The sequence below is a fragment of the Paenibacillus sp. JNUCC-31 genome (assembly GCF_014844075.1).
In the GTDB taxonomy this organism is placed as follows: domain Bacteria; phylum Bacillota; class Bacilli; order Paenibacillales; family Paenibacillaceae; genus Paenibacillus.
Map to the genome: position 1 here is coordinate 6,976,116 of NZ_CP062165.1, position 57,671 is coordinate 7,033,786.

Genomic DNA, 57,671 nt, shown 5'->3' on the forward strand with positions numbered 1-57,671 from the left:
TTCAGGCCTTCCCGCAATTTCAGATTATGACCAAGGGCGGACCCTTCAACGAGACACGAGTGCTGTCACTGCAAATTTATGAACAGGCATTCTCCAGTTCCAACATGGGGTACGCATCCGCTATGGCAACCGTGTTTCTAATGATCATCCTGCTTGTGACGCTGCTGCAACTGCGATGGGGACGCACACAATGGGAACATTGAGGAGAACAGGAGGAGAAGGCGATGCCGCGTAAATTAAGTCTGTGGGAAGGCGTCACTATCGCAGTTCTTGCAATCATAGCTTGTATTATGCTTTTGCCTTATGCCTGGATGGTATTGTCATCTCTCAAAAGCAACATGGACATCGTCTCAGGTTCCGGCGGGTTATTTCCAAGCAAGCCGAGCCTGGACGGATATCGAACGGTTTTTAGCGAGGCGCCGTTTGTGACGTGGCTGCTGAATAGCCTGGTGACATCCGTCATCATAACGGTAATCACCTTATTTACCAGTGCTCTGGCCGGATATGTATTTGCCAAGCATCAGTTTAAAGGCAAGAAACTGCTGTTCATTCTGATCCTGGCAACCATGATGATTCCCTTCCAGGTTATTATGATTCCAACGTATTTGATTACCGCTGAGCTTGGACTGGTTAACCATTTGCTGGCGATCATTTTGCCCAATCTGGTCAGCTCCTACGGTGTATTTCTGGCTAAACAGTTCATTGAAGAGATTCCACAGGAGCTGCTGGAAGCAGCAAGAATGGACGGTTCTGGCGAATTCAGGCTGATGCTTCGTATCGTTATGCCGCTTATTATGCCCATGCTGTCAGCCTTGGGGATATTCACGTTCATGAACTCTTGGAATAACTACCTGTGGCCGTTGATTGTATTAAATGATGAGAGCAAAATGACTGTTCCGCTGGCATTGGTCTATTTTAACGGAACGCATCAGGTCAATTACAACGTCGTCATGTCAGCTGCGGTACTGATTACGATACCGGTTATTATAGTGTTCCTGATCTTCCAGAAGCAATTTATTAAAGGCCTGGCGATGACAGGCATGAAATAACAGGCGAGGAGAAAAGTGATGACTAAAATCTCAATTATCGGAGCAGGCAGTGCATTTACGCGCGAGATCGCTATGGATATCCTGCTGATTGAAGGCCTGGAGGGTGGCACCATTGCCCTGGTAGATATCGACGAACGTCGGCTTGAGTTGGCGCGAAGACTGGTACTTCAGATCGTGGAACGGACAGGAAAGACGTGGGAGGTGCTTGCGTCTACGGACCGCAGAGAGGTAATTGGCGGTTCACAGTTCGTGATCAACCAAATTGAAGTGGGCGGGCTGGAGACGGTTCGTTATGAATATGAAATCCCGCTGAAATACGGGGTAAAACAATGCATTGGCGATACACTGGGACCAGGAGGACTGTTCAAGACGCTCCGTACGCTTCCCAGCTGGATGGAAATTGTGCGGGACATTGAAGTGCTCTGCCCGGACTGCATCATACTAAACTATACCAATCCGATGTCTGCGGTTACCCTCCTGACTTCCCGCATTACGGACATTCCAGTCGTGGGACTATGCCACTCCATCCAGAACACGTCCGCTCAACTGGCCGAATATGCCGGAGTTCCTTATGAAGAAATGGCATGGAAAGCCGGAGGGATTAACCACATGTCCTGGTTCGTGGAGTTGTCCCATGCAGGAAGGGATCTATACCCTGTTTTGTTGGAGAAAATACAAAGTCCTGAGCTGCTGCGGCAGGACCCGGTTCGATTTGATGCTATGAAGTATTTAGGCGCTTTCGTCTCGGAATCCAGCGGCCATTTCTCGGAATATATTCCGTATTACCGCAAACGCCAATCGCTTATCGATCAGCACTGCAGCACAGGTTATAACGGAGCCACAGGGTTCTATGCTGACAATTGGCCGATCTGGCGGAGGGAGAATGATGAGCAGATTGTTTCACAGCTTGAGGGAACGGCACCGCTTGAGCTTCAATCGAGTAATGAATATGCAGCCATGATCATCGAAGCGGTATTGAAAAATGAGCCGAAGGTCATTTATGGTAACGTCCCAAACCGGGGGTTGATTGAAAATTTGCAGCCTGACGGTGTGGTGGAAGTAGCCTGCCTCGTTGACGGGAAAGGCGTTCAGCCTTGCCGCTTCGGAAGACTGCCTGAGCATTTGGCCGCATTGTGCCGCTCGAACATGGCTTTTTTTGACCTGGCTGTGGAAGCTGTGCGGAGGAGCGACAAGGAAATGGCACGCCATGCACTGATGCTGGACCCGCTAACTGCTGCCGTGTGCTCCCTGGAGGAAATCGGAAGCATGTTCGATGAACTGTATGAGGCGGAACAGGGATTTGTTCCGGTGTTGAAATGATGCAGAGACAGGAAACAAGTCCCGTTGTTGTCATCGCTGGCGAGCTAAATGTTGACGTCATTGTGTCCGGAAAGGATGTGATGCCGGAATGGAATCGGGAGAAAATGGTCGATGGCTTCGAGATTGTACTTGGTTCCTCATCAGCAATCACGGCCTGTGCGCTGGCAAGCTTGGGAGCGGATGTGAGATTCGTCAGCGTCGTGGGGGATGACGATTTCGGAAAGTTCTGTATCGCTGAGCTGCAGCGTATGGGCGTAAATACAGAGCATGTAACCCGATTGTCTGGCATCAAGACAGGTGTAACCCTGTCACTCTCCACACCCGACGACCGCGGGTTGTTAACTTACGCTGGCAGTATCCCATTGTTGACACCGGATTATATTCCGGAGTCCCTGTTGCAGCAGGCCACACATCTTCATTTTGGTTCCTATTATTTGCAGGATGGAATGAGACCCCATTGGACAGAACTTTTTTCAAGGTTGCGGGCAAATGGGATCAGCACATCTTTTGATACCGGTTGGGATGTATCCAATCAATGGGATCGCAAGGGCATATGTGCACTTCTGGCGGTGACTGATTTGTTTATTCCCAGCGAGGATGAACTGCTGCACATTTTTCCTGCCGACGGGGTAGCCGATGTGCTTGACTCCATGCTTCCTGCCGTTGCGGGAATTGTAGCAGTCAAACAGGGGTCAAAAGGTGCTACATTGCGAGAGCTGGACGGAAGTACAATTTCGCGCGGATCTTATACTTTGACTCCTGTCGACACCACGGGAGCAGGCGACTGTTTCAACGCTGGAATCATATATGGATATTTGCTCGGAAAGCGGGCCGACGAACTGCTGCGATTTGCCAATGCATGTGGTGCATTGTCCACGCTTGGCATCGGTGGAACAGGTAGCCTGCCAACGATGGAGGCTGTACTTCATTTGCAAGAAGGACTTGAATAGTTGAGTCTGGCTTTACTCTGCGCAACCAATTGAACAAAGGGAGTTGAAAGTATGTTGAAATTCGGTAAAACATTGCTGGTGGGATTAAGTATGGCGGTAGGGATAGGACTGGTTTCAGGGATTGAATGGTCCTCATCCGCTGCCGCAGCAGGCACGGATTACTATGTGGCGACAAGTGGAAATGACTCCAATGCGGGAACGAGCAGCGCGCCATGGAAGACGCTTCAACACGCAGCGGATGCTGTTCCTGCAGGCAGTACAGTCCATGTTCGCGGCGGTGTATACAACCAGAAGCTGAAGATCACCCGCTCCGGCTCTGCGTTACAGGGACCGATTGTATTCACTAACGATGGCACAGAGGTTCCAATCATTGACGGCACCGGACTATCCGTTAGCGGCATTGAAGGGCTGGTTGATCTGACCGATGTGAATTACGTTACCATCCAGGGTTTTGAAATCCGCAACTATACCACGGCGACCAAGGACGTCATGCCCGTAGGCATCTATGTTCACGGAGCAGGCAGCTTCATCAATTTGTCTGGCAACAAAGTTCATGATATCAAAAATACAGCTACCCCAACCGGCAGTGATCTGCTTGGCCGCGACGCACATGGGATCGCCGTATATGGCACAAAAGCGCCGGACTCCATTCACGATATTACAATTAACGGTAATGAACTGTACAATCTCGTGCTCGGCTCCAGCGAATCGCTGGTTTTGAACGGTAATGTGGATACCTTCTCGGTAACCAACAATGTCATCCACGATAACGACAACATTGGCATCGATCTCATCGGTTATGAGGGTAAAGCGCCGAATACGGCTTACGATCAGGTACGGAACGGACTGGTGAAGGGCAACCGGGTCTACAATATTTCTTCCAATAATAATCCTTCCTATGGAAAGTCACTTCCGAATAACAGCAATGCGGCGGATGGGATTTATGTTGATGGCGGCAAGGACAGTATTATTGAGCAGAACTATAGCTATAACAACGATATCGGTATCGAGATTGCGTCCGAACATGCCGGTAAATCCACCAGCAATATTACAGTTCGCAGCAACGCAGTCTACAACAACCGTCTCACTGGCATCGCCATGGGCGGCTACGACACCAAACGCGGCTCCACGGTAAACTGTAAGATCGTCAACAATACCGTATACAAAAATGACACACTTGGCGATGGCAGCGGCCAGCTTTACGTTCAATTCGATACGCAGAATAACGTAATTAAGAACAATATTTTCGTGGCCAGTTCCACAGATGTGTTGATCTACAATGAATACACCAAGAATTCTGGAAACGTTGTGGATTACAATCTTTATTTCGCCCCTGCCGGAAGTAATGGAGCCAACTGGACTTGGAAAAATAAAGATTATACAGGATTCTCCGCTTATAAAACGGGAACTGGAAACGACGCTCATTCCTTGTTCATCGACCCCAAATTTGTGAATGCTTCTGGATTCGATTTCCATCTCCAATCTTCCTCTCCAGCGATTGATGCCGGGAACACGGATACTGCAATTATCGGAACACTGGATATTGAGGGGAAGCCAAGAGTACAGGGAGCTTCTGTAAATATCGGAGCTTACGAGTAAGACCTATAATCGAATGGGAACATAGTATCCGTGATGGACAAAACATGTTTGATTACTACCGACTCGCCTAACTAACGGATCCATTTTGTCCGCTGACTCATTAAGTTAAACGGGCAGGTCACCTATATGGCCTGCTCGTTTTTTGTGCATTGGTGAAACAAAATGGGTTGGAACCAAACCAAATCAAACTCACTCTTAACAACGAAGGTGGAGATCATGATGGAAAAGCTCAGAAACAATTCAACGAAAAAATCAATGCAAGCGATATATCAGGCAGCTTACGGGGTTTACCGCAATGATATCTTCTCCGTTCGGCAAGCGGTCCCCAAGATGCGGAGATCGGATTATCGTACATATTACGAAACATTTTTACTTATAGAAGAAGGGATGAGCGAGCAAGCCAGAGATCACCTGAAATCCATTAGAAGACAATGGATGCAATCTGCGCTGCTTGCCGAAATTGAACGTAAATTAGGTTATCGTGAAATGGCCATTCAGCATGCTGAGGAAGCAGTGAATGCCCTCCAACGGCGTCGAGCGTTATATGCTGGTTAAAGAGTATGAAAGATATTATGCAGAAGAAAAACGCGTACAATAAATGGATTATCGTAATGCTGTAGAGTTATAAACGAAAATACTAGAACAATATGGAATTATAGGTTAAATTGTATACATCCAAACAAAAGGAGTGAATTTAATGTCTAACAAGGTGATTGTGCTTTAGGTCCACGAAAGGATATTTGCGGTTTAGGGATTTCTTTTGTGGACATTGCAGTGCGGGAAACCGTCCCATCAATGTTTACTGGAGGAGATCATTATTAATTTTAACGAAGCGGTTCATATTAGCAATACTCACTTACTTGCAAGCGCATGCAAGTTATTTGACTTGGAGGATTACCAAGTTCAGCTTATCCCGCCACATGAGGGCGGGCGGAATATCGTGTACACCTGTGAGCGAGAGGATCATGAATCCAGAATCCTCCGAATTTCATTTTTACCTGACCGAAACCGTGAAGATTATCTGGCAGAGCTCGAATATGTCCGCTATTTGTATGAGCATGGAGCCAGCGTCTCCAAAGTTGTCCCCTCGAAAATGGGTCATCTGCTCGAAGAGATCGCCTATAATGATCACACGTTCTATGTCTGTATGTTCGTGAAGGCTAATGGAAAGTTGTTGGTAGAAAACCATTATCAGTACCGGGAAGGGGTTCCTGTTACCGAGTACTACTATAATTGTGGCAAAGTTCTGGGCCAAATGCATCAGCTATCGAAAAGCTATGCACCCGTTCATCGCAGGCCGCATTTTTCGAGCACCTACAATTCGGAGTATATCAAGAGAGTGATCCCTGATTCTTTCCCTTTACTCAGAGACAAGATGATTGAACTTCTTCAATCGGTAAAAGAATTGGATACGAGCCAGGAGACCTATGGCATGATCCATTTCGATTATAACGACGGGAATTATTCGATTGATTATGATACAGGCCAAATTACGGTGTATGATTTCGACAATTCCTGTTTCGGTTGGTATATGTACGACCTCGCAGCCCTGTGGTCAAACGGAGTCGGCTGGATTCAATTCGAATCAGATGCAGACAAACGCAAGCAATTCATGAATGACTATTTCCGAGTTGTACTTGAAGGATATGCTTCCGAAACCGCCATCGCGGATGACATGCTGGAAAAGCTGCCTTTATTTATTCAAGTTACCCTTTTGGAGAATATTCTGGACCATTTTGAAGTCATGCAACGTAGCGGAGAAGAAACGGAAGGCGATGACGAGGAAGTGCTATATCTGATCAAATGTATGGAAGAAACCATCCCGTACAAAGGATTTTTCCATGAGATGTATTCCACGGAAGCCCCTTTTGCATATGGGGAACGGTAGGGGAATTCACTTGCAAGCCATAAATAACCAGGCAATTTAATCAAAATGGAGAGGCCGTCGGTATGTACCGATTGCCTCTTTGCTTTCGGCAAGCTATTCAAATTTGGAAGGCGGCACATGGTACACTTTTTTGAACGCTTTCGAGAACGTAAAGGGGTCGGGGTAACCCAGGAATCCGGCAATTTGCTGGATCGTATATTTTTTCTCATATAAATAGTCCCTGGCCCGGTTCATTTTAATCTGATTCATATACTGACCAGGTGTTATGCCCAGCGTTTTCTTGAACAGCGAGATAAAATATTTCTCGGAGACGCCGGCTATGGACGCAAGCTCATGAACCCGAATGGGGCGATGCAGATTCGCATCGACGTATTGAAAAACACCTTGCAGAACCCCCAGATTTCCTTCCGTTTTATTCCGTTGGCCATCCTTAAGAAACTCGCCATTGTACAGCCCCTGCCCATGAAGCTCCAGAATCTTCGAAATGACAAGCAGCAGGGTAGCTTTTAAATAAAGCGGGCTTCCGGAAGCAACGCTGCCATGTTTGAGCCGTTGGTAAGAAGAGATGAACAGTGCCGTTTCCTCACAGATCCGTTTTCCCGGCACAATGCCAGAAAGTTGGAACTGCTCCAGAATTCGCCGTTGTTCGCTGATGCTGAAATCAAAATGCATATAGATGAATTGGCACAACTCTCCGGTCGCCGAGGCTGTATAGGGCATATCTGGATAAAAAAATACGACATCACCCGGAGCTGCGATATGTTCCATTCCATGGATCGTGATCTTGACAGAGCCCGCTGTAATGAACCACAGATCATAATCGGAATGTGATTTGTGTTCGATCCATTTTCCGTCATGAGCCTGTTCCAGGTAAGAACTCATGCGAAGTGTAACATGTTCCGAAAGTTCGTCGATGATGCTCCTATTTACAGGGCGTGTATACATAAGTTTTACTTCATCCTTCTCCACTTTATGACATCCTTCAATTTTCACTAATATATCAAAGGATTTAACTCTTGTTAAGTATCATACTATATGACATGTTTTGAAAACTATCATCCATTCCGATTCCAGATCACTCCCCTATAATGGACTTATATCTTACAAGGAGGCGTCATGGATGAATCCAGCAAATATGCAGCACCCCAAAGTCGTTGTCATTGGAGCAGGCAGCCTGTTCTTTGGTCGTCAGTCCATCTGGCAGATGGTTCACTCGCCATACCTGAATCAGGGAACACTTGCGCTGGTGGATACGGACGAGGAGAGACTTACGAAAATGGTAAGACTGGCCGAGATGGTCGCTCGGGAAAACAACGTTTCTCTTAAAGTGGAAGGTTCGGTGGACCGCAGAAAGGTACTGCCGGGGGCTGATTTCGTTGTACTCAGCTTTGCAGAGCAATCGGTGAAATACCGGGGAATCGACTGTCAGGTCTCTTTGAAGTACGGCATTCGCATGTGTTCCGGGGATACGATTGGTCCAGGCGGGATCTTTCGGGCAATGCGGGAACTGCCGATTATTATGGAATGTGCGAAAGACATCGAAGAGTTATGCCCGGAGGCGTGGGTGATTAATTACATTAATCCGTCTACAGTTCATGGCATTGCACTGCATCGTTATGCACCGCAGCTCAAATCATTTGCACTCTGCGATAGTCATCATATGCCCCATAAGAAAGCCTATTACGCCGTTCGAGCTGGTATTATTGGAGATCATAGCGAGTTCACCGAAGAGATTGACCGGAAGTTCGATTTTCGCATCGCTGGTGTCAACCATTTCACATGGCTGCTCAAAGCCGAGTATGAAGGGCAAAATGTGATGCCCAACATCGCGGAAGCCATGCGCCTAATGGCAGGGGATGAGAACAATGGCGGCGATCGCGGTGCCAAAGCGATTTTCAACGACGCGATCACCTATGAGCTGTATGACATCTTTGGGATCATTCCCACCTGTACGGCGCACACAAAGGAATACGTACGGTATTGGCAAGGTCTGGGCCAAACGTCGGACGCCATCCCGCCTTTGTCGATCTGGGAAACGGAAGAGCGATATCAGCGTCACGACGAAATGTGGCAGCAGGTAGATGACTTTCTCTCTGGCGAGATTCCGATTACCGATTATATGAGCACCTTTGGTCCGGATCACGCAACGGACATTATTGAGAATATGGTAGGGAATTTGGGCAAAAAGTTCTTCATCAACACGCTGAATCAAGGCGCGGTAACCAATATGAATGAAGATTCATTCCTGGAACTGCTCTGCGATGTGAGCATGGACGGCGTGAAGCCGCTTCATGTTGGCGAGATGCCAAGGGGAATTCGGGGCATGCAGGAGGTGGTGCTGGATACACATGAACTTACAGCCGAGGCTGTCGTGGAGCAAAGCTATGAGAAACTGAGAAGGGCAATGCTCACCGATCCACTTGTGAACTCCATCCGTGATGCAGACAAGATCATTGCCGAACTGCTCGAACTTGAGCGGGAGATGATCCCTGAGGGCTGGTATAAACACGGATTGACAGTTTCCTGAACCTAATTAAAGTCGTCGTGTGAACCGGAATATACTCCGTTCATTTTGGGAGCAGACCACTTATACACAGCACAGAGACCACAGCTTCCCTTACCGGGAAACTCGTGGTCTTTTGGTCTTTCTTTCAACGGATATCATGATGTACCTTATACAGGGCGGCATTCGACTCATAGTACGAGGTAATAAATGCACGAAACTGCTGAATGGACGGAGATAACATCCGATGTTTCATCCAGGACAAACTGATCGGATATATCGCTGTCTGGTCAGCAATGGATACATAATGCATCCCCAGATTACGGCAGACGGAAACGGGAAGCAGTGCAACGCCCTGATCCAGCTTGATAATCTCGACCAGTGTAGGAGAATCGACTTCAAAAGCGTGATGGGGAACAAAGCCGGCCTTCTCGCATAACATCGTAGTAAAGCGGCTATATTCTTCATTATTGGCAAGGGAAATGAAGGGTGCGCTTGCGACAGCACTTAGATAAATGTTCTCGTCTCCGCCGTAAGTATATTTGGATGGCACAACCAAAACGATGTCTTCCTCAACCAGCACATGGCCTTCAATCTCTTCATCCTGAATCGGGTGGTGACCGGTGATGACGAGATCTACCTCTCCCATTTTCAACTGGGTGATGATGTCACTCCGGCTTGCAATCCCTTGATGAATCTGAGACTCGGAAAAACCTTGAATATATTCACTAATCAGGCCAGAGAGAAATCTGGAATTCGAGATCGAGATTCGGATCAGCTTGGAAAGCTCATGTTCCTTCTCCTGCATCGCAAGCTTTGCATTCTCAAGTTCAACAAAAATCCGGTTCACATGTTTCAGCAGGATTTCTCCCGACGCATTCAATTCGATATTTCTTCCTTTCCTGTGAAAAAGGGTGGTTCCCAATTCATCCTCCAATCTCTTGATTGTCAGACTAAGTGAAGGCTGGGCAATAAAATTGATGCTTATCAGGAGCATGTGAATGCCCTTAATCAGACGGGTGCCAAAGTGACCGGAACAACGGAGTTTCAAGCGAAAGTAAAAGCGATTACCCCTGAGCAAAAGTCAGGGTCATATGATCTCGTGCTGCTATTGACCAAACAGTTGTATAATGAGTCGGTGCTACAGGAATTGCTTCCGTTCTTGCATGAGGACAGCATGGTATGCTCCCTGCAAAACGGAATTCCGGAGGACAACGTCTCGTCCATTGTGGGGGCAAAACGGGTCATAGCCGGCTCCGTCGAATTCGGCGCTACGTTTATTGAGCCTGGTGTTTCAAGCCTGACCACAGCGTACACTACATTCAAACAGTATGCTTTCCAGATTGGTGAATTGAACGGAGAACATACCGATCGGATTCAGCGTGTAAAAGAAGTTCTGGATCTGGTCGGGGGTACACACATCTCCGATAATCTCGTTGGAACAAAGTGGTCCAAACTGCTGATCAACAACGCATACAGCGGTTTATCTGCAGCACTGAATGGTGAATATGGAGACATCCTGGATCATGAAGCGGGCATTCGAAGTGCGGTTCATATCGCGGATGAAACGATTAAAGTCGGACATGCAAACGGCGTTTCCTTTGTGAAAATGAACGAATTCGATATCGCCTCACTGGAGCTTCTCAACGAATCAGACATTGCTGAACGCATTCAGACCTTGCGTTATGTGATGGAGCCTTCGAGATTGCTCAAAGCGAGCATGCTGCAGGATTTGGAGAAAAAACGCAAAACGGAAATTAATTTTATCAACGGAGTGGTTTCAAGCAAGGCGAAAGGAACGGGGATTGCAACACCGTACCATGATTTGGTGGTTCAGTTGGTGCAAGCGGCAGAAGAAGCACAGACCGTACCGCAGTTTGAAACCAACATCCTGGCTTTTGAAGAACTGCTGAACGTTCCGAGTGCTTAAGCTTGATTCATCGTATATTTGCATAAGCAGCAACCGAACGGAACTCCAATAAAGAGGATGTAAAACATAAAGAAGCCTGGCTCGAATTGTTAATCTATCTAAGATTACTGGTTCGGGCCTTTTTATCCTATACATAAGAACGTACCTTTACTTCCAAAAAATAACCCCGGTGAAAGTCGCTGTGTCGCAGCGTCTCTGATCATGATTATCCAATATACAACAGGTTTACGTCACTGCTTGTTAAAGCCTTCGGAACGCTCCACCGCGTCAGAGAAAAGAAAATCAGCAGGGCAATGATCGACCCAATGATCGCGGGTATGATTGTGTTTCGTTAGGGGGGCATGATGCGAATCATCTGAAGAACGATAACTAAATCATTTCCATTTTAATCCAAGGATAGTAAAATCGGTTGTACCACCAGTTGTATGAATGCTGATGCAGATGGGGATTGCAGATGGCCAATATAGAAAGGAGACGCTCAGATGTTTATGGTTCGTAGCCCTTTCATCTTAGCCTTGTTGATGATATTTCTGATGTCAGGCTTGGCTGCTTGTTCCAACTCAGGGCAAGCGGAAGATAAGGCTGCTTCGAGAAAAGCTGACTCAACGGAGCAGGTGCAGAGTTTCAGGCTTAATCCGGAAGAACCGGCATGGAAGCTGGATACCACACCCGTGAATGTAACGTGGTTCGTTGGAGCCGAATGGTACGGGCACATTTGGGGTGAGAGTCTGACTTCCAAATATGTCACCCAAAAAACAGGAGTCAATATTGAATTTGTAGTGCCAACCGGTGAACCAAGCGAGATGTTATCACGGATGTTAACGTCCGGTAGTTTGCCGGATTTGATAACCATCGGCTCCTGGGAAAGTGCGGTTAACAAGCTTCGGGAGAGCAACCTCATCTATGCCCTGGATGAGCTGGCCAACCAGTATGATCCGTACTTTTACAAGGTAGCAGGTGATGGTGCTCTACAATGGTATCGGCAGGAAGACGGCCATACCTACGTCATTCCCAATGATGCGTACAGTCCCGAACAGATGCGTGCAACCGGCCTGACGGGAGCGAACCAAACCTTTCTCGTACGTAAAGATCTGTATGAGTCGATGGGCAAACCGGACCTCAGCACGCCGAAAGGTTTTCTAAATGCACTGCAATTGCTGAAGAATCAATATTCTGTCTATAAAGGCCAACTGATCAGTCCATTTTGGGCACAGGGGAATGCATCCTACGGGATGACCGAATATTTGCAAAATCTGCTCGCGATTCCCCATGAACAGAATGGTAAAGTATACGACCGTATTACAGATCCCGATTATATTCAGTGGCTGAAAACATTTCGTACCGCTTATGAGCAAGGCCTGATTAATGTGGATTTTCTGGTTGACTCGAGTGCACAGGTACAGGAAAAAACCAACCATGCCCAATATTTTATGATGATTCGGGAATGGACAGACATATCGGACCTCAATTCGAAATTGGCAGTCCGTACGAACCAGAGCTCATCCTATATTGCTATGGATGGACCCCGCAACAGCAGGGGAGAACCCGCCAAACTGTTTCCCGGCAGCATGGATGGCTGGATGGTTACGATGATTAGCAAATCCACCAAAAACCCTGAACGAGCTATCCGCTTTTTGACCTATCTGGCCAGCGAAGAAGGCCAGAGGGATGTATTTTTGGGCAAAGAAGGCGAAACCTGGGCGATGGAGAATGGTAAACCGCAGTTGACGGCAGACATGGTCGAGTTGCTTGATATGGATAGGGAGCGGCTGGAAAAGGAATATGGCATCATGGATACCTACTGGATGCTGCGAAATCCTGCTTTCGTTAACCCGTGGAGACCGGAGAAGGCCCCATCCATTAAGCAAATGGAGGAGTTCGCCAACCAACAGGCCGACCTGGACAGCGGCATCTATAAGGGATTAGATCCTGTAGGAGATTCCGATATAGCATTAGCCTGGTCACGTATTTCTCAGAATTGGGATGAAGTACTGCCTGAACTGATCACAGCCAAGGATGAAGCTGCTTTTGATAAAATATTCGAAAATTTCTTTGCACGTCGTGTGAATTACGGGTTTAATCAGGTGATGGAATACCGTCAGGCCGAGCTGGATGCGAGAAAAGCCAAGATGGCTAAATAATCATTCCTTAACATCCTTGCTCTCTATCAGCTAACTTGTAATATATGGTATAACAAAGGTGGTGAGGGCATCAGAATGAAATACCTACTGGCTAGATTGAGGAAACTTTACCGGAATGCCCGTATATCCCAGAAGCTGTTTTTGGCGTTTAGCCTGATGATTGCCATACCTGTTATTTTGGTATCCTTTTTGTATATCCGCATGCAAGAAAACCAGCTATACAAGGATGCTATGGCAGTGGGAAACAGCCACGTTTCATGGCTAAACGAACAATTGCGCAGCAGAATGAATACCATTGAGAACGCTTCCACTACCGCGCTAACTCAAAAATCATTTGTGGATTTTATCCATTCCAATATGCTTGTGGATGGACTTCGACTAGTAAAATTTAAGCAAAACCAGTTTGAGCAGATGCATAATATCATTCAGAGCAATGCGATGATTAGTGAGCTTAGCTTTTACGTCGATAACCCGAACTTGTATGAAATATGGCCTGAAATCTATCATTATCAGAAATTTTGGCCGCAGGATTATTGGGTAAAGCTTCGGGATGAAGGTGGCGCGGCTTACCGTTTATTTTCTTTTAAGGATGGTGAACATACGTTATCCTACTACCGTTTGGTTCGCCTTCAGGGGCAGGAACAAAAACGTCCTAGTATCATGGAAATTCGCGTCCCGCACAGCATGTTTTTCAATGACCTGCTCCAGGAGAGCAAGGGGGACTTCTTTTCAGTTTTGATGAACGAAAGCGATCCTCCCCAGTATGTTTACAATCCCCAGCATGAATTTTCTCAAAAGTCCGGGCAGGGATTGGACGAGATTCTTGGCAGTATCCATCGCCAGTTGAACGTACTGCCACAGGAAAGTCCCGTCAAGGTTAAGGTTGGAGAACAGAGCTACTATGCACTATACCGGTACATTGCTCCGTTGAATACTTATGTGGTCGATATTGCCTCCCATCAGGCGTTGATGAAGGGGCCTCGCAGTTGGTATGCATTTGTGGTAACGATTACATTGTGTGTACTGCTGCTGCTCTTGCTACTCGTATCACATACAACTCGGCGCATTTTCCGAAGGCTGGACAGCGTACTGGCTTCAATGCGTCAGGTACGGAAAGGGCAACTGGATGCAATGATTGATACCGGCCTTGAGGAGAACGAAAGAGGGGATGAAATCGATGAGGTAGCTGTGAACTACAATAAAATGTTACATGAAGTCAAACATCTGATGACACAAGTTGTGGATAAACAGTTGATTGCCAAAAACGCACAGTTGCACTCCCTGCATTCGCAGATGAACTCCCATTTTTTATACAACGCTCTGGAATCGATCCGTATGGTGGCAGAGGTACAGAGGCAGCCTGCTATAGCTAATTCATTGGTGTCGTTGGGCTCCCAGCTACGCTACAGCATGCAGTGGCGAAGTGATACCGTTGCCCTTCGTGAAGAGCTTGCCAATATCCAAAGTTATGTTGAATTTATCAACTTTATGGAAGGCAGCAATATCGTTATGACAGCGGATCTTCCTCAGGAGATACTTCGCTATGCCATTCCCAAGATGTGTATGCAGCCCATCGTTGAAAATGCAGTTCATCACGCGGCACCTTCAGGTGGCAGTGTGTCTATACAGATTACCTTTTCAGTGGATGACAGTCTGCTCCTCATTAACATACGAGATGATGGAGCAGGGATAGAGCCGGAGATGTTAATCCGATTGCAAGCGGTACTGCGGAGCGACTCGGATACGCCGATTGTTTCCAGCAAGAACGGTCTTGGTTTGGAAAACGTAAATAAGCGACTGCAGCTTCATTATGGCAAGAATTGCGGTCTTTGGATTGAGAGTGTTCAGGGTGCTTATACCTGTGTAACGATACGCTTGCCTTGGGAAAATGCAAATCTTGGAGGGTGGTAGGATATGATCAATATTCTGATTGTGGACGATCAAAAGCACATCCGTGATGGTCTGCAGGCGATGCTACTTCAATTTCCTCTGGAACTGAACCACATTTACTGTGCCGCGAGCGGAGTAGAGGCACTAAGCCTTTTGCGCCAGCATAGCATCCACATCGTTATTACCGATATTAAGATGCCGGATATGGATGGACTTGCACTCATGGCACAAACCAAAGAGGAGCGAATCGAGCTGGAATATCTCATTATCAGTGGTTATAGTGATTTTACATATGCCCAAAAAGCCATCGGACTTGGGGCAAAGGGCTACTTGCTAAAACCGTTGAAGCGAGAGGATCTGCAAACTTCGCTAGAGCATATATGGCAAGAAATCCAAACACGGCAGGCACTTACCTTTAACATGCAGCATGTATCCCGTCTCGCCCAAGAGACAGATCGTAAAGAATTACGAATGTTTATGCAAGGTGCGTTAAGCGATGACGCATGGATTCTTCAGATTCAGCAACAAAATCCTACCCTCTGGTGCAACTATCGCCTGTGCCTGCTACGGGAGAAATGTTGGATTAATCAGCCCGGAGCCAGCAGCGCCCATAGCATGGAAGCCATTGCTTATCGTGTGTTTGGCAGACAAGGTTGTATTTGTCTGCAACACCGCCCGTACCTGATTCTTGCGGTAGATGCGTCGATAGATCCAGGTGTTTTGCCTGCAGCGCTCAAGGGAGGAAAGATTGATGCGATAACGGCCATGACTAACCCGATTCAAGGGTTAAAGGGGCTGCCAGGCAGCTATACACAAGTGCTTGAGCTCTATCGCCATAGTTACCTGTTTCCAGATCAGTACAGTATCCTGCCAACACATATTGAGCATATGGATCAGCAGTGGCAACTTCCCTATGAAGACTTATATGAACTGTTCCAGTCCGTTGGAACCGACAACAGTAGTATAATTACTCAGGGTATTTCCGCTATATTTCACAAAAATGTGCTGCAACGCTATCCTATTCGCTATACCCAACAGCTCTGCGCCGCCACCGTGCAGATGATGGAGGAATACGAACGAGTTATTCGCCCTTATATGGGGGAAGAAGCACTGGACCTTGAGTCTGTGCGTAATCTCTTCGATTATCCGGGGATGCGCGATTATATGCAGGCGCTGCAACAGCAGCTTCTTCGGCTGAATCAGTTCTATTTTGAATATAAGTGCAGCTATCGCCATTCGCAGGACTTAAATGAAGCCATTCGTTTTATACACGAGAGTTACCATAAACCGCTGGACCTCGCGATGGTATCCAATCATGTGTCGCTTAATTATGCCTATTTCTCAAATCTGTTTAAGAAGAATATGGGTAAAGGTTTTGCCGAATACCTGCGAGATGTGCGTCTGAATAAAGCGCGGCGACTCCTGGCCGAAACCGATCATAAAATTGTTGAGGTGGCTGCTATGGTTGGCTATGAAAGCTACAAAAGCTTCACACGGGCGTTCCGCCTTGTGATGCAGATCCAACCCACAGAGTACCGACAGATGATGCGGCAGAAAGCAGAGCACGAAGCTCAGTACGATAACGCTACACCATGAAACAGCATAATCAAACGGGCAATTTCCTATGTTAAATATGCGAATTGAATCAAAAGCCAAAAAAATGGGATACAACAAAAACAAATGTACCTTTTCAGCAAATTAACCTATTCGATAGAATAAAGATATTCCCCCATGTAAGCGATTTCCTTAATACGCATAGATTGGGAGAAACTATGATTCTATTAAAGGAGGGCAATGATGAAACTATCTCACTTTACGGAGAAACGGTTGATGAAAAAGGTATTTGGCATGTTCCTAGTGGTTGTGATGCTGGTTAGTGTTGGCGTATTGCCGGCTTCAAAGGTTCAGGCAGCGGGAACTACCGTTACCTCAATGGAGTACTTCTCACCAGCAGACGGGCCTGTTATTTCAAAATCAGGGGTTGGCAAGGCCAGTTACGGATTTGTCATGCCTAAGTTCAATGGAGGCTCTGCTACTTGGAATGATGTTCACAGTGACGTGGGTGTGAACGTAAAAGTAGGCAACAACTGGGTTGATATTGACCAAGAAGGTGGTTATATCTATAACCAAAATTGGGGGCACTGGAGCGATGGCGGCTTCAATGGCTATTGGTTCACCCTTTCCGCAACAACCGAAATTCAACTGTACTCCAAAGCGAATGGTGTTAAGCTTGAATATCAACTTGTATTCCAAAACATAAACAAAACAACCATCACAGCGATGAATCCGACACAAGGGCCACAAATCACAGCAAGTTTCACAGGCGGTGCAGGCTTTACATATCCAACGTTTAACAATAATCCTGCGGTCACCTATGAAGCTGTTGCGGATGATTTGAAGGTGTATGTCAAACCAGTGAACAGCAGCACTTGGATTGATATTGATAATAACGCAGCCAGCGGCTGGATCTACGATCACAATTTTGGCCAATTCACTGATGGCGGCGGTGGCTACTGGTTTAACGTAACGGAATCGATCAATGTCAAATTGGAATCAAAGACTTCTTCGGCTAATCTCATTTATACGATTACCTTTAATGAACCGACAAGAAATTCATATGTCATTACGCCATACGAAGGAACAACTTTTACAGCAGATGCAAATGGTTCCATTGGAGTACCGCTTCCCAAAATTGACGGAGGTGCGCCAATCGCCAAGGAACTGGGTAATTTTGTATACCAGATTAACATCAATGGACAATGGGTGGATTTGAGTAACTCCAGTCAGAGCAAGTTTGCATACTCCGCTAATGGTTACAACAATATGTCTGCTGCCAATCAGTGGGGATACTGGGCCGATTATATCTATGGTCTTTGGTTCCAGCCCATCCAGGAAAATATGCAAATCCGTATCGGTTATCCACTGAACGGACAGGCGGGCGGAAATATTGGCAACAACTTCGTCAACTATACCTTCATCGGTAATCCAAATGCTCCGCGTCCGGATGTATCGGATCAAGAAGATATCGCGATCGGGACTCCAACCGACCCGGCTATCTCGGGTATGAATCTCATCTGGCAGGATGAATTCACCGGAACTACGCTCGATACAAGTAAATGGAACTATGAAACTGGCTATTATCTCAATAACGATCCTGCTACCTGGGGTTGGGGCAACGCAGAACTGCAGCATTACACGAACAGCACCCAGAATGTATTTGTCCAGGATGGAAAGCTGAATATCAAAGCCATGAACGACAACAAATCCTTCCCGCAGGATCCGAATCGGTATGCTAAGTACTCCTCTGGCAAGATTAATACCAAGGATAAACTCTCCTTGAAGTATGGCAGAGTCGATTTTCGTGCCAAGCTGCCTACAGGCGACGGGGTTTGGCCGGCACTTTGGATGCTTCCAAAAGATTCGGTATATGGCACATGGGCTGCATCAGGTGAAATTGATGTTATGGAAGCGAGAGGACGTCTGCCTGGCTCAGTAAGCGGTACCATACACTTTGGCGGACAATGGCCCGTGAACCAGTATTCGGGTGGCGATTACCACTTCCCAGAAGGGCAAACTTTTGCGAATGATTATCATGTATACTCTGTAGTCTGGGAAGAGGACAACATTAAATGGTATGTCGACGGAAAGTTTTTCTATAAAGTCACCAACCAGCAGTGGTATTCCACGGCCGCACCGAATAATCCGAACGCACCTTTCGATGAGCCGTTCTACCTCATTATGAACTTGGCGATCGGCGGAAACTTTGACGGCGGCCGGATTCCGAACGCATCTGATATTCCGGCCACCATGCAGGTGGATTACGTCCGAGTGTATAAAGAACAGTAATAAGACCACCGTGTTCATGATCACGGTCGTGTGGAGGCTATTCAGCCTAGCCGACAGACAATTGAACGCTGAAAGAGGACAGGTAAAGACCAACAACATTTTTGTTGTTGGTCTTTACCTTTTAGAAGAGAACTGAGCATTTTTTGCACCAATTCTCTTTTCAAAACAATCAAGCAGCCTTCGTTCCAATGCTGGACAAAGGCTGCTGCTTATAGTTTTTTATATCATGCCTGGTTAAGTCGCGATTCCCTGAAAATGCCCTTAATGACTGGCATCTGCTTGTGCCGAAGGACGTGCTACAGCAGGAGCTTCCTGAACTTCGGCTTGTGCCGAAGGACGTGGTCCTCCAGGAGCTTCCCGAACTTCTGCTTGTGCCGGTGGGCGTGGTGCTGCAGAAGCTTCTCCCCGAACTCCGGCTTGTGCCGATGGGCGTGGTGCTACAGAAGCGTCTTCCCGAACTTCGGCTTGTGCCGATGGGCGTGGTGCTACAGAAGCTTCTTCCCGAGCTTCGGCTTGTGCCGATGGGCGTGGTGCTACAGAAGGTTCTTCCCGAGCTTCGGCTTGTGCCGATGGGCGTGGTGCTACAGAAGTTTCTTCCCGAGCTTCGGCTTGTGCCGATGAGCGTGGTACTACAGAAGCGTCTTCCCGAACTTCGGCTTGTGCCGATGGACGTGGTACCCCCGAAGTTGTTTCCTCACTCGCAACCACCCTGGGCGTATTGCTGGAGGCCCAAGCCGTTGTTACGGTACTTATTGCAGTAACCAGAAAGAGCGCTGATATCGCTATAACAAAGGTTTTCTTTTTCACTTTTTTTACGTTAAGCATCATGGTTAATCTCCTTTTTAGTTGTTTGCCGTCCCCGGATAGTGAGGAGCACAATGGGGTGGGTGAAATCCTTGATCCGGCGACTACGTTCAGGATCATTTCCCCATAGCGTTTACGATCCGCAATGGACATTCCCTTTACGACTTCTTCATCGCAGGACAGTTCACTCCATATGTGAATATCCCTGGAAAGTGTATGAATCAGCGGATTGAACCAATGCAGCCCACGAGCTACCAATATGAGCGCCTTGACCCATAAATCTTTCCTTTTCAGGTGAATCAGTTCATGATGAAGCACCAGGGTGAGATCCACATTTGCTGCATTCTCCAAAGGCAGATAAATCGTCGGTTTCCACAACCCAATCAGAAAAGGACTGCGAATCATGGAGCTATATGCAAGTCGAACCTCGCTTTTGAGACCCAGAGTTCTCTTGACGACCGGGAGCAGCTCGGCAACTTCGCTGTTCTTCGGCACGATGGTTCGTGTAAGTTCTAGTTTCTTGAGAAACCTGTGGTAACCATATATTTGCCATGCTGCAAAAACTATGGCTCCAGCTGCCCATACGCATATAAATGAGAGCGCTAGGTTTGCTGAAATGGACTGTACCGGGATGGAAGGAACCAGATAGAACGGCTCAGCCAACCCCTGTTCAACTGTTAAGGGTAACTTGGTTACTGTTGCATTGGATATGAACCTTGTAAACACCCAGTGAGAAGCAAAAAATATGGGCAATAGATACAAACCCAAAGCCATTTTCCCAATGCCAAAGCGCCATTTTGCTGGAAAAGCCTGAAAGGAAAAAAGGCGCAGTAACAAGATGAAAGCGACGACAACACTTCCGGCAACGGTCAAGGTAGACAATAATACAAGAATAGTATTCATAGTATTCACCTACTTTTCCGAAAACCATTGTCTCAGCTCTGCAATGTCTTGATCGGAGAGTTTGTCGCCGTCATACAAAGCTGAAATCAAATTTTTGACTGAGCCTTGATATAAATCATCCAGGACTTGTTGTGTTTCCAGTAACTTGTAATCTTCGGGCGAAATACGAGGCACATACTTGTTGGTACGTCCATGCCTTGTAGCCATAAGAGCTCCCTTGTCTACCAGCCGGGAGAGAAAGGTGGAGATTGTTTGCGCTTTCCAATCTTTACCCCTTTGTGAAAACAGGTGCAGCAGTTCGGTGGAGGTGACTGGTGGCTCACACTCCCAGATCGCTTCCATCAGCTCCATTTCAGTATCCGATAATTTTTGAATTTGGTTCACGGTGAACACTCCTTACTTCGCTATGCGTCCATAACAAAGGGTATTACTACACTACGTAGTATGACTAACTTACTACAGCATGTAGTAGATAGTCAAGTATCGAGAGGATGTTAAGGAACAACAGAGGCTGATTTGTTCTAACGGTAAGCTAAAATCTAATTTAGGACTTTGTAATAAACGATTAAGCATTGCTTTTTTCCAGAATGAAAGAAGAACTTCGTTTGATTTTAGTGCAGAAACGAATGTCTGGGGTATATACTTAGGCATAAATCCTGAAATCACAATAGGGAGGGACACCATGAATTTGTTTCATATACAATCAACATTGCGAGGAATTAACTGGACCGCATCGTTCCTGGAGAATAACTTTATTGGCATTGCCTGGCCTGGGATAGGGGATCTGGAGCACGAGCCACCGGAAGAATGGAAGCACCAACTGATCCAACGTTACGGGATCGGAGAGATGGAACTGACACAAGTACTGGAGACTCTCCATATGTTTGTGTATATCATGCAGGATGGAGATTATGTTCTGGTAGATGATGCTGAATGGACATACGTCGGGGATCTTGGCGATTATTTTTACGATGATTCGAACGGCACGGGAGAAGAGTCCCTATGTCACCGAAGAGGTGTTACCTGGCTGGGACGTATCCCTCTGATGGAGTTAAATGACAAAGTACAGGCATTACGTAATCAACATTCAATCATTGCGAAATTCGAACATCCCATATCTCAGGCACAATTGGACCCCTGGCTCTCGGTCAACTCAGAAACGACTAAAGAAGACAGTCATTCTTCGGTCAGAGTAGATGAAGACACAGTTAAAGAAGCCCTCGATGTGTTGAAAGAAGCGTTGCACAGCGAAGAAGCTGACCTACGTGTCCGTGCAGCCGCAGCTATTTTACAATATGCAAAATCCTAGATAGAAACGGACAGTCAATAGCTGTCCGTTTTTTCAATTCAGTGAATTTCTCTTGTGCAACATTTTGAAAAGTGTAACTCTTTACATAGGTTTTACTCACGGATAACGCCTCCCTGATCTTCCCTTGTTATGCTAGCTCTGTTTGGGTTTACATAAGCCAAGCAATCATACATACAAAGGAGAGAATTATGATCAGTCACCTCTACAAGAAGATGTTAGCCATCCTGTTATCCATTGCTTTGGTATTTGGATGGTTTGCGGGATTTGGGGGAGCCAATTCAGCGCAAGCCGCATCGTTGTCTGAGCCAGATATTCTGTTAGAGCGTAACGCCAATTGGAAATATTTCGATCAGGGTCAAGACTTACTGTCGGAATGGCGTGCTTTATACGATGATTCGTCTTGGAATTCCGGAACTGCTCCGTTTGGTTACAAGGACAACGGCAATGGCATAAGCACCTCCTATTTTGGACCTGTCCATACGGAAGTCAGCTACGGTCTGGACAAAGAATCAAAACCCCGCACAACCTATTTCCGGACAAACCTAACCGTTAACAAGGACCAAATTGATGGTTATGGACAAATTCTCGGCACATTCGGCATTGATGACGGTGCAGTGATTTATGTAAATGGTGTGGAAGTCCGTCGCTTTGGCATGCCAGACGGCGAGATTCAATACTCCACCAAAGCAACCTCCAGTCAGGACTTGCCGGTAATGTATGAGGATATCGACCTGACTGAGCCAATGAAAGCCTATTTGCATGATGGATCAAACGAAATCGCCGTCGAAGTACATCAACAGAGTGAGAGCAGCTCTGACCTGTATTTTGATATGGAGCTTAAAGCATTGGCTGATGCGCCTTTACTGGATATCAGCAAAGTAACGGTTACCTTCTATGGAGACGCAACAACAAGCAAAGGCTTCACTTGGTATACCCCTCTTGCATCGGTACAGAGCGATGTTCAAGTGGTACCGAACCAGGGAGGCGCTGCTGACTTCAGTCAGGCCCAAAGCTTCATCGGGCGCGCGTCCGTGGCTTCGAACTCCCCGGGAGAAATGGTACATAAGGCGGAAGCGACGAATCTTATGCCAGATACGTCCTATTATTTCCGCGTTGGCGATCAGAATCTGGGCATATGGAGTGAGGTTGGAACGTTTAAAACGGCTCCCATTGATGGAGCGTTTACGTTTATTGACCTGACGGATACTCAAGCAAAGGAAGAAGATGAGGCCAGCCTGTCCGGCTCTACACTTTCCAAAGCGCTGACTACTGTTCCGAATGCGGAGTTTGTCATTCATAACGGAGACGTTGTGGAGAACGGAACGTCAGAACAGGAATGGAACTGGCTGCTTGGTCACTCACAAACCAGCTTGATGAATACGACCATTGCACCATCCCCAGGCAATCACGAGAACAAAAATTATGCCTTCTACGAGCACTTTAACCTGAAGCAGCCCGATAACGCTGCAACAGTAACAGGTGCATACTACTCTTATAATTACAGCAAAGCCCATTTTATTGTATTGAATTCCAATGAGAATTCCGCCGAATATGCCAATTTCTCCAATGAGCAAGTGGCATGGATGAAGCAGGATGTGGAGGAGGCAAAAGCAGCAGGAGCGGAGTGGATTATCGTCAACATCCATAAAGGTCCGTATACAACGTCCAATCACGCCACCGACAGAGACATTATTGGCGAGAACGGTGTAAGAAAAAAAATCGCCCCGTTGATGAACGAACTGGGCATCGATCTGGTACTTCAGGGACATGACCATATCTATGCACGGACGAAGCCAATCAAGAGCGACGGTACTGCGGAAGATGTGTCCAAAATAACGGAGACTCTGAACGGACAAAGTATTGAGTACGCAGTTAAGCCTGATGGAACGATCTATATGATTCCCGCTACCGCCGGGGCCAAAGTATACTTCAAAAACGTAAAGCCAGAACTTGGCGAAGCGTATTTCAGCTTGTTCGAGCGTGCTGAAGAAAACCACGCACGGCAATATGGAGACACTACAAGTGCGGCCAGAGGTCAGGTCCAAAACTTCGTTTCATTGACGATCAACGGGGGTAAACTGACAGCCGTTACGTATGAGATAGACCAAAATAGTAATAACGCACAACCATATATCGTTGATCAATTCGGAATCATCAAGGAATCGGATACAGTTCCCACTCCGGAACAGGTAAACAAAGTAACAGTAACGTTCCATGGAGATCCGACCAAGAGCAAGGGCTTTACATGGTATACATCCGATCAAGTAACGAATAGCGACCTTCAAGTTGTGGAGAAAACAGCTGCAACACCTGATTTCACACAAGCCAAATCGGTTCAAGGACGCTCTGCTCAGCCTGCAAATGCTCCAGCGGAGCTGATGCACAAAGCTGAAGTGACAGATCTGAAAGCCAATACGAACTATTATTTCCGTGTAGGGGATGCTTCCAAGGAAGTCTGGAGCGAGACAGGTACGTTCCGTACAGCGCCGGAAAAAGGCAAGTTCACCTTCATTGATTTAGCGGACACACAGGCGAAGGAAGAGGATGAGGCTATTCTATCATCCGAGACATTGGCCAAAGCATTGGCTACGATACCGGATGCACAATTCGTCGTGCATAACGGAGATATTGTGGATAAAGGCGTCAAAGAGGAACAATGGAATTGGCTCCTTGGTCATTCGCAGGAAAGCCTGTTGAACACAACCATCGTCCCATCCGCAGGGAATCATGAGGACGAAAACTATGCGTTTATCGATCATTTCAATATCCAGTCACCAGTGAATTCTGCAACGGAGACGGGAGCTTACTATTCGTATGATTACAGCAATGCGCATTTTGTTGTGTTGAATTCCAATGAGGATTCGGGCGATTATGACAACTTCTCTACAGAGCAGGTCGAGTGGCTGAAGAAAGATGTTCAAACTGCCAAGAAGAACGGAGCCCAATGGATTATCGTCAACATTCACAAGGGGCCGTATACAACGTCAAATCACGCAACGGATTCCGACATCATGGGAGCAAACGGCGTACGTTCCAAGATTGCACCGATCATGGCGGAGCTTGGCATTGATTTTGTTCTTCAGGGCCATGATCACATCTATGCCCGGACCAAACCGATTGACCAGAAGGGAAAAGCACGTCAGCCAGAGATTATCACCGAGATGCAAAATGGACAGAAAATCGAGTACGCTGTGAATCCGGATGGCTCGATCTATCTGATTCCGGCAACAGCTGGTCCAAAAGTCTATTACAAAAATAAAAGTGAGAGTCTCGGGGACGCCTACTACAGTCTCTTCGAACTGGCAGAGGAGAATCATGCAGCCAAATATGGCCCTGATCCGAGTGATAACCGCCGTCCAAAACGAAGTCAGGTACAAAATTTTGTGGGCATTACGATCGATGGTAATAAACTGACAGCTATAACGTATGAAATTGACCAAAATCTGAACGAAGCAGCACCATTCATTATTGATCAATTTGGTATCGTGAAGAAGACGGTGACACCAAATCCTGATCCAGGAACGTCCAATCCAGGAACATCGAATCCGGGCTCGGGTTCTGGTTCCGGCTCCGGTAATGGATCCAGCAGCGGTAATGGCACTTCAGGAACCGGTGGAAATCCTTCAACTGGGAACGGTTCGAACAACGGTGCTGGCAACGGAAGCAATCCCGGAAATGAGACGGGTACCGGATCAAACAATAGCGGGAATGGTGGAAATGCACCGATACTGAAAGATACGGCCGGGCACTGGGCAAAAACAGCAATTGATAAAGCCCTGACGGCTGGATTCGTGAATGGCTATGGCGATCAGACCTTCCGTCCGAATCAGAAAGTTACACGTGCCGAGTTCATTACGATGCTGGGCCGTGCCTTGAATCTGAATACTGAAAGCGAGAGTATTCACTATACAGATGATAACAAGATTCCTTCATGGGCGAAGCCTTATATTACAGCAGCTGCATCCGCTGGCATTGTCAATGGTTACGAAAATGGCTCGTTCGGCCCTAGCAAGACGCTGAGCCGGGCGGAGATGGTAACTATGATTGCACGCGCTGGCGGAATCCCTGCGGATTCTAACGCCAAGCTCGACTTCAAAGATGCGAAGGACGTTCCGGCATGGGCTGTCCCATATGTAGCTTCCACTGTGGAAGCTGGCCTAGTAGGCGGGGTCGGTGGCAATCGTTTTGCTCCAAATCAGACAGCGACTAGAGCAGAGGCAGTCACACTTATTGTCGGCCTTCTAGAAAAAACAAAATAACTCTGGAATAAATACAACAAAGAAACCGATGTGGGGCTTTCCTGCATTGGTTTCTTTGTTGTATGGTTGTCAGAATAAATGAATATCCGAGGTTTAATCTGATAGCCATCACAGTCTCAGAAATCATCTTGTCAAGTTCTCCGTAACATGATATTATTGATAACGATTATCAATATCATTTAAAAGGTGGGTTTATTTTGTACAAGCAACAAAATTGGATAGGATTGCTGCTGGTAATGTGTGTGGTACTCGTTCTGAGTGCATGTGGTCAGTCAGCGACAACGAGCAACACAACTGGTAATAGCACAGCTGTGGGCAATGAAACAACAAGCGACTCCGCTTCAGGGATAACCGATGAAGGAGAGACCAAGACCTATCAGTCGGATGCAGGTGAGGTACAAGTGCCTAAGAATCCGCAGCGTATCGTCGATTTGACAGCATTTTCGACCGGATATTTTGTTGCACTGGATGCTCCGGTCGTGGGTGCTTTGTCAGGTGCAATGAACAACAAGTACATCAAAGACCAGCTCACAAGTGAGGGCACAATCGATTTGGGTGAGCAGCCAACAGCCGAGAAGATCATCAGCTTAAAGCCTGATCTGATCATTGCTTATACGGGTACAGAGGGAATCGATAATTTATCCCAGATTGCACCTGTGGTACAAATCAAATATGGTGAGCGGAATTACAAGGACCTCATGCTGGAATTGGGCAAGCTGACCAATAGAGAAGAAGCAGCGAAAGCCTGGATAACGAAATGGGAGACACAGATTAACGAGTTGAAGCCTAAGTTGGAAGCCGTTGTCGGAAACCGTACAGTCTCCATCCTGAACCCATATTCAAAAGGTCTGTATGTATTCGGTCATAATTTCGGTCGTGGTGGCGAAATTATCTATGGCGAATTTGGCCTCAAGGCTCCAACCAAGGCTCAGGCAGAGGCGATTGACAGTGGTACAGGCTGGGCCACCATCTCCATGGAAGTGCTGCCAGAATATGCGGGTGACATCATCTTCACCAGTCCATGGTCGGGAGATAAAAGTGATCCCAAAGTTGTCTATGACAATACGCTATGGACCAATCTCCCAGCGGTCAAGGCTGGCCATGTGTTCCAGCTCGATCCGACTTCGGACACTTACAACGATCCAATATCGCTGGAAGGTCAGCTGAAGTTTATATCGGAGAGCCTGCTTTCCGTTAAGTAAGACGCGACACTCTTAATTTCACATAAGTTAAGAAGATTCGAGAGTATTCCTGACAGTCACCGTGTGGCAGAGGAATGCTCTTTCTTGTTGTGTAACATTATATTGTCTTCCCCCAGGCTTGAAGTTATAGAAGGAATTTGATCATCATTCATCGTCATAGAATTTCATGTAGGATTTGGTTGTGTTTTGTTTGTTGTTCAGGTAGTCGATTTTATAAATACAGGAGTAAATGACATTTAACACATATTCAAAGGCGATTTGCGAGGAGAATGTACCAATCTTGGCATACTTCACTTCATCGTTAGGAACCTGTATACAGATTGTGCTGATACTAGCCAATTGGCTTTGGCTGGTTGCCGTGATGGTTATAAATGGGATGTTTTCACTTTTAAAATATTGTGCAGCTCTTATGTAATCCTTCGACTTTCCGTGATAGGTTAAGAAAATCGCGCAATCACGGGGTGTGAGATTGACCGTATGATGTGCCCATTCGGATAGTTCTGTGGCAATCACGACATATTTGTTGATTTTGAACAGTTTGTTTTGAAAACTCTTCGCTCGGATTTCTGAATCACCTTGTGCATAGATGAAAATTCGTTCTGCTTGATTCAGCAGATGTGATGTTTGCGTCAACAATTTATCATCCATAAACGCAACGTTTTTTTGAATCGTTTCCTTCATTAATTCCGCAATCTCTTTTGCAACCTGAAGGGACGATTCATTCAAACTGAATGGGTAATTGGGGTCGACATTGGAAATATTCTGAGTGCTTTGTTGGAATTCGCGAGCAAGACTGATAATGAACTCCTTGAAGCCGGATAGTCCAAGCTTACGAGTCAAGCGATTTATCGCGGAATGCGAAGTATATGTAACTTTTGCAAGCTCTTGAATATTCAAGTGAAGGATGTGCTCCTTATGAGTCAAAATATATGAAGCAATGCTTTTTTCATTTGGTGTAAAATTATGCATGTCTGATAATTGTGTCAATATTTTCAACAGGTTCACCCCAGATTAAATTGAAATAACGTTGATTGAGAACGTCTAATAAACATTTTGTTTAAAAATAAGCCTTCTTACATACGAATGATTGGTCATATGTACCGTTATTGCTGCAAATCCCCTACGCAGGACTTTCTTCTTCTATAATAAATGAAAAAGAGCCTGAAGGGGAATGAATATGCTGACTATTGGATACATCGGGAATGGCAAAAGTACAAACCGTTATCACCTTCCTTTTTCATTGAACCGAGACCATTTGAAAGTAAAAACGATATATGCTCGTAATCCAGATAAAGCGGAGTGGGATAAAGCTCCCGGCATCTACTACACAAAAGATATTGCTAACGTGATGAATGACGAGGAGATTCAGTTAATTGTAATCTGTACTCATACCGAATCTCACTATGACTATGCAAAAATGGCACTCGACCACGGAAAACACGTGCTTGTTGAGAAACCTTTCATGTTAACCAAAGAAGAAGCGGAATCCATCTTCCAATATGCCAAAGAAAAAAATCTGCTGATCCAATGTTATCAGAACCGACGATATGATTCAGATTTCCTTACGACCAAGAAGGTAATCGAATCAGGAAAGCTTGGAGAGCTGCTGGAGGTGGAGATGCATTACGATTATTATCGTCCGGAGATTCCGAATGCTACGTCCCATTTTTCCAAATACAAGAGCTATTTATACGGGCATGGAGTTCATACCTTTGATCAAGTGTTATCTTATTTCGGAAAACCGGACAAGATTCATTACGATGTTCGTCAATTGCTCGGATCTGGCAGAATGAATGATTACTTTGATCTCGACTTTTATTACAATTCACTCAAAGTATCGATTAAATCGAGCTTCTTCCGCCTAAAACCTCGTCCGAGTTTCGTTGTATACGGTAAAAAAGGAGTCTTCGTCAAGCAAACCGAAGACCGCCAAGAGGAACACCTGAAATTATTTTACTTGCCCAAAGGTCACGCTGACTTTGGTATAGATCTACCGCAGCATTATGGTATCCTGACATACCTGGATGAGGAAGGAAACTATCATGAAGAGAAAGTACCTTCCGAGAAAGGCGATTATGCCAGAGTATACGATGATATGTATCAAGCCATCATACATGGCAAAGAAAAAGTAATTAAAGACGAAGAAACGATTACAGCCATGGGAATACTCGAAAAAGGCATGGAGGAGTGTAACTAACATGAGACTCGGAATCGTCGGAGCCGGAATGATTGTAGGGGATCTATTGAGCTTTATACAAGACATTCCTACCGTAATTTTACAGGCTATCAGCTCCAGACCCAGCCATCGCGATAAATTACTATCTTTACAGAACCAGTATGGGTTTGACCAGATTTACACAGAGTATAGTGCAATGCTTGCGAATGAGGATGTAGATACGATTTACATTGGACTGCCCAATCACCTGCATTATTCATATGCCAAAGAGGCTTTATGTGCGGGCAAACATGTAATTTGTGAGAAGCCATTTACTTCTAACCTCCAAGAATTTTTAGAACTTAAAGAGATTGCTCAGCAAAAAGAACGAGTATTGATCGAAGCCATTTCAAATCAGTATTTGAAAAACGTCTTATCCATGAAGCAATATTTGCCTAAACTTGGTGATATCAAAATCGTGGAATGCAACTATTCTCAATATTCATCCCGTTATGCAGCTTTCCAAGCAGGAGAAGTACTGCCCGCCTTTAACCCCGAAATGTCTGGCGGAGCGTTGATGGACATTAATTTATATAATATTCATCTGGTAGTAGGCTTCTTCGGGAGTCCTGAGAAGGTGGAGTATTGGGCCAACATGGAACGCGGCATTGATACTTCAGGTATGTTGCTGTTGGATTACGGGAATTTCAAGTGTGTATGCATAGGTTCCAAAGATAGTACAGCCCCTAATGCAGTGAACATTCAGGGCAATAAAGGACATATACACATGGCGAGCTCAACTAATAAATGCGAATCCTTTGAGATCACACTTCACAAGGAAATGCCTGTTCGAGTGGATCATAAAGATCATCCACATCGCATGTATGACGAGTTTGTGGAGTTTGATCGTATCATCAGTGCACTGGATCTGAAGAAAACAGGCGAAATGCTGGAGCATAGCGAAAAGGTGATGAAGGTTATTGAACAGGCGAAACAGTCTGCTAATCTTGTATTTGGCCGTACTTACCCGTCGATGATATGAAAATAGTCGCTTAAAAAGTCGCCCATGGCGACTTTTTGATTTTGGAATACCAGGTCCTTGCCCCAAGCGTGAACAAGAACCTGATGTTATTCCCCGTTTGTTTCTATAGGCAGGACTCCATAAATCTCTTTGGACATTGCACCAAAATACGCCGTAACAACACTGCGAAACTCTAAAGCAGCCTTCGAAATATATCTGTTTTTGTGTGACAATAAAGCAATTTCGCGAACGAGTCTGTGTTCCTCTACCTGGAGATATGTGATTCGTTCGTGCGGATTTTTTGCTGTACTTGGTATAAACGCGAGACCGATCTCTGCTTCCACTAGAGCGGTTAATCTTGCAGGTTCATCTCCTTCATATACATACTTCGGTACAAAACCGACGGATTGACATGCGGAGTCAACCAAATCACGAACACCATACCCATTCTTCACACCAACAAACCACTCGTCTTTAAGCTCAGCTAAGCTTATACCACTTCGATCTGCATACCGATGACCCACGGGAACGGCTACTACGATGGGATCTGCGAAAAGTATCTGACATTCGATATCATCTCCTTGAATCGGAGGGGAAGACAGACAAAAATCAACCTCACCCCGATGCAGGAGCCTGGACATGTGATCTAGGGTTACCATTTGTACATGAAACTGAATATTCGGCTTGTTTTTCCGGAATTCCCGCAGTATTCCTGGCAAGGTGCTTGCCGTAGTTACAGCCAATTGGAGTGTGCCATGATCCGAATTGGAGAGGTCCGCAATTTCCCGCTTTCCCTGTTCCAATTCGAACAGGGCTTTTTCGGTTCGGTGAAGAAATGTTCTTCCGAATTCGTTCAGTCGCAGTTTTCTTCCAATTCGATCAAATAAAGGAGCTCCAAGGTCATCCTCTAACCGTTGTATGGTTTTGCTCAGTGAGGATTGAGTGACGTGCAGCTTTCCCGCGGCTTCCGTAACATGCTCGCATCGAGCCACAATCAAGAAATATTTTAGTTGAAGAAGCTCCATTTTCACCATTCCCTCATTCCTTTTAGTACATCAAATCATAACATACAATGCGTTGGAATAAATAAGAGACTTCGAGTAAAATGACAGCAGAGAAGAAGGAGGTTGCACAATGAATGTTCGAAATAAATGGTTAATGTTATCGGTTGGATTAGGAATTATGCTGAATCCGTTAAACTCCTCCATGATCTCTGTAGCCATCGCAAGACTGCAACAAGTGTATCAACTTGATTTTAAAGCCGTTTCGTGGATTATTTTTTCATTTTACATTGCGAGTGCTGTTGCTCAACCTGTCATGGGCAAATGCAGTGATCTATTTGGCCGCAGAAAAATATTCCTTATTGGTCTTGTTATGGTCTTCGTCTCATCCATGTTGGCACCGCTGTCCCCAAGTTTTTCTTGGCTTATCGTATTCCGGATCATTCAATCTATTGGCACAAGCATGATGGTAGCTGTGGGAATGGCGATTATACGAATTTATGTAACTGAAAAACAAGCTTCTGCCTTGTCTGTCTTGGCGATTTTCCTATCTGGAGCAGCAGCAATCGGCCCCTTTATTGGTGGTGTATTGATTCATTGGTGGGATTGGCATAGCATATTCATCGTTAATATTCCGTTTGTAACTGCAAGCTTTTTGTTCGCATGGAAAACAATCCCGAAGGATGATCAATCCAAACCCGTCACTAGCCGTTTAACTATTCGGAAGTGGCTAGAGTTGATTGATGCACCAGGCATCCTGTTATTTACAATAGCTTTGGTGACGCTGTTAATTGGTTTACTTTCAGTCAAATCAACGAGAGATATAGCAATGTGGCACCTTATTGCAGGGGGAATCGGTTTGATGGCACTAGTAACGTTTATACGACATGAACTAAAAACAAAATCACCCTTTATCCCTCTGCGAGCATTCGCTTCATATCCCGAAATGACTTGGGTGAATATACAGTTCACACTGGTTAATATTCTGTTTTATGCTCTTTTTTTTGGAATGCCCACTTATTTACAGCAAGTGCGTCATCTTAACGAAGTCCATACAGGAATGATTATGTTAGCCCTCGGTTTATGTTCCCTTATCATTTCTCCTGTTGCAGGACGTTGGATTGACAAATCGGGACCACGGCCAGCTTTAATCGTTTCTGCTGTGTTAATGACATTCGGTTCCATAGTGGTCATACTATTGCAAGAAGCTTCCCCAGTCTTCATTGTAATTCTTGCCTTGGCAGTATTTGGGGTAAGTAATGGCTTAAACGCTGTTGGCATGCAGACAGCTCTGTTCAAGAGCACGCCAAAAGAAATGATCGGTGTCGCATCAGGTATTTTTAATACATCCAGATATCTGGGTACCATTTTATCTTCTTTATTGATTGGTATCATCATGGGAGAAACATTTAGTGTTACAGGATTCCAAACGCTTGGAGTCATCCTTACGGTATTAGCTGTTTCTTTGATCTTCATGAGCTTACGTCGTCAGGAATTAACGGATAAATCAGGATATTTGGGCTAATTGAACAAATCATTGAGCTTGGTAGCAAATCATTTGTCCTCGTTTCCTGTTATCCTTATATCAAAATCTACAAAGGCGGGTCCGCTCATGTCCATGAGAACCGAAAAAATAGCCAAAGCACCGCAAAAACTGGAAAGTGCACCAGATAAACAAGGAAGCCTAAAGCAGAACGGGCTATCCATTATTAAATTTTGCTTGCACACACATGGCAAAACAGGATCATATTTTCTGAAAGATCACCTGTTGTTATTCGTTAAGTCGGGCATATATACAGTTCGTTTCGGGGACCAAGAGTACACCGTGCGCAGTAATGAAATGGTGTTTCTTCACAAATCGATTCGGATTGACTACGAAAAATCGGGTGAACCCGGTTCAGAGTTCAAGTTGGATTATATGATGTTTTTCCTTAATGAGAATATACTTGAGGAATTTGTCCGATTTTCTGGTTATAAGCCGATGTATCCGGTGAATGAACTTGTTCCGGTGTCCATCATTACAGTCAGTCCATTCACTCAAGCTTATATCGAATCTTTAAAACCTTATTTTGAAAGTCCGGATGAGGTAAGTGACGGACTGGTACGGCTGAAGTTCATGGAGCTCTTGTATCACTTGGCGGACTCCAATAATCATTTCTTACTTGAGTTGCTACAACCAGGTCATAATAAAAACAGCAACATTAGCAAGATTATGGAAGACAATTTTACAAATCCCGTGTCTATTAGCGACCTGGCTTATTTGTCTGGCAGAAGCCTGTCTACGTTCAAACGTGATTTTCAGGCCATGTACCACACCTCACCACTAAAGTGGATTCGCAATCGAAGACTGAATGAAGCCAAGAAACTGTTGTTAGAGACGCCACTGACAGTAACCGAGGTCTGCTTCACAACAGGATTCGAAAACATTGCCCATTTCTCCAAAGTGTTCAAGCTTCAGTTCGGGCTTCCACCGTCAGAGTTTCGACTTCAAAGTCATACGAGAGAGGATGAACCAGGCCAGGGAGAACCATTGAGCTAAATAAACAAATAAGATGAGCTTAGCAGCAAAGTAGTGGTTCAACTTTCTTGATATTCTTAACTCAGGCGGAAAGTTGGCGCAGAATATATCATGAGAGCGCCTGAACATCCATTACGATGAAAAGAGAGGATCAATCAAATGGAATATGTGAAACTTGGAAATACAGGATTAGATGTATCTCGGCTGTGCCTTGGCTGTATGGGCTTTGGTGAGGCAGGTCGTGGATTTCACCAATGGGTACTTGATGAAGAGAACAGCCGTCCGGTGATTCAAAAGGCTCTGGAGCTTGGTATCAATTTCTTTGATACGGCTAATGTATATGCAGGCGGGACTAGCGAGGAAATTCTCGGCCGGGCTCTTAAAGACTATGCCAATCGCGATGAAATTGTCCTTGCGACAAAAGTGTTTTCCCGTATGCATGAAGGTCCCAATGGCTCCGGCCTTTCTCGTAAAGCCATTATGAGCGAAATAGATAAGAGCCTCAAGCGATTAGGTACCGACTATGTGGATCTATATCAAATTCATCGCTGGGATCAACACACCCCCATTGAAGAGACCATGGAAGCACTACATGATATAGTGAAGGCTGGGAAAGCAAGATATATCGGTGCTTCTGCCATGTCTGCATGGCAATTCCAAAAGGCTTTATATGTGGCTGAGAAAAATGGATGGACCCGATTTGTATCCATGCAGAATCACTATAACCTGATCTATCGTGAGGAAGAAAGGGAGATGCTTCCCCTATGCCTGGAAGAAAAAATTGGTGTAATTCCATTTAGCCCGCTTGCGTCTGGTCGTTTGACACGTGATTGGGATGAAACAACTTATCGTTCAGAAACCGATCAAGTTCAAAAGGCAAAATACGATGCAACAGCCAGTACCGATCGATTGGTAGTAGAGCGGGTTGCAGAAATCGCAGAAAAGCACGGCGTACCTCGGGTTCAAATTGCACTTGCCTGGTTGCTGCAGAAAGATCCGGTTACAGCCCCTATTATCGGTGCAACGAAAATATCTCATCTCCAAAATGCCGTAGATGCACTTTCCATTACGTTAACTTCTGACGAAATTGCGTCTTTGGAAGAGCCGTATGTACCACACCCATTATATGGATCAAACATTGGTTTTAAATAATCGTACACCCCGGTTCAAAACCCCCGAATAATTATTCGGGGGTTGGCTTCATTCTGATGATCATTTCCGAAATCATTAGTAGCAATACAATAGTTCCATAAATACCAATAGTGTAGCTTATAGTATAAGCCAACCCGAAACTCTGATGAAGAAGGGTAGTCATGAGATGAATGAACATGTTCGTAAAACAGAAGGCATAACTTCGGATCATCCAGTTCCGGTGTTGGATCATGCGTTTCTTTTTAATCTGTATTAGAGCCGTAATTGTAATAAACAGCCATAGGATATTTAGCGCATTGAAGCCCATACTACTTATCTTTCCGCCAGTGGCGTAAGGGGCCATATATCCGGAAGTCAGTACAACAAGCAGGACGGATACGATGTATACATAACCGTTTATGCGGTGGAACTTGCGGCTCTTTTCAAAGATCCGGTTAGAGAAGTTGAGCAATCCGGACGCCATGGCCAAACATGCAAATGCAACATGAACGTACATAATATTCAGCCAGATCGGAAGATTAAGCTCACGCTTCAAACCCGTCTTTTGGCTTAAAAATTCCGAAGCTTCTGGGTCAATCCAATAATTCTTTATCAAAGCATACAGGATAAATAAAATGCTGACACAAGCCAACCATCCATATAATGTTGTCCGTTTCTTCATACCATTCTACAACCTCCGAGACTACTTTTTGTTACTCCTAGATAAGCGAGCTAGTTTATTCGTTTTCCTGTTAATTTGGATGCAGGAAGGAGGCCGGCCTTAGCGATTCCACTCATCTGATCTCCGTCTGCGCCAACTTCAAATTTCAGATTCAAACGCATAGGTTTGGTGATCGCCAGAGACCAAGTCAGTTTGTTATTGTAAAACACAGGGTTCAGAAACGCAATTGTTTCATCGCCTTGTGTTGCTGTACCTTCGATCACATCGTTACATGTCGTTATGCAAAGCTTGACTTCCAGCTTACCGACAGGTGTAGCGATTGTCGTATCCCAATTTCCGACGAAGAGGGAAGCCTCTGTATATTGGTTATGTATTGGGGCAGAGGTCACCACCGATTGGTTTTTTACAATGTTCGATTCATTGTCCGTCAACACATGAGGAGTGCTTGGGGCAACACCATATTCCCTCCAAACCGTTCCTCTTCGTTCGTACTCGAACAACTGCTCTACTGCGTGCGCGATGCGTGGTCCCAGTTCACGTTCCACCAGATACAGCGCGACATCGAGCCCCGAGGTCACACCGCCGCCGGTAACCAGATTCCCATCATCCACTACACGTGCCGGGACTGGAATTGCCCCGGTTGCACCAAGTAGTTCCATACCCAAATGATGCGTTACCGCAGCTCTGCCTTCCAGGAGTCCTCCCATGGCTAACAAAAGGGAACCGCCGCAGACCGTAGCCACTACAACGTTTTTGTGTTCGAGAGCTGCCCTGATCATTGTTGTTAATTCCGTATTCATGGCCCTGCCCAGAATAGCTGGAATCGAGTTTGGACCATCGCCTTCAACCTCACCGGCTGCGCCAGGCACAAGTATGATACCCGGACGTGCCGGGTCCAGTGTCCCGTTCGCCTCGATTTTCAATCCATTTATACCGCTAGTCACAGATCTTGGTCCTTCAGCCGTAACCAGTTCTACCGTTAACGCGTTGTCGATATGCATGGAAGCGGAGCAAAACACTTCATAAGGCGCAATGGCATCCAGTAGATCGAAGCCATCAAATAACACGATTTGTACAGTTATCATTCATCCAACCCCCTGATCTTTATTTGGTCAAAAGATCCTTCAGCCTGTGATATTCGTCTTCGTCAATTTCGCCTTTAGCCATTCGGCTTTTCAAAATCAAAGGGATGTCATGGTCTTCCCGGCTGCGATCATTGTTACGATGACGAATCATGTATATACGAAGCGTCACGAAGCAAAACAGCGTGAGACAAAACAAAGATCCAAAGTAAAAAAATGAGAATCCGCTATCCTCCAAACCCATACGATTACCTCCTTTTTCTGCTGTGATGGACGAATAAGAATGTAGGTCGTCCGTACTCACAGGTAAAATCATAACAAACGAATATCTCAAACAAAGTCGTAAAAAGGTCACAAAACCATAAACAACTCATCACAAAATATAACCTCGCCTTGGTTCGAAAAGAAAAAATGATAAACTAGAGGGCAGAGGTGGGATAAGTATGAGTATGTTGAATACGATACTCGTCGTTGACGATGACCAAAGTATCGTTGAGTTATTAAGGGATTTTCTGGAGAATGACAACTTTCACGTCATGACTGCTTGTGATACGGAACAAGCGTGGGGCATACTTCAGCAGCATTCCATAGATTGCGTTGTTCTGGACATCATGATGCCGGGACAAAATGGATTTGAGCTATGTCGTCGAATTCGAGCTGAAAGTAATGTTCCCATCCTTTTCTTGAGTGCGCGCAGTGATGATGTGGATAAGATTCGAGGTCTGACACTCGGCGGAGATGATTATATCGTCAAAACAGCTTCGCCTGGGGAAATCGTTGCCAGAGTAAAAGCCGTTTTACGACGCTCCGCTTCCCGGCAGACCATGGATGAGAAGGTGCTGGATTATGGCCGCCTCCAGTTAAATCTGTCTGCAAGAGAAGTTGTTGTGGAAGGTAAAAATGTTGAGCTTACACCTAAGGAATATGAGTTACTCCGATATTTTGCTGAACACCCGAGACATGTGTTCTCCTATGAACAATTACTCGCGAAATTTTGGGATGGGGTGGGAGACAGGCACACCATTCGAGTGCACCTTAGCCGCCTTAGGGAGAAAATTGAGTTCGATCCCAACCATCCACAATTCCTGATCAACGTATGGGGAGTAGGGTACCGCTTCGAAGGAGGATAACATGAGAAAACTGCGCATTCGTACATTTACTATGCTTTGTTTATTCTTCTTACTTACGTTGCCGTGGATCTTTTTTGTGACGGCGCACTTTATGGACAATCAGACGTTTAGCATTTCGAATAGCCGCCAGCAAAATGAAACGTTGCAAACACATCTGGCCGAGATGATCCGCATGATTGAAGTTAACACGGATCAATGGACGGATCCAAGCTGGCAAAACAAATTACAAACCCAATTGCGACAAGCAAAGATGGATGTGGTCATCGAGTCTTCATCGAATTCGGAAATTTATCGTTCCAGCCCGAAGCGTCACAGTCGGATATCGTCGACTGAACAGTTCTCTGTCATTGAAGACGGACAATTAATTGGAAGGGTTGTTCTATATCTGCCTAAGTCCAATGGGGGACAACTGATTTCCGCATTTGTTGGACTGCTGCTTGCTTTCTTTGTTGTTGGTGTAGAGATGAGAAGATTCCTTCTCAAACCCCTTGAAAAAATGAGCAGAGCAGCTAGACAAATCGCGACAGGAAACTGGGATGTGCAGTTGCCTAAGTCCAGAATCGCGGAAATCGCTGAAGTTCGCGACGGATTCGAGGCGATGGTAGAAGGGTTGGAACAATCCCATCGGAAACAAGTGGAGCTGGAGGAAGAACGCAGATTTGTTATCGCAGCAGTCGCGCATGATTTACGTACGCCTTTGTTCGCTTTGCGAGGGTATTTGGATGGATTGGAGCAAGGTATTGCACAATCACCAGAACAAGTAACCCGATATATAACCGTCTGCAAAGAGAAATCTGCTCAATTGGACCGATTGGTAGAAGACCTTTTTACGTTTACAAAAATGGAGTATTTGGAAAGTGAACTTAACAACAAAACGCTAAATCTAACACAGATTTTCCGGAAGTCGATGGACAGTTTGAGTCCGCAGGCTGGGCAAAAACATATCTCGATCTTAAACGACTCTGCAGATGAGTGTTTCATTAGCGGCGATTCGCATTTATTGGAGCGTGCCATGAACAATATGTTGGAAAATGCCGTAAGATACACACCTTCAGGTGGGGAAGTTACGGTCCAATGCTACAAAGAAGGCGATAAGATCAAGTTTACGATACGCGACACTGGACCTGGGTTCTCATCTGAAGAACTGGAGCGTGTGTTTGAACCCTTATATCGGGGGGAAGCATCTCGAAGTCGTACAACTGGGGGCAGTGGACTGGGTTTAGCGATCTCACAACGAATCGTGAAGCAACACGGAGGCGTACTTGCCGTAAAAAATCATTCTGAAGGCGGGGCCTTGCTGGCTGGTTGGTTACCAGCAACTGATCCAAATTAATCCATAGAATTATGCAAAAAACGGAGGAGAATTAAAGATGGCACCTAAACCATGTTGAAAGATCAACCAATGAGAAAGAACGATTGGAGCATTATATTAAATTCAGGGCTATTTCGCAAAGAGTATACAGGCTGCACACTTCGTGATATCTTGGGTTGGATCATCCAAGTTTGGGCCATTTTCAGAAGGGAAAGACGTTAGTTAATAAATTCTAGCCGCACAGTTATATGAAAAACAGACCACCAGGTGCAGCAGGTTAAGGTACTCAACTTGGCCTGGTGGAACAATTGAGGGTAGTGTAGGGGAAATAAGACCAACTTATCAAAAGCTACCGATTATTTAATCGGTATCCAGATTTGGGGTGGTTGATTGGGCCCCGGATATACTTCCAGCTCAGGTATACCAGCATGCTCATAAGGATTAGAAGGGAACCATTCGGAAATAATCTGTTTCCACAGACTCTGCATACTCTCCGGCATCGGACCTTGCACTTCGAATACACTCCACTTGGAAGCAGGAATCTTGAATGATAATAATCCTTCTGGCACCTCACCATCATAAGCCGTTGCAATCCAGTATTCCATTTGCTTCTTCTGAATCTCGTTCTGATCCACACATACTCCAAGTAATCCATGAATTGCACCATTGTTCAGTTCAAATAAACGATTTTCTGTACCACTCGTATACGCTTCTTGCCACATCTTCGCAATTCCTCGTAAATTTTCCCCATCTACATAAGAGAAAGCTTGTTTGATTCCAACTAACGTGAACTCGGCTTGTTCAACAATTTTGTAATTCATCGGTTCTGCTCCTTTTAGACTCAATTGAATGACCAAACGATTATACGATGTGATAGAGGTACTATTCTTGCGTGCTTCAGTAGGTGCAATCCCGTGTTGTCTACGAAACGCTTTCGAAAAAGATTCAGGAGTTTCAAAACCATACTTGTGAGCCAGATCGATAATTTTGTGATCACTCTGCATAAGTTCATTTGCTGCCAATGTTAATCGTCTCCGTCTTATATATTCGGCTACAGTAACATCAGTTAACAAGGAAAAAGTACGTTGAAAATGGAAGGGGGAAATATGTGCTTTAGCAGAAATCTGCTCGATCGTCATATTTTCAAGTAAATGGTCTTCCATATAATGAATAGCTATCTGTAATGACTCGATCCAGTTCATATAGTTAATCACTCCTTGAGTTCTATAGTAAACGAATACATATCCAAAAGCCTGTCATTACGTGCTGTGATTTGTCCGGTTAGGATATTAAAGGAAGGCCAGTTATTCGCTAGTATAGCGCCATGAGCATAAAAAAAGATGACCCCGATGATTCAAGGGCCATCTTCTGATAGCTCAATTCCGCAGTAATTGATTTAAATCGTCCATAATCCAGCTTTGACAAAAAAAATAAATTGAACGCAAAAAAACGCTGTGATATAATCGATAGCGTCATTGAGAAATGAAATCCGGATATGTATTCATCATTACTCCTATTCTTAGTTTACATCTGGAACTTGGATTTGTCAATGCTCTTTTTTAGCTCGAAAAAATGGAAAAAGGAGTGGGTTCAGGAATGATGGAAACAAAGGATTGGCAACAGGAACAGGAACGGTTGGAAATGGTCAGAAACAAATTGCAGGTGAGAATCTCTGAACTGGAGCCGGAGGTTGCTGGACTGCATGATCAGGCTGCGGATATCCGTAAGCGGTTCTGGGAAGAAGTTACGATGAACACAAGTACCAACGAAGATTTCGAAGAGTCGTTCTACACCATTAATCAACAGTCCGCAGTATTGGCCGAAAGGGAGCGCGGCCACAAGCGGTTGACGCAGCAATGGAAAAACTTGAAACGTCTGCTCCCGTCACCTTATTTCGGACGTATTGATTTCAAGGAGAAGGGACTGAATCTCGACGAGCAAATCTATATTGGTGTATCTTCCTTCGTCGATCAGGACGGATTGAGCTTTCTGATCTATGACTGGCGTACACCAATAGCAAGCCTGTACTACGATTCCTCCCCCGGACCGGCTTCGTATGTCACCCCAGCCGGACAAATCGAAGGGACGATGGAGCTTAAACGGCAGTTTCAGATTCAAAATGGAAATATTGTCAACATGTTTGATGCAAGTGAAACGATCGGAGACAATTTGCTACAGCAGGTGCTAGGCAGTGGTGCAAACTCGCAAATGAAGAGTATCGTGGCAACGATTCAGAAGGAACAAAACGCTATCATCCGCAATGATAAAAGCCGAATGCTTATCGTGCAGGGGGCTGCCGGCAGTGGTAAAACTTCCGCAGCTTTGCAGCGGGTAGCATACTTGCTGTACAAACACCGTCAGACCATCAAGGCGGATCAGATCGTTCTTTTTTCACCCAATCCGATGTTTGCCAGCTATATCTCTACTGTCCTTCCAGAGCTCGGTGAAGAGAACATGCAGCAGACAACGTTTCAAGAATATCTCGACTATTGGCTGGATTCCTCGTTACGGCCGGAGGACGCCTTTGATCAGATTGAATATGTCCTGACTGCACAAGGTACACCAGGGTATGAGGCTCGTCTTCAGGGGATCGAGTATAAAACGTCCGAGGTTTTCTTGCAGGCCCTGCATAACTATAGAATATGGTTGGGACGAGAAGGCATGCGATTCAATGGTATTCGGATACAGGAGCGCGAATTCATTACAGCAGAGCGGATGAACACCAAATTTTACGAGTATGACAATGCTCTGCCGCTAATCAATCGTGTAGTTCTCTTGCAGGAGTGGCTATTGAATGAACTCTCATCGCTGGAACGATTGGAATGGGAAGCGCCTTGGGTACAGGAGGAGTTGAACTATCTCGATACGGAGCAGTATGTGGAGGCTTTCGGGATGCTGCATACGGAGAAAGAAGTATTCGACGTTGCGGAACGATATGCAGCAGTTCTCAAAAATAATAAGAAGCGTCGTGGAGATGAAGGCGACTTTGATTTCACTCAGAGAGAGGAAGAGCTGCTCCGTCGAAGGATCGTCAAAGAATACTTTAAACCACTAAAGAAAAGTGTGAAGAAATTCTCTTTTGTAGATATCCAAGGCATATATAGCCAATTGTTCGTGGACGAGGCAGCTTATCAGGAGAAAACGGCTGGAGCTTCCGTTCCCAACCTATGGCCACAGATATGCAGCCAAACCAAGGAAATGCTGGATCGAAACGAGTTATTTCATGAAGATGCGACTCCGTATTTATATGTAAAAGAATTGATTGAGGGTGTCCGGACGAACACGGAAATTCGGTATGTTTTTGTTGATGAGGGCCAAGATTATTCCTCGTTTCAATATGAATACCTGAAAAAACTGTTTCCTCGTGCCCAAATGACGGTGCTCGGTGATTTCGGGCAAGCAATCTTCATGCAGTCAACCAGCTTGGCCGGGGAGAATTCGCCGCTGGTCCGCCTTTTTGGCGAAGCTGAGACAAGTCTGTTCTGCCTTTTACGTAGCTATCGTTCGACTAGAGAGATTGTTGAATTTACAAAATCGATGCTTCCTGACGGGGAAGACATTGTACCTTTTGATAGGGAAGGCCCCAAACCCCTTCTGACTCAGTTGGACAGCAGGGAGAACCGTGATTCGCAAATTTGGGCAGACATTACTGCACTCAAGGCCGAGGGTCTCGAATCCATCGCCATCATTACGAAGACCGCAGCCGAGAGCCGCAAGGCTCTTGAATCATTACGAATTCAAGGGAACGAAACTCTGCAGCTCATTACTAAGGAGACGGCGAATTTTGAAAAAGGAGTGATGGTCATTCCGGTCTATCTCGCCAAGGGTGTCGAGTTCGATGCAGTCTTGGTGTATGATGCTTCACCTGAAGCTTACGGTCGAGACAATGAGCGCAAACTTCTTTATACCGCGTGTACACGGGCGATGCACCGGCTTCATCTCTATACGACTGGTGATTGGTCGCCATTCGTGCAGGCATTACCTGCAAATTTGTATGAATTATCGTCTTACACAGCCCTTGATTAACTTCGTTTCGCATGTATACAGATAGCCTTGGCCATTAATCAGCCAAGGTTTTTTTTGTGAATTATATTAGGATGCATAATGGATTTATCTTAAATGAGAGAGGTCGTGAGGAGAAGAGGAGGACCGTCATTTATAGCGATTTGTACTCTTCTATAATGACATCAATCACATGTTTGCCCCAATTTGAAGCTTCCGAGCTGTGTTCATTCCATGCATAAGTGATGAGTGCTTTCCACAGAGCCCAGCCACGTGCACGATTAACCATATCTTGGTCAACATTCATGCAGTTCAGAAATATTTCGCGGCTTGCGTCGTCAAAAAAGTTCCATGCCATCACCAGGTCGCTTGAAGGATCACCAACGCCCATAGTTCCGAAATCAATGACACCGGACAATCGTCCATCTTGCACGAGCAGATTGCCCACGGCAACGTCACCATGAAGCCATAGCGGTGTGGATTGATATCTCGTCGCAAGGGCAGTTTCCCATATTTCAGTGAGGAGTTTTTGATCGTATTGCTTTGAACCGGATAAGCTCTCAATGACGGACCTAGTATCTTGATCGTAAACCGCTAAGTTTCCTCCACGATGAAAGTTTTGAATTCCTGCCGGAATACCGTGTCTTGCATCAATCGCTTCTAATTCTTTCAGAAAACTTGCGAGGTTTTCGGCAAATGCGTTTAGATTCGGTACGTTGGCATGTGTGACGGTCTCGCCTTCTATCCAACGGTTAATCGACCAAGGAAGGGGATACAGGTCTGTTGCTGTGCCTTTTGCTACAGGAACCGGGATCGGGAGGGAGAGAAGAGGTTTAAAAACAGGGAGCCACGTCAGTTCTTTCTCCACCGCCGAGGCGTAACGTTCATGGCTCGGTAGACGAATCGTCATTTCGCATCCTAGTCTATAAGTGCGGTTATCGTGGCCACTATTTTCTACAGGTGTTATCGCTAAATCTTTCCACTCGGGAAATTGGCTATACACTAAATGACGGACCAGTTCAGGGGTTATCTCAATCATTCCTTCGCCTCTTTCTATTGAAAGTTGGTGGGGATCTAAACCATACATAAATCTTAACCATTCATCTTCATTTCATCAAGGCTTGGCATACGCCTGAGATCATTCCATAAATAGCAGTGGAAACTGCGAAAAATAAGAAAGAAATGAGAATAATACGTTGATAGCAATGATGAGCAGTTTTGTATATCGATTAACTTTAGCTTTTTTTAAATAGCATATTTTATATACAAAAGGAGATAGTACTGTAATGCAAGTATTGTTTCTTTTTCTACATCATTTGACCAAATGAGCGGGCAGATTCATTTGAATACTAAAATGGGGGGCGTACTAAATGATCCTTAAAACCATACTCGCAATCATTCTCTTGTATAGTATCTACGTTTTTTTCACAGCTTACCTTTTATTTTTGGTTCCCTCTCCATCTAAAATTGAGAATACAGATATTGAAAAAACGTTAACAGAAGGAAATACAACAGATCGCGTTATGCTCTTGGAGGACGGATTTCGCTCCGGTCAGGTGAGAATCCAGACCATTCGAGAGGCTACAACAAGCATCGACCTGGCTTATTACTCCATCCAAAAAGGGAAAACTTCTCAACTCGTTTTTGCTGCTTTATTCGATGCAGCTGATCGAGGCGTTCATATTCGAATCATTTTAGACGGGATTTTTCACAATTTGCGCGGAGAATTGCGTGATATTCCAGATGCCATTGCGGCCCATCCTAATATTGAACTAAGGTATTATGAGCCACTTCATTTGCTTAAACCATGGACATGGCATAACCGTCTGCATGACAAGATTCTTCTTGTCGACAACACATATGGCATTATCGGCGGCCGGAATATTGGTGATAAATACATGGCATTGAAGCCCCCAAAAGATTATGTATTCGATCGGGACGTTCTTGTTTACAATCCATACCATGACACGAACAGCACGGTTGTTGAAATGAAAAAATATATAGATCGGTTATGGAATCATCCATTCACCAAACCAGAAAAACATGCCAAACGCCAGCATCATGCAAAAGGATTAAAAGAGCAGGCTCAATTGGCTCAGTTATATAAAGAAGCTCAGGCTCAGAACGATCCTTTTGTTGAAGTATTGCCGAAAAAATGGGCTCAGGCGTCCCTACAATCCGACCATGTAGTGTTCCTTCATAATCCAATCACAAGGTTTTATAAAGAACCTATCATGTGGAATGTTTTTGTTCGATTCGCAAATCAAGCACAATCGAGAGTTTATCTGCAGATGCCATATGCCATTCCTACCCAAAAAATGCGTAAAGCAGTAAACGTGTCGATCATTCCAACTGTAAATGTAGAATATCTCATGCTAACGAACTCAATCAATCAAACACCGAACCCCTTGGCTTTCGCCGGGTACTTAAGTTCTAAGAAACAGCTGCTTGATACTGGTCTTTCCATTTACGAATATGAAGGTCCTAACTCCATTCATGGCAAATCATTTGTCATTGATGATTACCTCAGCATGGTTGGTTCGTTTAATCTGGATGCCAGATCCACCTTTCTGAATACAGAGTCTGCCGTGGTCATTTCCGGTCCTGCATTCGCGAGCCAATTAACTGAGGCGATGGATAACAAACGTGCAAATAGTACTCACTTTACGACAGATGATCACTCTAAAAAATCCACAAATCAGAAGGGCTCTTCCTTCAAACGAATGGCCATTACAGCTTTATCGAAATTGTCATTTCTTTGGAAAGCTTTTTTGTAGAGATAAAAAAAGGGCTATCCCAATCATTAGCATGACAGGATATACTCTTGTTAGCATTTTTTGGTCTAATGAAACTGACACAGGCTATTCTCTGTGACCTGCCTGGATCTGAGATGTAACGAATCACAGAGACCTTATTTCATCGTTCTTGGCCGATTTAACTACTCAAAGTTGAAGTCTTCATCCGTCAGTGGTACTACATTCAAAGCGCGAATATACCCGTTGCCTTTCTTGGAGAAAAAGTCATGCTGTTTGGTGTGAGTACTAATCCCGTTTAACACAATCGGGTTCACTTCCTCATCTTCAAATAACGGCTCAAAGCCGAGGTTCATCATCGCTTTGTTTGCGTTATAGCGAAGGAAGGCTTCCACTTCCTCGGTTAAATGAATAGGGGAATATAATTCCTCCGTGTATTGCAACTCATTTTGATGAAGAACCTGGATCAGATCAACCAAACTCTGGTACATTTGGTTTCGCTCCATTTCATCAAAGCTTGTGTATATTTCCTGTGCCAACACACCCACATATACACCGTGAATACTTTCATCCCGCAGAATCAGATCAATGATCTCACCACTGCAAGTCAGCTTGCCTTGTCCAGCCAAATAGAGGGGATAGAAGAATCCGCTGTAAAACAAATAACTCTCCAAGAGTACGGAAGCAGCCATGGCCATATACAGATCTTTTGCCGTTTCAATGCTCGTGTAGTACTGACGTATAATCGTCGCTTTGGTTTGCAGATATGGATTTTCTTCCACCCATTTAAATACACTGTCAATCTCCTCGGTTGATGCCAACGTGGTAAAAATACTGCTATACGATTTGGCATGAATTTGTTCCATCATCGCCATGAAGCTAAGTACGGCTTTGCGCTGTAATCCATCCACATGCTCCATAATCTGGGGCATACCCACACCGCCCTGAATGGTATCCAGAAGGGTTAACCCACCAAGCACTTTCATATATGCTTCTTTTTCTATATCACTAAGCGTTACCCAGGTCATTTTATCATCGGATAAAGGTATCTCGTCATCGGTCCAAAATTGCATAATGTTCTGATTCCAGAACATCAGTGTGAAGTCATCATCTGCACGATTCCAGTTCACAGCTTGAATTGCCGGCATGTATATCCAACTCCAATCCTGATGCCCAATTAGGGCCATTTATTTATATGGAACAAGCGATGCATTCTTCCATCGTGAGCTTGTTGGTTCTTGTATAATACAGGGATTTCAATCCTTTATGAGCAGCATACAGGTAGCATCGAGCCAAGTCTCGCGTAGATACATCACTATTTACATGAAGAACCGTTGAGATTCCTTGGTCTACATGCGGCTGAATCTCCGCAATCAAATCAATCACCTTGAATTGATCCATCTGATACGCTGATTTGTAATAGAAGACGTTATCTTTTTGCAAATAGGGCATTGGATAATAGGTGGTTGAATTCGCATAAGTTCGTGTTTCAATTTGTTCTACGATCGGCATCACACTGGATGTCGCGTTTTGAATATAGGAGATGCTTGCCGTTGGAGCAATAGCCATCCGATAGGCGTGATAAAGGCCATTCTCCATTACTTTGGACTTCAGCAGACTCCAATCATCGGGAGATGGAAGTTCAATTCCTTGGAACAATTCCTGTACTCTTGAGGTGTTGGGACGATAATCATTGGTCAGATAACGATCAAAATATACACCAGTCGCATAATCAGATTTCTCAAACCCATGGAACCGTTGACCCGTTTTCTCTGCAAACTCCATGCTTTTCTCCAACGAATGATAATTCATGGTCATAAAGAAGGTCCGTACAAAATCCTTGGCTTCCAAGCTTTCATAAGCAATCCTGTTTTTGGCTAAATAACCGTGCAGATTCATAGCACCCAAGCCAACGGAATGCATTTCGGCATTGGCTTTGGCCACACCTGGAGCATTGGCCACATGCGTCATGTCGCTGACGGAGGTCAGTGCGATCATTCCCTCATGAACGGATTCCTTGATTTTGCCGCTCTCCATAACATTAACAATATTGAGGGAGGCCAGGTTGCAGCTGATATCTCTGCGGATAATATCCGGTTGACCATAGTCTGTAATTTCAGAAGTCTCCTGGAGTTGGAAGATCTCTGTGCACAGGTTCGACATTTTGACTTGTCCTACGTTTTTCAAGGCATGTGCTTGATTGGCATTCGTTTTATTAATGATGTACGGATAACCGGATTCAAGTTGAATCATGGCTATTTTGGTCAGCATATCCCGCGCTCCCAACGATTTTTTCTTCTTCACACGATCGTCAGCCAGCAAGGTATCATACATCACGTCAAGGTCCATATCATCCAGATGGGTTCCATACGCCTTATAAACACTATAAGGTGCGAAGAGGTACAAGGGCTCATTATCCTGAGCCAGCTTATAAAACCGATTAGGAACAATAAGTCCAATAGAGAGTGTTTTTAAGCGGATTTTCTCGTCCGCATTAATCTTTTTGCTATCGAGCAGTTCCATGACGTCCCAACCAAAGATATTATAGTAAGCTGCTCCAGAACCTTTGCGTTGTCCCATCTGATCGGCGTAGGAGAAGCCATCTTCCAATAGTTTGAGAACAGGCGTAATTCCTTTCGCAGCACCTTCAACTCCTTTGATGACTTCACCACGAGCACGCAGCTTTGACAGATTGACAGCAACTCCACCGCCAATTTTGGATAACTGCATACAAGTGTTCAGTACATAGTTTATGGAGTTCAGTGAATCATCCATTTCAAGCAGGAAGCAAGAGACCAGCTCACCACGCCGACTTTTTCCTGCATTCAGAAATGTAGGGGTTGCGGGTTGAAGACGCTGTTCCATCATCGAACGAGACAGCAAACAAGCCGTTTCAAACTGTCCTTGACCCAGATGAAGAGCTACAGCGGCTACACGATCCGCGTATTGCTCAAGATATGTTTTTCGATCATATGTTTTCAACGCATAGTCAGTATAGAACTTGGACGCTGCCATGTAAGAAGGGAAGCTATACTGATAGCCGCGTGTAATTTCAAATACGGTTCTAACTTGGTCAGCTGTATAGGAAGCATAGAAATCTTCGTAGTAATCATGATCAATCATGAATTGGACTTGATCATCAATGTTGGCGAACGCCATACTTTTATCTTTGATTTCTTTCATAAACTCCTCTACAGCCTCTTGATCCTTATGTAACTGGAAGAAGCCATCAGAGTTGCGCTTTAACAGCATGTTATTCAATTCAATATGACGCAATGCGGCTCACCTCCTGTTCAAAATACTCCACGTCTTTCTTGGAACCCGATAATTCAAATTTACTAATAACCGGGACGTTATACGATGCAGATATCAAATCAGCACTTTTGGCAAAACGCTCCCCCCAGTTACGGTTACCGCTGGCGGCCACGCCAATCAGGTATTCAGAGTTTTTTTGCAAAAAAGAAGACACCTTATCAGGTATCTGCCCAAAACCTGTTGTATATGTCACAAGTACGTATGGCTCATCTATCGTCATTTGATTTTGAATCTGGACTGCCGGCAGTTGAAGCTTGGAAATAAACCTCTTTACATTCCCAGTGATTGAATCATACACAATTAGCACTATCATTAACCTCCTTGACAAATGAACGGTGATCAGAAACAAACACTATATATAGATTATATTTTTAATTTTATATCAATATATAGCTTTGTCAATTGCATATCGGTATCGACTTTGTGAAAAAACCTCATGAATGGGCTCTATTACTAGGCTTAAAAAATTTGTGGCTTAGTAGATATCCATATTCGAATGCACGATATTTGGTGCATGAGAGAATTAAGATTGACAGTCGTCACCGGAAAGAAATCAACCTGAACTTCATCGTTCATACATTGTCTACAATTCAGAGATAGATTATCAAAAGGCATGGCTCTATGGAGTCATGCCTTTTGAGTACGTTGAAGGTATGCTGATTACATATCACAAAGATTTGGAGGTAAGACATGAACGGGACCCTGCAGCAAAATAGAATATTGATTGTAGATGATGATAAACGGGTCCGTGGACTTCTTCGCATGTATTTGGAGAAAGAACAATTTATCGTTGAGGAGGCTTCGCTGGGCTGGCAAGCCTTAAGCAAGCTTCATCATGACTCGTATGCCATGATCATTCTGGATTGGATTCTTCCCGATATTAAGGGGATTGAAATATGCCAATATCTACGGACCAACTTAAGCATACCCGTCATGTTTCTGACAGCCAAGTCAGAAGAGGGGAATCGTCTTGAAGCTTTCAAAGCCGGGGCGGATGACTTTGTCATGAAACCGTTTAGTCCGAGGGAAGTTGTGCTGCGCATCAAAACCATGATGGCTCGTTATAACGGATTAATCAAACCTGTACCAAAAGACCATTCAGCAAGCGAAGTGTTGATCTCCTCTATTTTAATCAATCCTACTTCCCGAAAAGTCACAGTAGAACATGAGGAGATTCATATGACTCCCAAAGAATTTGATTTGCTTTTTCATTTGGCGACACACGCGGAAATCGCATTCTCCAGGCAGGATTTGCTGAGAATTGTTTGGAAAGTGGAGCATGAGGAAGATCTGGATTATCGAACCGTAGATACCCATGTGAAACGGTTGCGTGACAAACTATCTGAGCATGTGCCGAATCGGGAAGATCTGATTCACACCCTGTGGGGGTTCGGTTATATTCTTCGTTTGCCTCACTAATTCTTATCTTGCAGTTCAGGAGGGGAATATGTCTTATAAACAAATCAAGTGGATGATCTTGCTCATTCCCACCTTGACCGTTGGACTTTGGGAATATGTACGACATCAGTTTCTACTCCCCTACATATCGATGGATTTGGGGAACTGGCTTACGCCTGTCATTGTATATGTTGTGAGTATAACGTTGTTAACACGGCTGTTTCTCATGTTGGAACGTATTCAAAAAGAGCTGGAGCATGAGCGTGAAGCCAAAGCTGCATTTGAATCCCGGGAAAAGATGGCCAAGGAACTCCATGATGGAATCGCCCAATCTCTTTTTTTATTATCGGTGAAAGTCGGACGTCTGGAGGAGCAAGCCAAGCAGGGTCAACAACTGGACGATGTATATTCGATCAAAAAAACGGTTCATGAAGTCAATCGTTATGTGCGTCAGGCCATTGCAGATTTGCGTTATGATCCTAACGTTGATCAAGCCTTGACTATGAACGAATCGGTCACACTGCTTGGTCAAATTCGAAAAATTACCAAAGATATCCCCGTCCGAATCGAACTGGATTGGAGCATCCCGGATGATACATTTACTGACAAAGAGAAGGTAGAACTGCTCGCTTGTATTCGCGAGGCTCTTTTTAATATTCAAAAACACGCATCTGCTTCCCAAGCATGGATTCAGGGAAACGGGCACAAGAAGCGCTGGAATATCATGATTCGAGATAATGGAAAAGGGTTTGAGAGGAACCCTTTTGAACGAAAGGATCGGTATGGTTTAAAAATCATGAGAGAGCGGATGAGTGAACTGAACTTTACCATGCAATTTCGAAGGGAACAGCAGTTTACTGTTGTCGAATTTTCAAAGGACGGTGAGATGCAATGAGCCATACTCGTGTTCTTGTTGTAGACGATCACGCTCATGCGAGGGAAGCCATATGTGAAATTTTATCCATGGATTCCGGCTTCGAAGTGATTGGCGTCGTATCTGACGGTCAACAGGCGATTGATTATACAGAACAGTGGCTTCCCGACCTGATCCTCATGGACATTCAGATGCCGATTATGAACGGACTTGAAGCAACACAACGGATCAAATTGGCCTTTCCTTATGTGAAGATTGTCATGATTACCGTCTCGGATGATGTACTCCACCTTTTGGAGGCGTTGAAGCGGGGAGCTCAGGGCTATCTACTCAAAAACCTTGAACCGTCCATGTGGCTGGAATATCTTCATTCCATCGTTACAGAGGAAGCTCCTTTGAGCCGTGAGGTTGCGTACCAAATTCTGAAGGACGTCTCACTAACGGAGAAAAAAGAGCCTGATGTGCCATTAACCACAAGAGAAAAGGATATTCTCTATGGTGTAGCTGCAGGATGGACCAACAAAGAAATCGCTGTGAATTATACGATCTCAGAATATACCGTCAAGAATCATTTGAAAAATATTTTGCAGAAACTGCAGGTTCAAAATCGCGTTCAACTGACACGTTATGCACTGGAGCAAGGGCTTATTACAGACCACAAACGTCTGTAATAAGCTTTTTTACTATATTCTTGGTGTTCTTTCTGTGTAGTGGGATATCAATTTATTTGCTTTTAACTACAATGACCTCACAAATTGGACACAAAAATTCCAGTTCTATAGCCAGATTGAGCTATATGGTAAAAATTTGTTTTTATGTACACTATGAGCAGTGTGTTTCATAAAGGAGGTTATGTTGTTGAACAAACGGATTGTCCTAGGCACATTACTCATTATGGGTATACTGGCGATCCTATTATCTTACCCGCTTGATTCTGCAAACGCTGCTTCTGGAACAAAAGACGCTACTCCACTCCAGCCAATCATTGATGGTTCTAAATCTGGTGAAGTACTTGTACTCGAGCCTGGTATGTATGCTGGTCCCGTAAGTATAGACAAGAGTATATCCATTCGAGGGGACTCATCCGTAACGGTATTGAATTCGGAAGCTGAATCCACGATCACCATTCGTTCAGATGGAGTGACATTACAGGGGTTCACGATTCAACATTTCACGAACGAACCCACTGCAGCGATTCAGGTGGAAGGAGATCGTGTTGAGATCACCGGCCTGGATATTCAGAGTCAAAGTTTTGGAATCGTGCTGCGGGGTTCCGTCGATGGGCTCATACATAACAATACCATTTCATGGGCTGGACCGGAGTCTGCTTCCAGTGGTCAAAAGGGGAACGGCATTGACCTGTACAATTCCCATCGTACCCACATCGAAGACAACCAAATTACCAGCATGCGGGACGGTATCTACCTGGAGAACAGTCGCAATCTTACGGTCAAAGGTAACACGCTGCTTCATACCAGATATGGAATTCATTGTATGTATATCGATGGTTCTTCTGTTGTGGACAATGTGGGGGAGAACAACAGTACCGGGGCCATGGTGATGGGCGTCAAGAATACGGTTGTATCCGGAAATTCCTTTCGTAAACAGAGCGAAAATGTGCATTCACAAGGGATTTTGTTGTATGACGTACACCGATCCACGATTCAAAACAATGTTGTCGAAGGTAATCGTGTTGGCATGAACATTGCCGAATCCTCAGGAAATGAAATTCGCCGTAATGCGGTGCTTCGCAATTTCATTGGTATCCAGCTCGTTCTGGCAGAGGACAACCAATTCATTAGAAACCAATTTGTTTCGAATGTGATTGAAGCTTCAGCGATGGACAGCCGGAACAATGAGATGAAGGAGAACTACTGGGATTCCTTTCAGGGTCTTGACCTGAACGATGATGGAATTAGTGAACTCTCCTATGAGATTAATCCTTTTTATGAGCAAGTGGTCAATCGGAATTCGGCTTATCAGCTTTTCTTTCAATCTCCAGGCATGCTCTTTATGAGCAGCTTGTTTACGGAAGGCAAGGAAGAGTGGACAACCGACAGATCGCCGTTAATAAGCATGAAAGCGGAATCACTGGCGGCGGAAACAGGTGCACAAGCGGTGAAAGAGACAACTGAAGTTTGGATCATCGGATGTATCCTGCTGGGTATGGCAACTTTTATTATGATCTATACGGGGGGATTACGAAAATGAAAATGAAAACAAGTTTGAAAACAGTTATGGTGCTTCTCTTTGGGGTGCTGTTATTAACAGCTTGCGGAAAAAAATACGAGGCATTGCCTATTAATGAAGACGTGGATATCTGCGCCATTTGCAAAATGCAAGTGAAGGATGATGCCTATGCCACACAGCTTACCACGAAAGATGGTAAAAATTATAAATTTGATGACATTGGTTGTATGCACCAGTGGAAAGAAGAAAACGGAACAGATAACGTCGGTATGGATTTTGTTCGTGATTATAATGACAAGGAATGGATTGAGTACAGCAAAGCCACTTATGTATACGATGCTTCACTGCGCACGCCCATGGCTTACGGCATCCTCAATTTCAAGGATAAACCATCTGCCGAAGCTTTTGTTGCCGAGCAGGGTGTGGGAACGATTATGACCGCTGAAGACCTCGCCTCCCACGACTGGAAACAAAACACGGAGATGATGGATATGATGGGTGAGCACGGGCATTCCGAAGAGGGAATGAGTGAAGGCATGCACGAAGAAACACATGGGGAAAGTGAATCAACGGAAGATTCAGGCCATAAGTAATGACCAATGAAGATGGTGATACATGATGGGAGATATGCTGCAAGTAGTCCGACGAGAAGTGAAAATGGGATTTCGCAACCCCTGGGCCTATTCATTTTTGATTCTTTTCTGCGTATTTAGCCTGAGTCTGCTGATCATTAATTCTCAGAATTTTGTAGCAGGATACTCTGGCACGACAGGTTCCATGTTAAATCTTATTCTTTATCTTTTGCCGTTGATGACCCTCTTCTTGGGCTCGTTCTCGTTAACTTCTGAGAAGGAGGAGGGCAGCTGGCAGCTGTTGTCCACATACCCCATCGGCACGATGTCTTTTATTGTTGGCAAATATCTGGGGCTATCGGTTGTATTAATGACTATAGTTACATTCGGTTATGGTCTGATGGGACTTCTCAGCGGATGGTTGGACAGCCCTTTGGATGTTATGACGTACCTTTTGTTTCTGGTATTCTCCTGCGGACTGGTTCTGCTATTTCTGACTATTGCAATGTTCATCGGTTCGTTATCCAAAAATCGGTGGCAAGCGTTAACGATATCCGTGTCCGTTTGGTTTTTCGCTGTGATTGGATGGCCAACACTTCTAATCTCCGTACTGGGACTCATGCCGTATCAGTGGGTAAAACCCTTACTCACCTTGCTAACCTTCATCAATCCGGCTGAGTTGGTACGTTTGTTTGTTGTGATCAAACTTGGCGGGGGCTCAATATTGGGACCTGAATATTATCAGTGGGTAGATTGGGTACAGCCATCGAGCGGAAGCTGGATCTTTACGGGGATATGCCTGCTGTGGATTGCATGTTCGATCGTGGCGGTTTACGGGATCTGGGAAAGGGGGCGTTCCCGTGGATAACGTGGAAGCAGAGATTGTTGGACTGTGTAAATCCATAAAAAAACAACAGATTGTTGAAGAACTATCCTTTCGCGTTTCTTCCGGTCATGTGCTTGCCTTATGCGGCGGAAATGGGGCCGGAAAAAGCACCGTTCTGCGTATGCTCGCAGGTATTCTTCAACCTACCTCGGGTGAAATCATTGTAAACAAGATGCGCTGGTCCAAAGAACGAAAGCGATATTCGGAACAGATCGGATATATGCCGGATGATTATCAGTTCAACCAGGGGCTGACGGCAGAGGAAGTGCTCCAGTTCTGGGCAGCGCTACGGAAAGTACCCAAAGCACGAGTGGAGGAAGTGCTACACATGGTAGGCTTGGCCAATCTAAAAAATAAGCGGGTCACGACCTTTTCCAAAGGCATGCGGCAGCGTGTGTTATTTGCCCAGGCTCTGCTTGCCAAGCCTCCGCTGCTGATCATGGATGAGCCGACGAATGGACTGGACCCCTTCTGGATGCAAGAGTTTGCAAATCTGATAAAACAGATCAAGGAGGAGGGACATATGGTCGTGTTCTCCACCCATCAGCTTGAGATCGCAGATGATGTTGCGGATCACATTGTTTTTATGAACCAAGGACGCAATGTGGGAGATGGCTCTACTGAGGAGTTTCGTCAACAGTTCGGGTCGCTTCATGCTGCTTTTCATCATAGTCTTGGCTTAAAATGAAGGTGAATCGATTGAAACAAAAGAGTGCAAAAATACGACGTTTGATTACAATTCTTATTGGAATGGCTGCTTTGCTGATCGCAGCATGGGCAGTGTATCAGGGTACTTCATCATCCGAGCCCAAAAGAACGGGTACCATCGAAGCAGGTGCAGCAGCTCCCGAATTCACTGCAGTTAACTCAGCCGGAGAACAGGTAAAGCTCTCGGATTATCGGGGCAAGGTCGTCATGATTAACTTTTGGGCTTCATGGTGTACTCCTTGTGTGAGAGAAATGCCGATGATTAATCAGATCGCTAAGACATATCAAAATGACGTGGAGACCCTATTTGTCAATGTGGGGGAAGCGAAGGGGACGATTCATGAATTTATGGAGAAACAGCAATTCGATTTCCCTGTTATCATTGATGTAACTGGAAAAGTCTCCAGCCAGTATCGCATCACCGGGTTGCCAGCAACGATGATCATAGATCAGAAAGGCATGTTCAGCCACATTCTGTTTGGTGAGTTGACCGAGGAGATTTCCTTGCAGCAATGGCTGGAGGAGATCGTACAATAAAGGAATTGAAGCCTTGCAATACTTAAGAACAAAAGAAGTCGCTCTGTAAAAGTGGCTTCTTTTGTTTTATTTGGAGACTGCTATACGAATCGGAGCAACCGCGAACGGTTGTTCTGAACACCTTGCACCCATAGTGGAAAGAAAATGCATATCACGGTTGTGCTCAATGAATCAATAGCTCCTTAGGGTACTTTTTACGCTTTTCACCGAGTTGTCAGAAAGAGTTGATCCTTTCTTGAACATTTAGGGACGAAGACGTGTCAGCGATTGAATTGCTAACTTACAAAGATATAATAATTTTAACTATTAAGTCATTTTCAGTCCTTTGACCCTTCAGTAACAGGAAAAACAGGCTCCTCAACGCATGCTTAGTCCAGGATCAAAGCGTGCCAGCACGCAATGCTGGTTTGTAAAGTCTTCTTCATCCCTTACTTTGTGAAAAAATTCCCTTTATAAATACAAAGATGAAGGAACGCTTTATAGATGAATCCTGCACCCATCTCGCGAAGCCTATCCAAACCTGATATTGAATGTAGCCGAACGCTGGTTGACCTAATGCGAAGTAAAAAATCATTACGAAAATCGAACAGAGATTGAAAGGAGGCAGTAAAAAATGGCAATCGATACGGTGATGTGGAGCAAACTGGTGACAGGTATGACGCTCGGGTTCCACGTTATTTTTGCAACGCTTGGTGTCGGTGTACCGTTAATGATCGCTATTGCAGAGTTCATGGGGATTCGCAAGAAGGACCCCCATTACATACTGATGGCGAAGAGGTGGTCACGAGGGTTTGTCATTTCTGTGGCGGTT

General features: G+C 45.0%; 47 protein-coding genes and 1 pseudogene (2 of these 48 cut by a window edge). 34 read left to right on the plus strand and 14 right to left on the minus strand.

The window, feature by feature from the left end; all coding sequences use genetic code 11:
* The 7 genes from JNUCC31_RS30640 to JNUCC31_RS30670 form a co-directional block, all read left to right on the plus strand.
* A protein-coding gene (locus JNUCC31_RS30640) for a carbohydrate ABC transporter permease (RefSeq protein ID WP_192267065.1) crosses the window boundary here: on the plus strand, nt 1-203 show its final stretch. It extends 733 nt beyond the left edge of the window; only the last 203 of its 936 coding nucleotides appear in the window; its start codon lies beyond the left edge, outside the window; it ends in the stop codon at nt 201-203.
* Nucleotides 204-224: 21 nt separating this feature from the next.
* Nucleotides 225-1,049, plus strand: a complete 825-nt coding sequence (locus JNUCC31_RS30645; RefSeq protein WP_192267066.1) for a carbohydrate ABC transporter permease — start codon at nt 225-227, stop codon at nt 1,047-1,049.
* Nucleotides 1,050-1,067: 18 nt separating this feature from the next.
* Nucleotides 1,068-2,369, plus strand: coding sequence for an alpha-galactosidase (melA, locus tag JNUCC31_RS30650; RefSeq protein ID WP_192267067.1), 1,302 nt, complete (start codon nt 1,068-1,070; stop codon nt 2,367-2,369).
* Nucleotides 2,366-3,319, plus strand: coding sequence for a carbohydrate kinase family protein (locus JNUCC31_RS30655; RefSeq protein WP_228469328.1), 954 nt, complete (start codon nt 2,366-2,368; stop codon nt 3,317-3,319). Before melA ends, JNUCC31_RS30655 begins: the two co-directional genes overlap by 4 nt.
* Before the next feature lie 51 nt (nt 3,320-3,370).
* Entirely contained in the window at nt 3,371-4,918 is a 1,548-nt protein-coding gene (locus JNUCC31_RS30660) for a right-handed parallel beta-helix repeat-containing protein (protein WP_192267068.1), read from the plus strand.
* 216 nt (nt 4,919-5,134) lie between these two features.
* Nucleotides 5,135-5,473 carry a hypothetical protein gene (locus tag JNUCC31_RS30665; protein ID WP_192267069.1) on the plus strand — a complete coding sequence of 113 codons (339 nt, stop codon included), beginning with the start codon at nt 5,135-5,137 and terminating at the stop codon, nt 5,471-5,473.
* 205 nt (nt 5,474-5,678) lie between these two features.
* A complete protein-coding gene (locus tag JNUCC31_RS30670; protein ID WP_228469329.1) occupies nt 5,679-6,806 on the plus strand; it encodes a phosphotransferase enzyme family protein in 1,128 nt (375 codons plus the stop codon).
* A gap of 93 nt (nt 6,807-6,899) precedes the next feature.
* Here the strand turns inward: JNUCC31_RS30670 and JNUCC31_RS30675 are convergent, their stop codons facing one another.
* Complete coding sequence (locus JNUCC31_RS30675) at nt 6,900-7,751, minus strand: AraC family transcriptional regulator (RefSeq protein ID WP_192267070.1); 852 nt, start codon at nt 7,749-7,751, stop codon at nt 6,900-6,902.
* A 175-nt stretch (nt 7,752-7,926) separates the two neighbouring features.
* Between JNUCC31_RS30675 and JNUCC31_RS30680 the strand changes: the two genes are divergently transcribed.
* On the plus strand, nt 7,927-9,333 hold the full coding sequence (locus JNUCC31_RS30680; protein ID WP_192267071.1) for a family 4 glycosyl hydrolase: 1,407 nt from the start codon (nt 7,927-7,929) through the stop codon (nt 9,331-9,333).
* 124 nt (nt 9,334-9,457) lie between these two features.
* On the opposite strand, the gene JNUCC31_RS30685 is transcribed toward JNUCC31_RS30680, so the two are convergent.
* Nucleotides 9,458-10,306 carry a LysR family transcriptional regulator gene (locus tag JNUCC31_RS30685; protein WP_192267072.1) on the minus strand — a complete coding sequence of 283 codons (849 nt, stop codon included), beginning with the start codon at nt 10,304-10,306 and terminating at the stop codon, nt 9,458-9,460.
* Here JNUCC31_RS30685 and JNUCC31_RS30690 point away from each other — a divergent pair.
* The 5 genes and pseudogenes from JNUCC31_RS30690 to JNUCC31_RS30710 all read left to right on the plus strand — a co-directional run.
* Nucleotides 10,286-11,239, plus strand: a pseudogene (locus tag JNUCC31_RS30690) (ketopantoate reductase family protein); the annotation flags it as partial. The gene JNUCC31_RS30685 and the pseudogene JNUCC31_RS30690 sit on opposite strands and share 21 nt — an antisense overlap.
* Nucleotides 11,240-11,721: 482 nt before the next feature.
* The gene (locus tag JNUCC31_RS30695) at nt 11,722-13,380 is read left to right on the plus strand and encodes an extracellular solute-binding protein (protein WP_192267073.1); all 1,659 of its coding nucleotides are present in this window, start codon (nt 11,722-11,724) and stop codon (nt 13,378-13,380) included.
* A gap of 75 nt (nt 13,381-13,455) precedes the next feature.
* On the plus strand, nt 13,456-15,291 hold the full coding sequence (locus JNUCC31_RS30700; protein WP_192267074.1) for a sensor histidine kinase: 1,836 nt from the start codon (nt 13,456-13,458) through the stop codon (nt 15,289-15,291).
* A 3-nt stretch (nt 15,292-15,294) separates the two neighbouring features.
* On the plus strand, nt 15,295-16,866 hold the full coding sequence (locus JNUCC31_RS30705) for a response regulator (RefSeq protein ID WP_192267075.1): 1,572 nt from the start codon (nt 15,295-15,297) through the stop codon (nt 16,864-16,866).
* A gap of 201 nt (nt 16,867-17,067) precedes the next feature.
* Entirely contained in the window at nt 17,068-19,116 is a 2,049-nt protein-coding gene (locus JNUCC31_RS30710) for a glycoside hydrolase family 16 protein (RefSeq protein ID WP_228469798.1), read from the plus strand.
* 261 nt (nt 19,117-19,377) lie between these two features.
* Here JNUCC31_RS30710 and JNUCC31_RS30715 read toward each other — a convergent pair whose 3' ends face one another.
* Together JNUCC31_RS30715 and JNUCC31_RS30720 are read right to left on the minus strand one after the other, a co-directional pair.
* Nucleotides 19,378-20,823, minus strand: a complete 1,446-nt coding sequence (locus tag JNUCC31_RS30715; protein WP_192267076.1) for a M56 family metallopeptidase — start codon at nt 20,821-20,823, stop codon at nt 19,378-19,380.
* A gap of 9 nt (nt 20,824-20,832) precedes the next feature.
* Nucleotides 20,833-21,207, minus strand: a complete 375-nt coding sequence (locus JNUCC31_RS30720) for a BlaI/MecI/CopY family transcriptional regulator (protein WP_192267077.1) — start codon at nt 21,205-21,207, stop codon at nt 20,833-20,835.
* Nucleotides 21,208-21,505: 298 nt separating this feature from the next.
* On the opposite strand from JNUCC31_RS30720, the gene JNUCC31_RS30725 reads away from it, so the two are divergent.
* The 3 genes from JNUCC31_RS30725 (at nt 21,506) to JNUCC31_RS30735 (ending at nt 27,593) form a co-directional block, all read left to right on the plus strand.
* Nucleotides 21,506-22,132, plus strand: a complete 627-nt coding sequence (locus JNUCC31_RS30725) for a hypothetical protein (RefSeq protein WP_192267078.1) — start codon at nt 21,506-21,508, stop codon at nt 22,130-22,132.
* Between the two features lie 188 nt (nt 22,133-22,320).
* The gene (locus JNUCC31_RS30730; protein ID WP_192267079.1) at nt 22,321-26,391 is read left to right on the plus strand and encodes an S-layer homology domain-containing protein; all 4,071 of its coding nucleotides are present in this window, start codon (nt 22,321-22,323) and stop codon (nt 26,389-26,391) included.
* 197 nt (nt 26,392-26,588) lie between these two features.
* Nucleotides 26,589-27,593 carry an ABC transporter substrate-binding protein gene (locus JNUCC31_RS30735; RefSeq protein WP_228469331.1) on the plus strand — a complete coding sequence of 335 codons (1,005 nt, stop codon included), beginning with the start codon at nt 26,589-26,591 and terminating at the stop codon, nt 27,591-27,593.
* Nucleotides 27,594-27,737: 144 nt separating this feature from the next.
* On the opposite strand, the gene JNUCC31_RS30740 is transcribed toward JNUCC31_RS30735, so the two are convergent.
* Nucleotides 27,738-28,589, minus strand: a complete 852-nt coding sequence (locus JNUCC31_RS30740) for a MurR/RpiR family transcriptional regulator (RefSeq protein WP_192267080.1) — start codon at nt 28,587-28,589, stop codon at nt 27,738-27,740.
* Nucleotides 28,590-28,770: 181 nt separating this feature from the next.
* Between JNUCC31_RS30740 and JNUCC31_RS30745 the strand changes: the two genes are divergently transcribed.
* Both JNUCC31_RS30745 and JNUCC31_RS30750 read left to right on the plus strand, forming a co-directional pair.
* Entirely contained in the window at nt 28,771-29,790 is a 1,020-nt protein-coding gene (locus tag JNUCC31_RS30745; protein WP_192267081.1) for a Gfo/Idh/MocA family oxidoreductase, read from the plus strand.
* 1 nt (nt 29,791) lies between these two features.
* Nucleotides 29,792-30,790 (plus strand): Gfo/Idh/MocA family protein, encoded by a 999-nt coding sequence (locus JNUCC31_RS30750; protein ID WP_192267082.1) that lies wholly within the window; start codon nt 29,792-29,794, stop codon nt 30,788-30,790.
* 86 nt (nt 30,791-30,876) lie between these two features.
* Here JNUCC31_RS30750 and JNUCC31_RS30755 read toward each other — a convergent pair whose 3' ends face one another.
* Complete coding sequence (locus JNUCC31_RS30755) at nt 30,877-31,794, minus strand: LysR family transcriptional regulator (protein ID WP_192273477.1); 918 nt, start codon at nt 31,792-31,794, stop codon at nt 30,877-30,879.
* A 109-nt stretch (nt 31,795-31,903) separates the two neighbouring features.
* On the opposite strand from JNUCC31_RS30755, the gene JNUCC31_RS30760 reads away from it, so the two are divergent.
* The 3 genes from JNUCC31_RS30760 (at nt 31,904) to JNUCC31_RS30770 (ending at nt 35,440) form a co-directional block, all read left to right on the plus strand.
* Nucleotides 31,904-33,295, plus strand: coding sequence for an MFS transporter (locus JNUCC31_RS30760; protein ID WP_192267083.1), 1,392 nt, complete (start codon nt 31,904-31,906; stop codon nt 33,293-33,295).
* An 87-nt stretch (nt 33,296-33,382) separates the two neighbouring features.
* Nucleotides 33,383-34,309 carry a helix-turn-helix domain-containing protein gene (locus JNUCC31_RS30765; protein WP_192267084.1) on the plus strand — a complete coding sequence of 309 codons (927 nt, stop codon included), beginning with the start codon at nt 33,383-33,385 and terminating at the stop codon, nt 34,307-34,309.
* A 138-nt stretch (nt 34,310-34,447) separates the two neighbouring features.
* The gene (locus JNUCC31_RS30770) at nt 34,448-35,440 is read left to right on the plus strand and encodes an aldo/keto reductase (protein WP_192267085.1); all 993 of its coding nucleotides are present in this window, start codon (nt 34,448-34,450) and stop codon (nt 35,438-35,440) included.
* Nucleotides 35,441-35,471: 31 nt separating this feature from the next.
* On the opposite strand, the gene JNUCC31_RS30775 is transcribed toward JNUCC31_RS30770, so the two are convergent.
* The 3 genes from JNUCC31_RS30775 to JNUCC31_RS30785 are packed head-to-tail and all read right to left on the minus strand — an operon-like array spanning nt 35,472 to nt 37,427.
* On the minus strand, nt 35,472-36,101 hold the full coding sequence (locus JNUCC31_RS30775) for a DUF2306 domain-containing protein (RefSeq protein WP_192267086.1): 630 nt from the start codon (nt 36,099-36,101) through the stop codon (nt 35,472-35,474).
* 50 nt (nt 36,102-36,151) lie between these two features.
* On the minus strand, nt 36,152-37,186 hold the full coding sequence (locus tag JNUCC31_RS30780; RefSeq protein ID WP_192267087.1) for a DJ-1/PfpI family protein: 1,035 nt from the start codon (nt 37,184-37,186) through the stop codon (nt 36,152-36,154).
* A gap of 19 nt (nt 37,187-37,205) precedes the next feature.
* Entirely contained in the window at nt 37,206-37,427 is a 222-nt protein-coding gene (locus tag JNUCC31_RS30785; RefSeq protein ID WP_192267088.1) for an SHOCT domain-containing protein, read from the minus strand.
* 199 nt (nt 37,428-37,626) lie between these two features.
* Here JNUCC31_RS30785 and JNUCC31_RS30790 point away from each other — a divergent pair, with 199 nt between their 5' ends.
* Together JNUCC31_RS30790 and JNUCC31_RS30795 are read left to right on the plus strand one after the other, a co-directional pair.
* Nucleotides 37,627-38,313, plus strand: a complete 687-nt coding sequence (locus JNUCC31_RS30790) for a response regulator transcription factor (protein ID WP_192267089.1) — start codon at nt 37,627-37,629, stop codon at nt 38,311-38,313.
* A gap of 1 nt (nt 38,314) precedes the next feature.
* Entirely contained in the window at nt 38,315-39,646 is a 1,332-nt protein-coding gene (locus JNUCC31_RS30795) for a sensor histidine kinase (RefSeq protein WP_192267090.1), read from the plus strand.
* A gap of 335 nt (nt 39,647-39,981) precedes the next feature.
* On the opposite strand, the gene JNUCC31_RS30800 is transcribed toward JNUCC31_RS30795, so the two are convergent.
* Complete coding sequence (locus JNUCC31_RS30800) at nt 39,982-40,827, minus strand: AraC family transcriptional regulator (RefSeq protein WP_192267091.1); 846 nt, start codon at nt 40,825-40,827, stop codon at nt 39,982-39,984.
* 397 nt (nt 40,828-41,224) lie between these two features.
* On the opposite strand from JNUCC31_RS30800, the gene helD reads away from it, so the two are divergent.
* Nucleotides 41,225-43,651, plus strand: a complete 2,427-nt coding sequence (helD, locus tag JNUCC31_RS30805; RefSeq protein ID WP_192273479.1) for an RNA polymerase recycling motor HelD — start codon at nt 41,225-41,227, stop codon at nt 43,649-43,651.
* Nucleotides 43,652-43,781: 130 nt separating this feature from the next.
* On the opposite strand, the gene JNUCC31_RS30810 is transcribed toward helD, so the two are convergent.
* Nucleotides 43,782-44,666 (minus strand): aminoglycoside phosphotransferase family protein, encoded by an 885-nt coding sequence (locus tag JNUCC31_RS30810; RefSeq protein WP_192267092.1) that lies wholly within the window; start codon nt 44,664-44,666, stop codon nt 43,782-43,784.
* A gap of 331 nt (nt 44,667-44,997) precedes the next feature.
* Here JNUCC31_RS30810 and JNUCC31_RS30815 point away from each other — a divergent pair, with 331 nt between their 5' ends.
* The gene (locus tag JNUCC31_RS30815) at nt 44,998-46,404 is read left to right on the plus strand and encodes a phospholipase D-like domain-containing protein (protein WP_192267093.1); all 1,407 of its coding nucleotides are present in this window, start codon (nt 44,998-45,000) and stop codon (nt 46,402-46,404) included.
* A gap of 161 nt (nt 46,405-46,565) precedes the next feature.
* On the opposite strand, the gene nrdF is transcribed toward JNUCC31_RS30815, so the two are convergent.
* Genes nrdF through nrdI form a run of 3 tightly spaced genes read right to left on the minus strand, consistent with a single transcriptional unit; the run spans nt 46,566 to nt 50,002 of the window.
* Nucleotides 46,566-47,528: a class 1b ribonucleoside-diphosphate reductase subunit beta gene (nrdF, locus tag JNUCC31_RS30820; RefSeq protein WP_192267094.1), complete on the minus strand. Its 963-nt coding sequence runs from the start codon at nt 47,526-47,528 to the stop codon at nt 46,566-46,568.
* 43 nt (nt 47,529-47,571) lie between these two features.
* Nucleotides 47,572-49,656 carry a class 1b ribonucleoside-diphosphate reductase subunit alpha gene (nrdE, locus tag JNUCC31_RS30825; protein WP_192267095.1) on the minus strand — a complete coding sequence of 695 codons (2,085 nt, stop codon included), beginning with the start codon at nt 49,654-49,656 and terminating at the stop codon, nt 47,572-47,574.
* A complete protein-coding gene (gene nrdI / locus JNUCC31_RS30830) occupies nt 49,643-50,002 on the minus strand; it encodes a class Ib ribonucleoside-diphosphate reductase assembly flavoprotein NrdI (protein WP_192273481.1) in 360 nt (119 codons plus the stop codon). The genes nrdE and nrdI overlap by 14 nt, the downstream gene beginning before the upstream one ends.
* A gap of 383 nt (nt 50,003-50,385) precedes the next feature.
* Here nrdI and JNUCC31_RS30835 point away from each other — a divergent pair, with 383 nt between their 5' ends.
* From JNUCC31_RS30835 to JNUCC31_RS30875, 9 genes are all read left to right on the plus strand, one after another.
* Nucleotides 50,386-51,114: a response regulator transcription factor gene (locus JNUCC31_RS30835; RefSeq protein ID WP_192267096.1), complete on the plus strand. Its 729-nt coding sequence runs from the start codon at nt 50,386-50,388 to the stop codon at nt 51,112-51,114.
* 28 nt (nt 51,115-51,142) lie between these two features.
* Entirely contained in the window at nt 51,143-51,988 is an 846-nt protein-coding gene (locus tag JNUCC31_RS30840; RefSeq protein WP_192267097.1) for a sensor histidine kinase, read from the plus strand.
* Nucleotides 51,985-52,638 (plus strand): response regulator, encoded by a 654-nt coding sequence (locus JNUCC31_RS30845; RefSeq protein WP_192267098.1) that lies wholly within the window; start codon nt 51,985-51,987, stop codon nt 52,636-52,638. The genes JNUCC31_RS30840 and JNUCC31_RS30845 overlap by 4 nt, the downstream gene beginning before the upstream one ends.
* Nucleotides 52,639-52,819: 181 nt before the next feature.
* Complete coding sequence (locus tag JNUCC31_RS30850; RefSeq protein ID WP_416234337.1) at nt 52,820-54,178, plus strand: right-handed parallel beta-helix repeat-containing protein; 1,359 nt, start codon at nt 52,820-52,822, stop codon at nt 54,176-54,178.
* 2 nt (nt 54,179-54,180) lie between these two features.
* Nucleotides 54,181-54,750 carry a nitrous oxide reductase accessory protein NosL gene (locus tag JNUCC31_RS30855; RefSeq protein ID WP_192273485.1) on the plus strand — a complete coding sequence of 190 codons (570 nt, stop codon included), beginning with the start codon at nt 54,181-54,183 and terminating at the stop codon, nt 54,748-54,750.
* Between the two features lie 25 nt (nt 54,751-54,775).
* Nucleotides 54,776-55,597, plus strand: a complete 822-nt coding sequence (locus tag JNUCC31_RS30860; RefSeq protein ID WP_192273487.1) for an ABC transporter permease — start codon at nt 54,776-54,778, stop codon at nt 55,595-55,597.
* A complete protein-coding gene (gene ccmA, locus JNUCC31_RS30865; RefSeq protein WP_192267099.1) occupies nt 55,590-56,303 on the plus strand; it encodes a heme ABC exporter ATP-binding protein CcmA in 714 nt (237 codons plus the stop codon). The genes JNUCC31_RS30860 and ccmA overlap by 8 nt, the downstream gene beginning before the upstream one ends.
* Before the next feature lie 11 nt (nt 56,304-56,314).
* Nucleotides 56,315-56,860, plus strand: coding sequence for a TlpA family protein disulfide reductase (locus tag JNUCC31_RS30870; RefSeq protein WP_192267100.1), 546 nt, complete (start codon nt 56,315-56,317; stop codon nt 56,858-56,860).
* 613 nt (nt 56,861-57,473) lie between these two features.
* A protein-coding gene (locus JNUCC31_RS30875) for a cytochrome ubiquinol oxidase subunit I (RefSeq protein ID WP_192267101.1) crosses the window boundary here: on the plus strand, nt 57,474-57,671 show its beginning. Its footprint extends 1,179 nt past the window's final position; 198 of the gene's 1,377 nt are visible here — the first part of the coding sequence; the start codon lies at nt 57,474-57,476; the stop codon falls past the right edge of the window.

Coding starts and splice junctions, on each gene's coding strand:
- JNUCC31_RS30645 (WP_192267066.1), top strand. CDS start 225: ATGCCGCGTAAATTAAGTCTGTGGGAAGGCGTCACTATCGCAGTTCTT.
- melA (WP_192267067.1), top strand. CDS start 1,068: ATGACTAAAATCTCAATTATCGGAGCAGGCAGTGCATTTACGCGCGAG.
- JNUCC31_RS30655 (WP_228469328.1), top strand. CDS start 2,366: ATGATGCAGAGACAGGAAACAAGTCCCGTTGTTGTCATCGCTGGCGAG.
- JNUCC31_RS30660 (WP_192267068.1), top strand. CDS start 3,371: ATGTTGAAATTCGGTAAAACATTGCTGGTGGGATTAAGTATGGCGGTA.
- JNUCC31_RS30665 (WP_192267069.1), top strand. CDS start 5,135: ATGATGGAAAAGCTCAGAAACAATTCAACGAAAAAATCAATGCAAGCG.
- JNUCC31_RS30675 (WP_192267070.1), bottom strand. CDS start 7,751: ATGTATACACGCCCTGTAAATAGGAGCATCATCGACGAACTTTCGGAA.
- JNUCC31_RS30680 (WP_192267071.1), top strand. CDS start 7,927: ATGAATCCAGCAAATATGCAGCACCCCAAAGTCGTTGTCATTGGAGCA.
- JNUCC31_RS30685 (WP_192267072.1), bottom strand. CDS start 10,306: ATGCTCCTGATAAGCATCAATTTTATTGCCCAGCCTTCACTTAGTCTG.
- JNUCC31_RS30695 (WP_192267073.1), top strand. CDS start 11,722: ATGTTTATGGTTCGTAGCCCTTTCATCTTAGCCTTGTTGATGATATTT.
- JNUCC31_RS30700 (WP_192267074.1), top strand. CDS start 13,456: ATGAAATACCTACTGGCTAGATTGAGGAAACTTTACCGGAATGCCCGT.
- JNUCC31_RS30705 (WP_192267075.1), top strand. CDS start 15,295: ATGATCAATATTCTGATTGTGGACGATCAAAAGCACATCCGTGATGGT.
- JNUCC31_RS30710 (WP_228469798.1), top strand. CDS start 17,068: ATGAAACTATCTCACTTTACGGAGAAACGGTTGATGAAAAAGGTATTT.
- JNUCC31_RS30715 (WP_192267076.1), bottom strand. CDS start 20,823: ATGAATACTATTCTTGTATTATTGTCTACCTTGACCGTTGCCGGAAGT.
- JNUCC31_RS30725 (WP_192267078.1), top strand. CDS start 21,506: ATGAATTTGTTTCATATACAATCAACATTGCGAGGAATTAACTGGACC.
- JNUCC31_RS30730 (WP_192267079.1), top strand. CDS start 22,321: ATGATCAGTCACCTCTACAAGAAGATGTTAGCCATCCTGTTATCCATT.
- JNUCC31_RS30745 (WP_192267081.1), top strand. CDS start 28,771: ATGCTGACTATTGGATACATCGGGAATGGCAAAAGTACAAACCGTTAT.
- JNUCC31_RS30750 (WP_192267082.1), top strand. CDS start 29,792: ATGAGACTCGGAATCGTCGGAGCCGGAATGATTGTAGGGGATCTATTG.
- JNUCC31_RS30755 (WP_192273477.1), bottom strand. CDS start 31,794: ATGGAGCTTCTTCAACTAAAATATTTCTTGATTGTGGCTCGATGCGAG.
- JNUCC31_RS30760 (WP_192267083.1), top strand. CDS start 31,904: ATGAATGTTCGAAATAAATGGTTAATGTTATCGGTTGGATTAGGAATT.
- JNUCC31_RS30765 (WP_192267084.1), top strand. CDS start 33,383: ATGTCCATGAGAACCGAAAAAATAGCCAAAGCACCGCAAAAACTGGAA.
- JNUCC31_RS30770 (WP_192267085.1), top strand. CDS start 34,448: ATGGAATATGTGAAACTTGGAAATACAGGATTAGATGTATCTCGGCTG.
- JNUCC31_RS30775 (WP_192267086.1), bottom strand. CDS start 36,101: ATGAAGAAACGGACAACATTATATGGATGGTTGGCTTGTGTCAGCATT.
- JNUCC31_RS30780 (WP_192267087.1), bottom strand. CDS start 37,186: ATGATAACTGTACAAATCGTGTTATTTGATGGCTTCGATCTACTGGAT.
- JNUCC31_RS30785 (WP_192267088.1), bottom strand. CDS start 37,427: ATGGGTTTGGAGGATAGCGGATTCTCATTTTTTTACTTTGGATCTTTG.
- JNUCC31_RS30790 (WP_192267089.1), top strand. CDS start 37,627: ATGAGTATGTTGAATACGATACTCGTCGTTGACGATGACCAAAGTATC.
- JNUCC31_RS30795 (WP_192267090.1), top strand. CDS start 38,315: ATGAGAAAACTGCGCATTCGTACATTTACTATGCTTTGTTTATTCTTC.
- JNUCC31_RS30800 (WP_192267091.1), bottom strand. CDS start 40,827: ATGAACTGGATCGAGTCATTACAGATAGCTATTCATTATATGGAAGAC.
- helD (WP_192273479.1), top strand. CDS start 41,225: ATGGAAACAAAGGATTGGCAACAGGAACAGGAACGGTTGGAAATGGTC.
- JNUCC31_RS30810 (WP_192267092.1), bottom strand. CDS start 44,666: ATGATTGAGATAACCCCTGAACTGGTCCGTCATTTAGTGTATAGCCAA.
- JNUCC31_RS30815 (WP_192267093.1), top strand. CDS start 44,998: ATGATCCTTAAAACCATACTCGCAATCATTCTCTTGTATAGTATCTAC.
- nrdF (WP_192267094.1), bottom strand. CDS start 47,528: ATGCCGGCAATTCAAGCTGTGAACTGGAATCGTGCAGATGATGACTTC.
- JNUCC31_RS30835 (WP_192267096.1), top strand. CDS start 50,386: ATGAACGGGACCCTGCAGCAAAATAGAATATTGATTGTAGATGATGAT.
- JNUCC31_RS30840 (WP_192267097.1), top strand. CDS start 51,143: ATGTCTTATAAACAAATCAAGTGGATGATCTTGCTCATTCCCACCTTG.
- JNUCC31_RS30845 (WP_192267098.1), top strand. CDS start 51,985: ATGAGCCATACTCGTGTTCTTGTTGTAGACGATCACGCTCATGCGAGG.
- JNUCC31_RS30850 (WP_416234337.1), top strand. CDS start 52,820: ATGTTGTTGAACAAACGGATTGTCCTAGGCACATTACTCATTATGGGT.
- JNUCC31_RS30855 (WP_192273485.1), top strand. CDS start 54,181: ATGAAAACAAGTTTGAAAACAGTTATGGTGCTTCTCTTTGGGGTGCTG.
- JNUCC31_RS30860 (WP_192273487.1), top strand. CDS start 54,776: ATGGGAGATATGCTGCAAGTAGTCCGACGAGAAGTGAAAATGGGATTT.